A 57,671-nucleotide genomic window follows, 5' to 3' on the forward strand; every position below is an offset into this window, starting at 1 on the left:
TCCTCTTTTGTCAACTTACAGTTTCGTTAATTTCGTTAAGCATCAGTGAATCAATACCATTTTTTAGTTTATAATAACTTATCTTATTTCCTAAAATACTTTTTTATTGCCTCTTTAATCAATTAACCATTTGATTATATTTTTTCTTTTTTTATTTATTCCTTTATTTTATCTAAAAATATTCGAATATCGCTTTATCCAACAATTTAAAGTCTTTTTCCAAAATAAATTTTATAAATATCTTTTGATTATTTTCAGATATTTTATCTATATCTTTTTTATAAAACTCTATCAAAATGTTTTTCCCTTCAATTTGAACACCATAATTTACTATGTAATCTGTAAGTATTCCTTCATCTAATGAATTTCCCTGCGCAAAGACTTCCATTTTCCATGGTTTTGGTAAATAATATCCAAATCTTACTTCATATAACCATGTTTTTCCTATAGGATTATTAGTTGCTGCATCAACATCTAAATAATATTGATTATCACCATTTTCATCCATATTGTAATATACTATTCCCTTTAAATAATATGGATAATAATTTACCTTACCACCTACAACAACTTTTGGTATTGGTAAAATTTCAATTATTTTATCAAAGTTGCTTACAATTTCTGAAAATTTTTCAACACTTGAATTTACAGCATATCCAGCACTATAAAATAATTGTGTTATTAATTTTCTATTCCATCTAATTGAGTTGTATCCAGCTAATGATACTGAAAGTTTGTCGTGCTTATTATCCTGAGAAAGATAGAACATATATTTTTTATATCTTTCATCTAACCCCAAATATGCATAAATTGATTTATCTTCTAAACTATATGCTCCTCCAAATTTCAAATCGCCTATCGGTTTTATATATCCCCCAATTGCCATTTTCATAGGATCTAAATCATATTTACTATCTCCTAAATCGTCTCTAAACCCTCCAATTCTAAAAGAATAATATCTTCTCATATCGTAAGGATAATCTTTAAATTGAAATCTTCCAAATAGTAATGATATATTATTGCTATGATAATTTAAATAATAATGTTGTGGAACTTTAAAATTCACCACTTCATCATCTCTAAGTTTTATAAAAATAGCTGTAGAATCTATGGTTGGATAATCATTAAAATTTAAAGAAATATTATTTGTAATTCCTATATCTAAGTATGTTATTGGAAATATTGAAATAAAATTATCTGTGCTATTAAAATTTATTGTATATTTTGAAAAAACAGAAAATTTAGTACCATCAAACATTCCAAATATTGTTGTATACATAATAACAAACAAAATATATATCCATTTTTTTTGTTTCACATGAATCACCTCCAAATTTATTTTGACATTTAATTTTTTTAATATTGAGCTTTTTTACTTTTTATGGTACACTAAATATTACCACATATCTTTATAAAAAGGGAGTGATTTATCTTGAATTTTAAAAAAAGAATATTTATATTATTCTCATTACTGTTATTTATAGTTTCTTTCAGCAATTCTTCGAATTTAGTAAATATTTCTTTTGAAAAAAGTTATTACGTCTCAAGAATTATTGATGGAGATACTATAAGAGTATTTTATGAAGGTGATGAAGTATCTGTTAGATTCATAGGTATTGACACACCAGAAACACACAGTGGCGATAAACCGCTTGGCGAATTAGGTGAAAAGGCTTATTGGTTTACAAGAAATAAAATCAATACTGAAAACCTTAATAAATCACGTGTTTTTCTTGAATTTGATTCTGATAAATCTGGATATTATGGAAGATTATTAGCTTATGTGTATTATAAAGATAAAGAAGGGAATTTGCATTTTTTAAATAAGGAAATAATGGAAAATGGCTATGCAAGACCTCTTTTTTATGACGACACCTCAAAACATAAAGAAGATTTCATCGAAGCTTACAAAAGTGCATTCGAAAATAGAAAAGGTATTTTTTCTTTTTACGATTCAAAAGATAGAGAGGTTTTAGACACACAATTATCAAAAGAGGATATTGGAAAAATTAGATGGGTAATATTTAATGTAAAAAATGTAAGTAGTTCAGGAAGTTTCTTAAAAATAGAATCCCAGGATAGTAGTTTTTATGTAACTATAAGAAGAAATGAATACAATGCTTTTTTTGATAGTTTAAATATTTATGATTTAAAAGATAAAAAAATAAAGGTTTATGGAGAAGTCTGGAAAGATAAATATGGAAAATTTGAAATCCTTGCACGCGCCGAATTTGAATTTGTCGTAATAAAATAACCAGTGCAATTAAGCACTGGTTATTTTATTATTATATTATATTTCTCCTAAAAGTTTAGCTCGACTATAACAGGCTATAGTTTTTGCATCGGTAATTTTATTTTCAAGTATCATTTTTTCAAACTCTTTTATCTTTATCTTTTTTATTTCAAGGAATTCATCTTCATCAGGATTTGTTTGTGTCGTTTTTAAATCTTTTACAAGATATAAGTGTATCACTTCATTTGAAAAACCCGGAGTTGTATGAATATATCCAAGATATATCCATTTTTCTGCTGTTTTTCCTATTTCTTCTTCGAGTTCTCTTTTTCCGCATTCAAGAGGTTCTTCCCCAGGTTCATCAAACTTTCCAGCTGGCACTTCAAGCAATGTTTGGCTTATTGGAAATCTATATTGTTCCACAAGATATACATAATCATCTTCCACAGGAAGCATTGCCACTGCCCCTGGATGTACAACTATTTCTCTTGTTGATTCTTTACCGTTTGGAAGCTTTACTGTATATTTTCTAACATCGAGTAATCTTCCTGTAAATACTTTTTCTTCATTTATTGGTATTTCAGTTAAATCCATTTTATTGCCCTCCTATTTATTATAGCAAGATAAAATCATTATTGTTCTTCAATAAGTTTCAAAAGAGCCTTTGCTGCATATACTGGCCCATCATCCTCAAAACCTGAAACACCTAACTGTGTTTTTATTTCCCCAACCTTAACTCCTGTTTTTATCATTTGTTCTATGAATTTTTGGGCTATTTTTTCATGTACTTCTTTTCTTTGTATTGCTCCAAATGGATTGGCAAAATAACTATAGGTTAATCCTACTTCTGCTGTTGTTCCTTTTGCCATTCTTGCACCTTTTGAAAGTACCTCATACGCTGAATCGCAATCCTCAAAGAATGAAATGTATTCATCATTTTCAACTTTAGTATAATTATTTGCATATAAGAAATAGTCTATCTTTGTTGGCATAATAATTTCCTTATAATTTGAATATGGCACTATAACTCTTGCATTTGTTTCATTTGGATTCATAAATATACTTCTATCAATTGCAGAATATGCATATCCGGGCTGTAAATCATCCAATCTTACAAAAGCCCCTGTTTCAGTTCCATATGCGACCACATTTCCGTTATCATCTATTTCCAGTGATCCCATATCATCAATTAATATATTAACCTCTGAAACATATTTAGATAATCTATTTAACGCATCAAGCGTTTCAGATTTTCCAGCACCGCTATCTCCCATTAACATTACATTTGCTTTTTTACCGTTTCTCAATACAATTTCTGCAAGTGCTCCGTGAATAGGAAGATTTCCTGAATCTATTACTATTAAATTATGAATTGTAAGTATCATCTTTTTCATATATCCAAAATAATCTATATAATCATCTCGGCCAACCATTCCAACATATGTTCCATCTTCTTCTTTAAAAATAATGCCATTTCTATATTCATCTTTTTCAAAATATTTATCTTCAAGTCCATAAAAATAAATTCCATCGGGTTTTCTTCTTTGAACTATTCCATATCCAGCTAATTCAAAAAGATTTGTTAATCCTGCAGCCATAGCAAGAAATTCTTTATATACATATACAAGAATATATTTCTTACCCACATGAATTGGAAATGCAAACCAATCCTCAGGATTATCAAATTCTATATTTTTCAAAATTGGTTTATCAAAGACTTTAAATAATCCTTTACGCTTATTTGACTTAGTATAAAAAATCACAGGCGGTTCAAAGACAACTCCCCAGACAAATGGTGTTTTATATAATGATTTAGAACCGTTTAATACTTCAGATTTAAATTGCGGATAATCAACAGAAAAGGCTACCTGAGCACCACTTGGCAATTGTCTTAAAACTTTTAACCTTTCATCAGATACGTTTATCAAAATCTGTCTATAAAAGTTAGTAACAAGGCTTTTGAAATCTGTATTATTCTTCACAAGTATCATTTCTTTATATATTTTTTGAATTCCATTTGATACATAGGCAGTTTTTTGAATCATAAACCTGTGTTTATTTCTCCAGAGATTATAAATACTTTCTACAAATTTTATAATCTGATCCTTTTTATCGCTTAGTTTTGGGAAGCTATAAAATGGCGATGAATCAATTTCATCAATTTTTTCAGCGGAAAGAGCAAATAGCATTTTTATAATTTGGTCTAAATCATATCTTTCTTCAATATCTACAGCATCTTCATTTTTCAAAAAAGACATAAAAAAGGTCAATAAACTTTCGTTTCTTTCTTCAAGATCTTCGAGATATTCAATAAGCAGTTCTTTCAAAATTTTACTATGAACAATCTGAGCATTAGACGAATATGATACACTACCGTCAATTAAAACTGTTCTTGGCATAAAATCTCCCCCTTTTTCTGGATTATTATTTATATTATACCACAATTAATTATTCTGCAATAGTAATTTTAATTTTAAATACAAGAAATAGTGGTAGAATATATAATAGAAATTATTGATAGGAGGTCTTGTGAATGTTTAGAATTCTTTTAAAGGGTAAGATTCACAGAGCTACAGTTACAGAAAAAAATATTCATTACGAAGGCAGTGTAACAATCGATGAAGAATTAATGGAATTAGCAGATATTGAAGAAAACGAATTGGTTCAAATAGTTGATATAAACAACGGCGCTCGATTTGAAACATATGTTATTAAAGGAGAAAGAGGTTCAAGAATCATTGGTTTAAATGGGGCAGCTGCAAGAATGGTTGAGTTAGGGGATAAAGTAATTATAATGGCTTATGGTTTATATGAAAAAGGAGAGAATTCAAAACCAAAAATCGTTGTTGTTGATGATAATAATAATCCAAAAATTTTAAAGGATCACGAAGAACCAAAAACGGAGTGTTAATAAATAAATGAAAGTACTTGGCATAATTGTAGAATATAACCCATTCCATAATGGGCATTTTTATCATCTGGAACAGGCAAAAAAATTAATAAATCCCGATTTTACCGTTGCTGTAATGAGTGGAAATTTTGTGCAACGGGGGGAACCTGCTATTTTGAATAAATTTTCAAGAGCAGAAATAGCCTTAAAAATGGGAATAGATATTGTATTTGAACTTCCATTTTTATATTCAATTCAGGATGCTGGCGGATTTGCTCTTGGCTCCATTGGAACTCTTAATAGAACAGAGGTTGTAACAGATATTGTTTTTGGAAGTGAATCCTCTGATGTAGAAACTTTAAATGTTATAGCTGATATACTACATAATCAACCTGAAGAGTATCAAAAACTTTTAAAAATAAAATTAAAAGAAGGATATTCATTTCCAAATGCAAGAAAATACGCACTTATTGATTATTGTATAAAAAACAGTTTATTATCAGAAGAAAAAATACTTATAATAGAAAAATCCAATGATATTTTAGGTGTTGAATATTTAAGAGCTTTAAAAGAATATAATTCAAAAATCATTCCCCATACAATAAAAAGACAGGGTGCAGATTACAATGAAGATAAATTCAAAGGAAAGTTTTCAAGTGCTACAGCTATAAGAAAATTATGGAATGAAAAAAAATATGATCTTATAAAAGATGCAGTTCCAGATATTACTTTTCAAAAAATATTGGAAGAAGAGAAAAATGGAAGGGCACCTATTTTTCTTGAAGATATGGAAATCTCTTTTATTTCGCATCTTAGAACACTTGATAGGGACAAATTAAAAAAATACCATGGTATAAAAGAAGGGTTAGAGCAAAGAATCATCGAAGCAGCAAAACATAATTATACTATTAAAGGATTATTTGAAGATGTAAAAGCAAAAAGATTCACCTATACAAGAATCAAAAGAAGCATATTAAATATTTATTTTGGAATAGAAGAGAAATTAATTACAGAAGCAAATAAAAAAGGACCACAATATCTAAGAGTTCTTGGATTTACTGAAAAAGGAAGAAAATTACTTTCAATTATGAAAAAAAAGGTAAAATACCCTATTATTACAACACCTTCAAATTATATTTCTATAATAAAAAAAATCGAAAGAGATATATCAAATAATAAAAGAATGTGGAATATAGACAAAAAATTATATTTTGAGATGATAAAATACGATTTTAAGGCTACTAACGTTTATTCTTTATACTATAAAAATAAGGAATATTCTACTTTTGAAAATGATATGAAATTTGGAGCACTATATTTGAAAGGAGATAATACGTGAAAAAATATATTCTTATAATTTTAGTTTTATTACTTTCATTAATAGTCTTTCCTATAAAAATTTCTTTTTATTATACTCAAGATGCATCAAATGTGTATATAACAGGTGATTTTACGAATTTTTCACCTGTTCCTTTAAATAAAACCCAAACAGGCTTATGGAAAACTACATTTAATTTATCAGAAGGCATTTATAAATATCTTTATATAATAGATGGAAAAGAAACTCTGGATTATAAGAATATCAATACAAAATATTTTAATGGAAAAATTTATTCATTATTGATTATAAAAAGAGAGGGTGAAAAAATAGTGGCAGTTGGTGATGGAATAATAAATCTGGCAAAACATGAATTAAAAAGAAAATATATTAATCCTGTAAAAAAAGGCGAAATATATTTAGCTGTTGAAGTTAAAAAAAATGATGTTGAAGATGTAATATTCGTTGGCAACGGAGAGATTTTAAATAAAGAAATAATAGATTTTTCAGATACATTATTATATAGATTTCACATAAAAACCCCTTCAGATATATTAAAATACCATTTTCTCATAAAAGACGGAGAAACAACCATCCAAATTCCCGAAAATAATTTTTTCTTTGATTTTGAAAATCCTGCTATTAAATATTTTGACGTGCCAGAATGGGCAAAAGGAAGAATATTCTATCAAATATTTCCTGAAAGGTTTAGAAACGGCAATAAAGAAAACGACCCGGCATATACAAATAATTGGAATGGACCATATACTCAGGAATCACTTGGTTCACATGGTTTTTACGGCGGGGATTTACAGGGAGTTATAGATTCTATTGATTATCTTACAGAACTTGGTATCGAAGGAATATATTTCAATCCTATTTTTGAGTCAGTTTCAAGTCATAAATATGATACAAAAGATTATTTAAAAATTGATCCGCATTTTGGCGATGATAATTTATTTGCAAAACTTGTAAACAAACTTCACGAAAAAGATATTAAAATTATTCTTGACGGTGTTTTCAATCATTCGGGTGATGAATTCTTTGCCATGGAAGATATTTTCAAAAAACAGGATAATTCAAAATATCTCAATTGGTATTATATAAAGAAATTTCCTGTAATAAAATCACCTGAAAGTTATGAATGCTGGTGGGGATATCCAGATTTACCAAAATTAAACATAGACAATCCAGAAGTAAAAGCTTATTTTTCAAGAATAATTGGCAAATGGATGGAATTTGATATTGACGGTTGGAGACTTGATGCTGTAGAACAAATTAAAGACTCATTCTGGGAAGATTTTTTTAGGCCTTTAGTAAAAGGAATTAATGATAATGCACTTATAAGCGGTGAATACTGGAAAGATTCCACACATTATTTTGAAAAACCCGCATTTGATACAGTAATGAATTATCTGTTTAGAGATGCTGCTATATTATATGCAAAAGGTGGAAGCGCATCAAATTTTATAAAAAATACCAATGACTATTTAAAAAAATATCCACCTCAGGTATGGCATATATTATGGAATCTTCTTGATAGTCATGATACACCAAGAATTTTGCATGAATTAAACGGCGATGTGCAACGCTTTAAAATAGCTGTAGCCTTACAAATGACATTTATTGGAGCACCTTTAATATATTATGGAGATGAAATTGGACTTGATGGTGGTGGAGACCCCTGGTGTAGAAAGCCTTTCCCATGGGATAAAAGCAAATGGAACAAAGATATTTTAAACTACTATAAATCATTAATAAAATTAAGAAAAGAAAATCCTGCTTTGCGATACGGTGATTATATTATATTAAAGAAAAAATTAGGCACTTTAATTTATAAACGAGTTTATAATAATAACGAGGTAATCGTTATTACCAATTCGAGAAAAACACCTGCAAAAATAAATCTAGAACTTAATAATGAATATATAGATTACTTTACAAAAGAAAAAATTACCAAAATCAATAAAGTAAATGGATTGGAAATAAAAATCTTAATAAGGCAGTGAAAATATGTATCACTATTATGAAATAGCCGTATTTGGAACATATACATATAACACATATACATATAAATCAACAAATCAACTAACACCCGGCCAACGGGTGTTAGTTGATTTTAGAAATCAGCAAAAAATAGGCGTTATACTTTCAGAAACCTCTGAAAAACCTTATAATGTAAAAGAAATAGAATTATTACTCGATGAAAAACCTTTAATCTCGCAAAAACATATTGAATTAATAAAAGAAGCTTCTATAAAATTTTTAATGCCAATAAGCGAGATTGCAAAAATTGTTTTTCCGCCAATTTCTTCTGATAGAACTCGCATTAAAATAATACCAAAATCGCCTTTAGCTCCTATTGAAAAACCTATTTTTATAAACGAATTTTATAAAAAATTCAAAACAAAAAAGGAAGCAAACAAAAAATTAAAACAATTGCTTGAAAATCATATAGTTTCTCTTGAATTGTACTATAAAAGAAAAATCGAAAAAAAAGATAGGTATATATCCTTAAAATTAGACTTAAATCAATTACTTGAACAAAAAGTTTCTCAGGCTGGAATGAATATAATAAATTTTCTTCAGGAAAACAACGGTTGTGTAATAGAAAAAGAATTATATCAAAATAATATAATAAAACCTGGGTCTACCGCATTAAAAACATTAATAAAAAAAGGAATTATTTCTTATACAGATTATAAAAAGGAAACACCCTTTAAGGTTTCACTTACTGAAAAACAAAAGGAAATACTTGAAAAAATACTATATTCAAATAAAAATATAGAGTTATTATATGGAGTTACCGGAAGTGGTAAAACAGAAATATTCTTTGAAGCTATGGAATCATACTTTAAAAACGAAAAAAAAGTCATGATATTATTACCAGAAATTTCTTTAACCCCACAATTAATCTCAAGAATAAATAATAGATTCCCTGATAAAAAAATAGGAGTTTATCATTCTGGTATTTCTCCTGCAGAAAAAATCAAAACATGGTATGAAGCTGTAAATGGTGAAATTGATATACTTGTTGGAGCAAGAAGTGCTGTATGGATTCCCCTGAAAAATCTGGGACTTGTTATTGCCGATGAAGAACATGATCAATCATTTTATCAATTTGATCAATTATCCTATGACGCCATAGAAGTAATATATTTAAGATCAAAAATAGAAGATATAAAGGTTATATTATCTTCAGCAACTCCAACAATACGTGAAATGAAAAACGCTTTTGAAGGTAAGATAAATCTACACAAACTTCAAGAACGTGTATTTACGCAAATGCCGGACATAGAAATTATTGACATAAAAAAAGAAGAAAAGGTTAGCTGGATTTTTACAAAAAAGGTTATAAAAGAAATTAGTAAAACGCTAAGCAATAACAAAAAAGTGCTTATCTTTTCTCCCACCAAGGGATATGCAAACTATTTGATCTGCACAAATTGTGGTGAAATAATTAAATGTAAACATTGTGATATTTCACTAACCTATCATAAACATACCAAAAAGCTTAAATGTCATTATTGTGGATATGAAATAAATGTACCACCAGTATGTCCAAAATGTGGTTCTCCAACTCTTCAATCACGAGGATATGGAACAGAACGCGTGGTAAATGAAATATTGAGATTTTTCCCTTCAAGAAAAGTAGTTAGAATTGATAGAGAAATTATAAAAACTCACGAAGACTTAGAAAACGCTTTTAACGAAATAAAAAAAGAAGAACCTATGATTATAGTTGGAACAAAAATGATAACAAAAGGATTGGATATTAGTGACATAAAATTGGTAATAGTTTTAGACAGCGACAGATACTTGAGCTTTCCAGAATATACATCATTTGAACATACCGCATCATTATTAATTCAGGTTGCCGGTCGTTCTGGAAGAAGAGAAAAAGGAAAGGTTATAATTCAAACCTTTAAATCTGGAGAAGATTTTTTTGATGCTGTCAAAAATCATGATTATGATAAAATCATAGATTTAGAACTAAGCAATAGAAAAAAATTCAATTATCCACCTTTTTCTCAATTAATTATCTTTCTCTTTTCAAATGAAGATAAAAATAAAGCTTATAAAGAGGCCTTTGATTTTTATGAAGAAATAAATGACTTATTTGACAACTCAATTGAAATTCTTGAACCAACAGAACCGTTAATTCCTAAATTGAGAGGATTATATAGATATCAGGTTATTATTAAAGATAATATTAATGATCAAGAAAAATTAATGGAAATAATAAAAGAATATGGTAAGAAATGCTATATATACGTAAATCCTCCTACAACTTTATTATAAATAACAAAAAAGGGCAGAAAATCTGCCCTTTTTGCTTTACATTATATTTAAGGAGATTGCAATATGTTTAATACTGATGCTGCATTCATCTGACCTGTTTGACCTAACAACATTGTACTCATCTGTTGTAAATTTTGAGTTTTCATGTATTCTGCCATACTTCTTGCCATTTCCGTATCAGCTATTCTGCTATTAGCAGCTGTTGTATCTTCTACATTTCTTAAAACATTATTTGCAGCTGCTTCTAATCTTCTTGTATATGTTCCAACCTGAGTTCTGGTTCCATTCAACTGTTCCAGAGCCTGATCCAACGTTTTAATTGTAGTATTGATATCATCTGTTGTATCCAATTTCAAATCATTTAAATTAAGTGCTTCAGGCCTTAAATCTGCAATCTGTGCATTTAAATTATTACTTCCATTCTGATCAAGAGTAATATTAACATTAAACTCACCATTTAGCAGTTGTTTATTATTAAATTGTGTATTTCTTACGGTATCTCTAATTTGCATTTTTAACTGCTCAAATTCCTGCTGAATAGCATCCTTTTCTTCAGCAGTTAACGTCCCATTTCCTGCTCTCACAGCCAATTCTCTCATTCTTCCAACAGTTTCCTGAATCGAACCAATTCCCTGATCTGCAACATTCATTGCACCAATACCATCATAAATATTTCTTGCTGCTTGATAACCTGATCTAATCTGATTATCCATTTTCTGAGCAATAGCCATACCTGCTGGATCCACTCCAGCATTAATCAATCTATTACCACTTGCTAATTGTTGTGACTTTTTTAATAACAAATTAGATAGTGTCGATAATTGATTTGTTTGATTTAAATAATTATTACCAATTCTCATATGGGATCCCTCCCTTTAATTTCTTCCTATACCCTTAGACTAATTATACCAAAAAAAGTTCAATATTAACATAAATTTTACTTAAAACTTTATATATTATGTTAGGTATTATAAAAAAGTGCGCATAAATGCGCACTTTTTAGTATTTAAATCTTTGAACAAAAGAATTCATTTCATCTATCATATCTTCGAGATTATCAATTAAAGCATCAAAATCTTTTATTTTAACCTTCTGTTTTTCCATCATTCCAGAAACTTCTTCAACCTCTTCAGTTATATTCTGTATTGAAACTGAAATTGCCTCTATTGCTTTTGTTATTTCAGAAGTAGAAACTTTCTGTTGATTTGAAATATTTGCAGTGTGTTCAACCATTTCAGAAATAGAATTAATCTCTGTCAAAATATTTTCCATTTGCATACCTATATTCTTTACAGATTCAACTATGGTATTTACTGTTTTAGTTATATTTGAACTTTCTTCAAGTGCTTCACTTGCATCATCAACTAACTCTTTTAAATTTTCTGTTATACTATTTGCCGAAAGGTTTGATTCATCTGCCAATTTTCTTATTTCATCAGCAACAACAGCAAAACCTTTTCCGGCTTCTCCTGCTCTTGCAGCTTCTATTGCAGCATTTAATGCTAATAAATTAGTTTGCTTTGATATCTCTGTAATCTTACCAACAATATCTTCAATTTCTTTACTCTTGTCAAATAGCTTTATAATCATAGAATTACTTTTTTCAATTAATTTTTCAATACTTACAATATCATTTATCATAACCTGTATATCTTTTTTACTGTTTAACGCATTATTTGATATTTCAAGTGTTTTATTATTTAAATCCTGAGCAGCATTTGAAACCATATCTGCTCCAGATGTAATCTCTTCAATATTTGCAGTTGTTTCTTCTGCAGATGATGCAACAACTTCGAGATTTTCTTTAATTCTATTAAACGATGTAAATGTTTCTTCTGAAATCTTGCTTAACTCACCTGCTGAAGCATCAAGATTATCCTCTACGCCTCTTAATGTTTTTGCATATTTATTAAATGATTCAAGTATATTTTTTATTGTAGCTTTTAACTGATTAAATAAGTTAGCTATAAGACCTATTTCATCCTTACGCTTAATATGCAACTCATCTCTTAAATCGCCCGTAGTAACCTTTTTAACATTAGTTTCTATTTTCTTTATTGGTTTAGTCAATGAATTTGAAACAACAATTGAAATAATAACCGCAAATACTATAGTAACTAAAATAATTGAAATTAAGATACTCTTTAATTTATTTACAATATGAAATGCCTCAGATTCGCTTTCTTCAATAATTAAATACAATTTTTCATTTTTAAGTTTAATCTCACCTTTTACACCAACCACAGATTTATTCTCAAAATTCTTATATGTAACCAATTTCTTTTCCTGGCCTGGAAGCAATTTATTATCTATAATACTTCCTGTTTTCAATCCATCAATTGAAGTTATAAGCATATTGTTTGCATTTACAATATAGATATTTAAGTCCTGAGAATTATTTAATTGTGCAAAAATATCCTTTACAACTTTTTCAAAATTCACAGCTATAACAATATAACCATACCTTGCATATCTATAAATAAATGGCTTACCAATAAATAAAATAGGCTTATTTTGTTTATACTTATAAATTTCTATATTGGAAAAATCTATATAAGTCTTTTCATCATTTTGCTTTTTTAATTCTTTATATAACTTTCCAAGAGCAGTATTTGAAAGTTCGTTATTCTTTTCGAGATTCTCTGTAAATTCTTCACCTTTTTTTAAGGAATAAATTATATCTCCTTCTTTGTTTATTAAATAAATATCTGTGATATACTGTGAAAAAGCAAATTGAACTAAATTTGGATGATATTTTCTATGCAAAAGATTATAATCAGAAATTGAAAATTCATCATCGCCATATTTTTCAAGATTATCTTCATCAACAGAAGTCAATTTATATCTTTCTTCAATTTTATATGGATTGGATGTTGCATAAACATCTTTTAAATTTTTTATATCTTCAAACCCTTTAAAATATGAATTCATACTTTTAATCATAATTGGAAGATACTGGAAATTTTCGATGCTCTTAATTGCATTTTTATATTTATCAATAAGCATGGAAATTTCAAAATTTCTCGATTCCAAAATATTAACAAAATTTGTTTCTATCTGTTGTGTCATCATATCCTGAGAATTTTTTATGGAAAAGTATCCCAGAATAAATAAAGGAACCAATATTCCCAGAAGAAAAATCAAAAGTAATTTATACTTTAAATTCAATTACATCACACCCTTCCTGAATTTTTTATTCTACATTACGCATTATACAAAAAAAACCGCCTTTCTAAGTTAACCTAATGATAACTATTTTTTAAGAGAAAATATATTTTTTCAAACAATTCGATTACCGAACTAATTTATGAAAAAGTTATATAAATGCAACAAAAATAAAACGATATAAAAATTATATTGGTATATATGAAATACAGTAAAATTATGATATAATATGAATATAGAAACTAACATGGATATAAGGAGGGAGAATTATGTCTGTTGAATTAAAAGCTGTAAGTTTTAGTGTTGATGATGAAAAATTTGCTATTGATATTAATCACATCGACACAGTTATCGAATATCAAAAAACAACAAAAATTCCTGAATCCTCAGATTTTATTGAAGGAATTGTTAATTTCAGGGATGGAGTAATTCCTATAATTAACTTAAGGGTTAAATTTAATTATCCACAATTTGAAGATAAATTGAAAGCCAAAGTTCTGGTAGTTAAAATTGAAGATAAAAAATATGGTTTAATGGTCGATGAAGTAAAAGAAGTTATGACAATAACTCAGGAACAAATTGAAGAAGCACCAGAAGTTGGAGGAACAAAAGCAAATTATATAACAGGTATTATAAAAACAAAAGACAGTATGATTTTCTTAATCGATGTTGAAAAAATACTTACAGAAGAAGAAAAAATCGAAATAGAAAAAGCAATAAAATAATTATTTTATTCTAACTGCAAAGATATCCGGTTCTCCATTTTTATAATACAGAGAAAATAAAACTATATCATTATAAATTGACGGATAAAATGCGTCATCAGAGATTCCAAGAGTTATTGGAATCTCTTTTTTGGTTTTATTGTTATATAAAATTATAGTATAGTAACCTTTATACAATCTTGAAAAAACCAGATTATCTTTATTTCCAAAAGGGTCAACTTCATTTAAATCTGTATCAATTAATGGATAAATACCTTCTTTTCTCTTTTCATATATTCCAAATTGCCCGCTTTTTGGATCTTCCATTTGAAAAATAAGTTTATTATTCAATATTCCTGGAATATATTTTGTTGTACCTTCCAGGTTTGTAATTTTTTCTAACTCATTGCTTTTTATAGAATATTTATATATTTCCGTCCAGATTTTACCATTTAATTCTTCAATTGAAAAATACACATTTCCATTTTCGTAATATGGACTATATGCATTAAAAGATTCATTTGAAATTCTTTTAATTTCTTCTGTATCCGGATTATACATAACAACATCCCATTTTCCATAAAGAGAAGTTTGAAAAATAAAAGTTCCATCTTCAGTAATATTCGGAAAATACTCTGAAGAAAAATCAAGTGAAACATTAAAATATTTCTCTTTTTCAAAATCATATCCCCAGATATTTCTATTTCCAATATATCTATCTGAAATAAAAATCAGTTTATTTCCATCTTTTGACATCTTAGGATATTCGTCTATCCCGTCCCAATAAGTTAATTGTAAAATATGCCATCGTTTATCTTTCTTATAACGTGCAAATGAAATTTTCTCTAAAACCCTTACAACAAAATTATTCAACCATTTATCGTTATCCTTTATTCTTTCAGATAAATCAATTTCTTCATCTTCAAAATTCGCAACTATTCTTATAATATTTTGAGATGCATCATCTGAAATACCTATTTTTAATGCCACATTATCCAAAGTCATATTATTTGTATCTTTTTCAATAGACTTTGTATAAACCCTATATGTATACGATAACTTATCCTTCAACAAATCAAAAACACGAGAAGCAATCCAGGAATCTGAATTGCTCTCTAAAATTGCTATTTCTTTTTTAAATGAAATCTGTGAAAATCCTAAAACTACCAGACTAAAAAATACAATTAATAAAAATTTCTTCATATATTATCCCAATAATTTTTTAACAATTTGATTAACCTTTTTACCATCAGCTTTTCCTTTTAATTCTGCCATAGCCTTTCCCATTACCTGACCAAACTTTGCTCCTTCGCCAAGTTCTTCTATAACCTTTTTAACAACCTTTTCAATTTCTTCATCTGACATTTCTGGTGGTAAATATTTTTTCAGTATCTCTATTTCATATACTTCATCATCAACTAAATCTTCTCTACCAGCATTTTTATACTGTTCAATAGAATCCTGCCTCATTTTTATTTGTTTTCTGATTAATGCAAGAATTTCTTCATCTGTTAATTCTTCTCCTTTATCAACCTCTGCCTTTTTTATTTCTGTTTTTAAAATTTTTATAGCGTTTAATGCTTTTGTATTTTTCTCTTTCATATATTTTTTTAAATCTTCATTTAATAACTTTTTCAATTCCATCAATACCAACCTCCACAAATATTATTTATATAGTTATTATATCATATTTATTGAATTTATCAACCTCATCTCCATTAACTAAACTTGACACTTTTAAAAAAACATGATATAATTTTCGAGAAAAATGACTGATGGTCAGGTGAAAATATGCCAAGAAGAAATTTAAGCGAAGAAGAAATACAAAGAAAAAAAAGAATAATAATGCATGAAGCAAAGAAACTTTTCTTTGAAAAAGGTTTTGAAAATACATCGATGTCTGAAATTGCTAAAGCTTCCAAAATGGCAAAAGGTACTATTTATTTGTATTTTTCAAATAAAAAGGACTTATACTTTTCTCTTGTATATGAAGGCCTTGAAATACTTGAAAAATTAATAATTTCATATATTCAAAAAGAAAAAAATGCACTAAATAAAATTTTATCCATGGGTAGAGCATACATTCAATTTTATAGAGAATATCCAGACTATTATAGCTTTGTAATAAAATATGAATCTGAAAAAGCAGATCTCGACCCTGAAGAACCAAAAGTTGTATCTACTTATGAAAAAAGCGAAAAAATATATGACATATTAAAACTACTTATTTTAAAAGGCCTTGAAGATGGCTCTATTAGAAAAGATATAGATAAAGATAAATTAGCTGCATTACTATGGCTACAAACAATAGGTATAGTCCAACAATATGAATTAAGAAAAAAATTATATGAAAACTGGAATGAATTTGTAGCAGAATCAATACTGGATTTTTATATTGATTTTATGAAAAAAACATTAGAACCAAGGGATTAATCCCTTTTTTCTTTAAAAAATAAATGACCACCGGTCATCAAAAAGGGGTGAGAATATTTTCAAAGGTTTAAAAATAGGAGAATTAACAACAAAATATCCGCTTGTACAGGGAGGAATGGCTGTAGGAATTTCACTGGATAATCTTGCAGGAGCAGTAGCTAAAGCTGGAGGAATAGGTGTAATAGGTACAGCAGGAATAGGATTATTTGAAAATATGAAAAATTATAAAGAAGCAAGTAAAATTGCTTTAAAGAAATTTATTAGAAGTGCTAAAGAAAAAGCTAATGGTGGAGTAGTTGGGGTTAATATTATGGTGGCACTAACTAATTATTCTGACATGGTAAAAACAGCTATAGATGAAGGAATCGACATTATATTTTCTGGAGCAGGATTACCATTATCTTTACCTTCATATTTAACAGAAAAAACAAAAACAAAATTGGTTCCTATAGTATCTTCTGTAAAAGCTGCACAGGTAATTATAAAAAGATGGGTTTCAAAGTATAATTATATTCCCGATGCAATAGTTCTTGAAGGTCCAAAGGCAGGAGGACATCTCGGTTTTAAAAGCAAAGAGGAAATCTTTTCAGAAAAAAATTCGCTTGAAAATCTTGTTCCACAATTAAAAGAGTTTTTGATTTCTATTGAAAAGAAATACGGAAAAAAAATCCCATTAATTGCCGGTGGAGGTTTATTTTCAAAAGACGATGTAAAAAAAATTTTAGATCTTGGAGCAGATGGCGTTCAAATGGCTACAAGATTTATTGCAACAGAAGAATGCGATGCACATGAAAATTTCAAAAAGGCCATTATCAATGCAAAATCCGATGATATAACAATAATAAAAAGTCCTGTAGGAATGCCTGGAAGAGCTATTAAAAATAATTTTATTGTTGCTGTTGAAAATGGTGAAAAGAAACCCTTTGAATGCAGATATCATTGTATAAAAACCTGTGATTTCAAAACAACGCCTTATTGTATAGCAAAAGCTTTATATAATGCAGCAATTGGTGATCTTGAAAATGGTTTTGTATTCACAGGCGCATCGGTTGAAAAAATAACAAAAATAGAAAAAGTTGAAAATATTATTAAAGAATTATTTGAATAACTTCAAGGAGGTATAAAAAATGGACAGAAAAGAATTATTTGAAAAAGTAGCAGAAATTATATCAGAAAGTTTAAGTATTGACAGAGAAAAAATCACAGAAGATGCTGTATTAACAGATGATCTTGAACTTGATTCATTGGAATTGGTTGATTTAACAATGGACTTTGAATCAGAATTGGGGATATCAATTGATGATTCAGAATTAGAAAATATAAAAACAGTGGGAGATATTGTAGAAATATTATCAAAAAAAGCTGTTTAATAAATTAACCATTCTGGAATCCTCAAACAAAAAGCCCACTTTTTAAAAGTGGGCCTTATTTTTTTAAATATCCAAGAACGACTTCTCTAAAATCAGGAGTTCTTCCAATATCTTCATTGGTTTTTACCAGAATACCATCATCAAGTGGCATAATTATTTCCATTTCTTCTGTCATTTCGCTTTGCTTAACTATTTTATGCGCATTTAATGCCTCCTGTATATCACCCTCAAATGTAGTTTTTCCGGAGTTTATAATTGCAAATCTACTTGAAATAAGTTCCACTTCTTCTATATGATGGGTTGACATTATTACTATATTCTCGCCATTAGAAACAAATTCTTTCAGCAATTTAAGTATTTTGTCTTTTTTTACAGGGTCTATATTCTGTGTTGGCTCGTCCAATATCATTATTTTTGTATTTGATGCAAGCATGAGAATTATATAAAATAATGTTTTCATCCCAGAAGAATAGGCATTGAGCGGCTTTGTAATAGGCAAATTAAACTCCATCATCAATTCCTTATATCTTTTATCATTCCATTTAGGATAAAGGATTTTCCACAATTCTGCATAATCATAGGGGTATAACCCCTTAAACACCACTCTGTCTTCTAACAAAACAGAAATATTTCTTTTTCTAAATTTATTTAATGTCTTTCCATCAATTAAAACCTTTCCATTATCAGGTTTTAAATCACCATATATACATTTTAATGTTGTAGTTTTTCCAGCACCGTTTGGACCAACTAAAACATATATATCTCCTGAATTTACTGTTAAATTCACATCTATTAATGCCGGTTTTGGTCCATATGATTTCTCTAAATTTATAACCTCTATCATAATTTCACCTCTATTATTTTAAGGTATTAAATAAAAACCACGCTACAATTATTAATATTATCCCTATACCCAGCAGTGTAAAAATTTTATTCTTACTTCTTGTATAATTTGAAGAATCGGTAAAATGAAAAATAAACATAGACGCAAAAAACAAAAATACTGAAATTATATTTATAAAAATATTTTTTTGCATAACTACACTATAATCGCTTATAACACTATTTGATTTCAAGAAGAGATCTATAACCCATATTACAATTGGAACATATATTCCTCCCAGTCCTTTTATTGAAGATAAAACGCTTAAACCATAAAAAAAAGCAAAAAAAAGCAAAGAAAGCATCAGTGTTTTTAAATCGTTATTTTTGGTAATTCCAAAATATATTCCCTTAGATAATAAAAATATACTGGCTCCAAAAATATAATAAGAAAGGTATATCTCATACTTTGATACTGGCAAAGTTGAAATGAGAGCATAATTTTTTGTTTCTAATTCCCTGGTTAAAATTGTTGATGCGAAAATAACAGCAAACAAATTACCAAGATCTCCCGGTAGAAATAACAATGCAGAAATAATTATTATTATATATGGTTTTTGCCTTAATTCTTTTTCAAAAACAAAACGCAATGTTCTATACATTTAAATCACCTCATTTTTTTAATATTAGCATAAACTCAAATGGTGGCATAAAATTGGTAATTATTAGCAAAATCATAATAAAAAACAAAGCAAGATACAACCATTTACCTTTTTCAAAAACCATAGAAAAAGCAATAACAGCAAGAGCTTCTATGATTATTGGCAATATTGGAATTGTAGCGAAAAAAACACCTATTAACGATATTACCAAAGCAATTACAACCCATAATAACCTCATAAAATCTCCCCCTATTTTTGAATATTAAAAACTTCCTGAAGTTTTAATAACCCAAAAAGTTTTTGAATTTTATCATCCATATTTATCAATAGCAATTCCTTACCATGTTCTTCCAAACGTTTTTGATAGGAAATCAATTGTCCTATTCCAGTGCTATCAATAGTCATAAGATTTGAAAAATCTATTATAACCCTGTTTATATCTTTCTTATTCACAAATTCATTCATTTCATTATTAAAGTCATGAATATCATAAAGGGTAAATTCACCAATAAGCTTTGCTGTAACCAATTTATTCCTCTTAACTATAACTATTTGCATAATCTCCCTCCACAAATATTATTTTCTATACTTTTATTATATCACATAAACAACTTCATAACCTTTATATAAATTTAAAATCAGATAATATTAGTGGTAATAATAATAAGGTATTATTAATAGAAAATTCAAACGGAGGTGAAACAGTGAAATTCTATATTAAGACATTTGGATGCCAGATGAATGTAAATGAATCAGAAATCATGACTGGTATCCTGGAAAAAGAAGGCTTCGAATGGACAGAAAATCCACAAGAAGCCGATGTTATTATCTTAAACAGCTGTGCTGTACGTGAAAAAGCAGAAAATAAATTATATGGCGCCATTGGAAGTTACGGAAAGTTAAAAAAGAAAAAAGAAGACCTTATTATTGCTGTAGGTGGTTGTGTTGCCGAAAAGGAAAAAGAACATATTATTCAGAGATTCCATGAAGTAAATTTCGTTTTTGGAACAAGAAATTACATGAATATCAAAAAATTCATAGATAGAGCAAAACGTTCAAAAAAACGTTTTGTTGATTTAAGCGATGAAATTGATAAAATATCAGCTGATTTACCAAAACATCCATACAGCAAACATCATGGCTGGATTAATATAATATACGGTTGTAATAAATACTGTACATACTGTATTGTTCCATATACAAGACATCTTGAAAAAAGTAGACCCGTTGAAGATATTATAAAAGAAGTAAAATACTATAACGATAATGGATACAGAGAAATTACCTTTTTAGGTCAAAACGTTGATTCTTACGGAAAAGATTTTGGAGACGGAAAACCAAAATTAAATATATTAATAAAAGAAGCTGCAAAATACGATTCCATAGAAAGAATATGGTTTTTAACTTCATATCCATCAGACATTACAGACGATTTAATCGAAGAAGTTGCAAATAATCCAAAAGCTGCAAAAAATTTCCATTTACCTGTACAGGCTGGAAGCAACAATATCTTAAGAGCAATGAACAGAAAATACACAAGAGAATATTATCTTGAATTATTGGAAAAAATTAAAAAAACAGTTCCTAAGGTTACCATCTCAAGTGATATAATAGTTGGATTCCCTGGCGAAACAGATGAAGATTTCGAAGAAACTGTAGAACTTGTAAAAAAAGCACGTTATGAACGATTAAACCTTGCTGAATATTCACCACGCGAAGGTACAATTTCAGCAAAATACTATGAAGACAATATTCCAAAAAGGATTAAAAATAAAAGATTTCAATATCTTATGAATATTCAAAAACAAATTAACCACGAAGAAAATGAAAAATATCTCGATAAAGTTTTAACCGTTATACAGGAAAATAAAACAAAATCGGGAGCATACTTAGGAAGAACGATAAATAATAAAGTTGTAATATTCCAAAGCAATCCTGAGCTTTCCGGAAAGTTTGTAAAGGTTAAAATCAATAAAATTTCAGCTGGTCCATTATATGGAGAAGTTGTGGCTATCGAAGGAAGCTCCGAATTTAATAAAATAGAAAGTTATATATAACTTAAAGGTCCCGTTCGGGACCTTTTTCATAACTCGAATATATTGTTAAACAAAAGCGTTAGTAATAGTAACATTTATATTTTATCATTTATGTACATTATTTTTTGTGGGAGGGAAAATTATGGAAGTTAACGAATTGATAAGAGAGGCTGCTAAAAAACTTGAAACACCATTTTTGGTTCTTGATATTGAGCAGGTAAAAAAGAATTATATTAGATTAAAAAATTCCATGAAAAAGGTTGATATCTTTTACGCCGTTAAAGCAAACTCACACATTGAAATCTTAAAGGCATTAAGGGATCTTGGTTCATCATTTGATGTAGCTTCTGTGGGAGAGATAGATAAATTATTATCCATTGGAGTTAGTCCAAAAAGAATGAGTTTTGGTAATCCGATAAAAAAAGAAAAAGACATTGAATACGCCTGGAAATTAGGCATTGAATATTTCTCCGTTGATAGCGAAATGGAAGTTGAAAAGGTTGCACGTAGAGCTCCAGGAGCTAAAGTATATGCACGAATAGCAACAAGTTCAAACGACAGTGATTGGCCTTTATCTGGAAAATTTGGAACAGATATCGATCATGTAATATCAATATTAAAGTGGGCAAATAGAAATGGACTTGTTCCATATGGAATAAGCTTTCACGTTGGTTCTCAATCATATAACAAATATAAATGGCAGGAAGCTATTCTTGAAGCAAGTGTTGTATTTAATAAATTAATGAAAAATGGAATTGAATTAAAAATGCTTAATTTAGGTGGAGGCATTCCTGTAAAACATACAAAACCAATTCCAACAGTTGAGGAAATAGGAGAGGTTGTGGACGAATCAATACAGGAGTATCTATGGAAACATAAAGATTTGATGATTATTACAGAACCGGGACGTTCAATGGTTGGCGATGCAGGTATACTTGTCTCAAAAGTTATTTTAAAAAGCAGAAAAGGTGCAAAACAATGGGTATACCTTGATGTTGGCGTTTTCCACGGATTAATGGAAACAATAGAAAACTTTCAATACGAAATTCAAGTTGAAGGAAAAAGTTATGACAAAACTGGAGTATTCACTCTTGCAGGGCCAACCTGTGACAGTGTAGATACAATTTACGAAGATATTTTATTACCTGCTGATATAGATTATGAAGATATTGTTTATTTTATAAACGCTGGTGCATACACCGTTGAGTATGGTTCTTCATTCAACGGTATAGAACCACCAAAGGTTTATACAATTGATGAATTAAAAGAATTGATAAAATAATAAGACAAAATAATATGAATAGGTGAAATATATGGTTAGAAAAGACGCTTACATACTCTTGCGAGAATTTGAAAAAAAACATTATATTCCTCAAACATCATTTGAATACTTCAATAAAATATATTCAAATGAAGATATGGCATTATTAAAAAATCTCGTATGGGGAACCATTAGAAATTTAATAAAAATTGATTGGTATTTAAGCTTTTTAGTAAAAAATCTTAAAAAAACACCCCCAGCTTCAAAATGGATGTTAAGGTTGGGCGCATATCAGATTTTAAACGGTTTCAAGGAATATGTTGCTGTAAATGAAACGGTAAAAATTGCAAAAAATAAGAGAATAAGGGGATTTGTAAATGCCACTCTGAAAAATCTCATAAGAAAAAAAGCTGAATTAGCTCTTAAAGAACCAATATGGGTAAAATACTCTATTCCAGAATGGCTTTATAATTATCTAAAAAAATATTTCCCGGAAGATTATGTTATGGAATTTATGAAAAAAAGTTATTCTGTAAATCCTACTACATTAAGAACCAACACATTAAAAACTAACAGAGAAGAATTAATCTCATTATTAAAAGGGATTAATATAAACAGTACAGAATCAAAACATTCACCATACGGAATAACAATAGATAAAGCGGGAATGGCCATTGAAAAAACTGACTTATATAAAAATGGATATTTTTATATACAACATGAAAGTTCTCAAATAATACCCTTAATACTTAATCCAAAATCTAATGAAAGAATTTTAGATATGTGTTCCGCACCTGGCGGAAAAACCACAGAATTAGCTCAAATTATGAATAATTCAGGAATAATAGATGCATTGGATATAGATATTGACCGTCTTGAACTTGTCGAAAAAAACGCAGAAAGATTGGGAATTAAAATAATTAATACAAAACTTATCTCAGGTGATGAATATATTGCTGAAAAATATGATAAAATCCTTTTAGATGCGCCATGTTCATCGGCTGGCACTTCGTCAATACATCCTGAAGTTTTGCACAGGATAAATATTGATGATTTTGTTAATTATTCCAATATACAGAAAAAATTACTGGAAAATGCCATTGAAAATCTTTTAAAACCTGGAGGAACATTGGTATATTCAACATGTACAATTTCAAATGAAGAAAATACACAAAACATGAAATACTTATTTGAAAAATATAATAATATAACCTTTGAAAAAATAGATTTATCGTTGTATAATATAAAGGGCTATTATGATGGCTATGGATATTATTTTTATCCTGATGAAACATTAATTCCATTCTATGTGTGTAAAATTGTAAAAACTAATTAAAAATAACCAATTTCCATTTAACTTAATTATTAAACACGGGAGAGGACTTGATATTATAAAAGAAAGGGGAATTACTATGAGCAAAGTGGCAATTATTACAACTGGCGGTACTATAGCAATGGTTCACGATCCATTACTTGGCGTGATTCCTTCAGATGAAAGAAATAAACACCTAAATGAAATCCCACAACTTAAAGAAATTGCAGAAACAGAGCTAATTGAATTTACCAACATACCAAGTCCTCACATGACTCCAACAGTAATGTTTGAATTGTCAAAATTCATAAAAGAAATAATAAAACGTGATGATATTACAGGTGTTGTTATTACACATGGAACAGATACACTTGAAGAAACTGCATATTTCTTAGACCTTGTAATGAATGAAGAAAAACCTATAGTTCTAACAGCAGCTATGAGAAACTGGAATGAACCAAGTACAGACGGACCTGCAAATTTAATCTCTTCTGTAAGAGTTGCAAAATCAAAAAATGCAAGAAACAAAGGTGTTCTTGTATGTTTAAATGATGAAATACATTCTGCAAGAGAAGTAACAAAAACATATACAAGCAATGTTGCAACATTTGATTCACCTGGATATGGTCCTTTAGGAATTGTAGATGAAGATGCTGTAATTTTTTATAGGACATCTTTATTAAGAATGCATCTTGACACAGAAAGGGTTGAAGAAAAGGTTGCACTTATAAAAACATATACAGGTGATGACGGTTCAATATTAAGGGTATTACCTGAATTGGGATATAAAGGCGTGGTAATTGAAGGCTTTGGAAGAGGAAATGTCCCACCAAAGGTGGCTGATAATATAGAATGGATAATAAAGGAAAAGAACATCCCTGTTATTGTTGTATCAAGATGTTTTAAAGGAAGGGTTTTAGGAGTTTATGGCTATCACGGCGGTGGAGCAGATTTGAAAAACAAGGGTGCAATTTTTGGAAATGAAGTATCCGGTCAAAAAGCGCGAATAAAATTAACAGTTGCTCTTGGAATTACAGATAACATAGAGGAATTAAGAAAATACTTTGAATTCAATGGAGATGATTAACATGAAACTAAGTGCCAATTTAAAAGGGGCTTTATTTTCAGCATTTTACTTTTCTCTGTTTATAAGCATAGCCTTTATTTCAAAAGATGTCTTTACAATTATTATATTCACCATAGGATTTGTTCTTGCCATAAACCTTATGGCAAAAGCTTTGCACAGGATCAAAGTCCCCATGAAATTGGCAAATATAATTTCCTTAATCGCTTCATTATTCTTTTTATATTTATTGTTGGTATTATTAATACCAACGGTAACAAGAGAAATAAGCAATTTTATCGTATTTCTAAATGACTTTTTCCAGAATGCTCAATGGAAAATACTTTTACAAAATCAACCGGAATCCATTGTGAATAATGTAGAAGAATTTATGAATTCACTTCAACCCAAAGCTATAGAAATGCTATCGAGATTTATAGAAGTTATTCCAACATACGGTCAAAAAGCGTTTACATTCCTGTTCTTCTTAACCATTGGAACCATTTATTTCACTTTCTACTTTGAATCATTTAAAGCAAAATTGCAATATCTTTATCCAAAATCATTAAGAGACACAGCCAGTAAATTTTACAATGAAACCTTTAATCAAATTGAACACTACGTTGTTGCTACTTTATTAGCATCGGCTTTTGTTGGAATATCTGCATTTTTTGCAATGTCTATACTTGGAATAAAATATCAATTACTTTTAAGTTTCTGGGCAGCAGTAACAAATTTTATTCCTGTTATTGGGGTTATTCTTGAATTTATCCCTATGATTATTGTTGGGGTATCCAGCGGACTTACTACAATGCTAATATTTTTACTAACAATGTCCATAATACACGGAATTGCATTTATTATATTTATTAGCATAATGAAAGATTATGGGAGGGTTAATCCTGTTATTACAATATTTTCATTATTAATTTTAGGTTCTATAATCAGTTTAACTGGAGCTTTAATTGCAGTTCCAACTGCAATGATAATCCGTGTATTCTGGGATGTTTATATAAAACCTGAACTCGAAAGGAGCTAAAATGCGGGGGAAATTATTTATTATTATTTATTTATTATTATTTATTATCTTATCCTTTTCAACATCGATTGAGGATATAAAAAATCTATCAAAAATGCCATCTACTTTAGATGATGCATGGGCTGAATTTGTAAAATACCTGGCAGAAAATCCAGGTGATCCTTCTATTGGAATTATTGGAGAAGTAATATCTGCAAAACAGTATTTTTATAACAAATATAAAAATGCTCCTTTTATAGAACCTTTAATTGAAGAGAGGTTTAACAAATTTTGCAGTTCTCTTGGACTTTATAACTCAACATTCTCGGAAGATGAAACAAATTTGATACTAAAAATATTTCCACAAATTCCATTGGTTGTCAAAAGAACACTGGAAACAGGAATTATGGAATCAAACGCATATAAATACCTCTACAAATTAAATGGCCTTGAAAAATATGTAATGCCATTTTCTTATACTGGTTTTTTACAACTTTTTGTTGATAAATCCATTACATCACCGGTATTTTTGGATAAAGATATGGAAAAATTTGTATCAAAATTTGTACCTCATTCAAAATTACAGGATATAAACAGTATATTAAATAATTCCACTTATTTTCTCGATGAAAACAATTATCTTGGTGGTTTTAAACTTCTGGATTTCTTAAAAAGAGAAGGTATAATCGATTCAAAAGAATTAAAAACTTATTCTTTGCTAAAACAATATTTCGATTTAAAAAAAGAAATAGGGCAATTAGCTTCAAACATATATCTTGTAGATATCGATAAACTAAAAGATTTTACAATAAACGTACTTGATTTAACCAATAAAGTTATTAATCTCGATATAAAAAAAGAGTCTTTATACACCCTATTAAATGGTGTTATAAAGACTATTAGAATACGTATTGAAAGCTCAAATAAAATCATTTTCGATACTGTTCCAGAAAATCTCGATAAATTAATTGACAGTTCTTCTGATCCATTAAAAAGCGAATTATTAAAGTTAAAAGAAGTAATTGTTGCAGCATCAGCAAGTAGCAAGGCTAAAAGTCAAAATAATAACACAACAGAATCTACTACATCTCAAAAAGGAAATGAAAACAAATCAACCGTCGTATCCAAAAACGATAATAATACTAACTCAACAAAAAAGCATAGCTTAATAACTTATATTATTTTAATTGCAATTCTCGTTATAGTATCAATATTAACAATTCCATATTTCTTCGTATCTCATAAAAGTATAGAATTCTATATGAAATTAAAAATGTTTAAAACAGCTCTAAAACTTGCTGAAAAGCTCGTCATAAAAAATCCTGATGATTATAAAGCTTATATATTAATGGCACGCATATTGGAAGAATTAAATGAAGTTGATCAGGCAATGATGGCATATAAAATGGCTCATAAAAAAAGACAATCTCAAGATTCCTTAAAATGAGCATCTAAAAATAAATGAACAAAAAATCCAAATACTAAAGCTGTAGAAATATATACACTTTCAATATCTATGCTATAATAATTTTTGGTTATTAATGCATAAAGTATTATTCCCAAAAATATTCCGGTTATGGGGCTATGCCATTTCCCACGATGCTTTGTTATTTTATTAAACAAAATACCCATAATTCCGCCTGCTAAAATTCCCAGAATAATATATATTGTCTTCAGAACATATAATCTCATATGTAAAAAAGAGAGAAAATCATAATAATATGAGATCTTAAAAACAATTTGTATTCCTATGCCTACGAGTAAAATTCTAAAAAATTTATTTATCAAAGAAAAATTATGATCCACATCAGGAAGATCGCTCCCTAAAACAAAAATAAAAAATCCTGATAAAATAACCTTTAATGAAGAAATAAAATCAATACTAAAAAAATCAGCAATTAAAGAAAAAAGCAAGAAATATAGAGGATATAATATTATTCCTGTAATAACATGCGTTCTAAAATTTGGCAATATAAAAACTCCTTTCTATGGTGGTGATTAAAATGAATATTTTAGGAATAGATGCTTCAAACAAAGGAATAATTATAGCATTAAAAAAAGATAACAAAATTTTTGTGAAAGAATCATATGAAAAAAATTCCGGTACATATATTATAACCCTGATAAATGAAATTTTAAAAGAAAATAATTTGACAATAGATGATATAAATCTTTACGGATGCACAATAGGACCGGGTTCATTTACCGGAATACGAATCGCAATTGCCGCTATCCAGGGATTATTATTTAATAGAAACAAAAAAGTGGTGCCAATTATTTCAACTGAAATTTTATTCAAAAGCTCTTCTCATTTAACTCACCAAAAAATCGCCATATTAAAAAGAGCTCGTGTTGACGCTGCTTATATACATATTTTTAATAACGGTATCTCAGAATTTGGTCCTGAATTAGTTGAAATTTCAAAAATCCCTGAAATAACCGATGGTGCAATTCTTTTAGGTGAAGAAGCTGAATATTTCAAAGAAAAATTAAAATTGCCAAATATCTTAGAATATGCTAAATATAATCCTGAAAGCCTTATTGAGCAAATAATTGAAAACAATGAAAAATCTGTTTCCCCTTCAGAACTAAAGGTTTTATACTTACAAAAACCCTTAGCTGTTGAAAACTTTGAAAAGAAACATAATATTTCCATAGATAATGAAATATATAATTAGGTTGTTCATACGAACAACCTAATTTTTTTCAAGATCTACATCAATTGAAATTGTATTATAAAAATTACAGTAAAAAAATTCCACATCAAACTGAACTTTCTTCTTTAAATTATCCTTTAAAAAAACCCTAAATCTGTTATTTTTAATATAAACCTTTTTTCCATTATAAAAAACTGATACACTCTCAGGTTGAACACTTTCAGAATTCCAGAAATATATCCTTGGATTTTTCAATAAAAACTCTGCATAATCGTTATTATAACCAAGAAACTCTATTTCTACAGATGTATTTGATATATTTTTTGGATTATCAATTACTTTAATTTTTGAACTTCCGGCAATCTCTTTTCCTTCAATCTCAGCGCTATACACAATTGTATATTCACCGGAATTTTTAAATTCATTTAAAAATACTGTATTATCAAGATAAGAATATTTTATTTCCCTATAATCTCCCAGTACCTTAAAACTTAAAAAATCTAACTCTGGCATTTCAATTAAATTACCATATTTATCATACATTTTTAAAGACTTTATGTGCAAAATTTCAGGAATTTCTGTATATATTATATCCTTATCAAATTCTATTTTTAAACTATATACTCTATCTGGAAAAACTCTTAAAATTATTTCCTTCATTCTAACTTCTTTATCTTCAACAAATATATTAATAGTATATTCTCCTGATTTAAATACCGGAGGTATCCATATTTTTAACATTCCATTCTCATCTGTCTTACCTGAATACACCTTCTCATTATTATTAATACTATAAAATACATGAATCCCTTCAGCTGGAACCGTTTTATTATACGCTTTTACATAAAAAGATATCTTTCTTCCAGCAATTACACTTATATTATCCGGAGTATCAATATATGTGAAATTCTCATTTCCAAACTTTATCAAGGAAAATTTCAATCCAAAACCAAAGGAAACATTAATTTTATCTTCTTTATAAATATCCGAAAAAAACAATAAATTCTTATATCTTAAATTAATCCCTGTATATACCCCTTTATTAAAAATATATCTAAAATAAGGTTCAAGATATACGCTTTTTAATACCATCATACTCCCAACAGTAATTTGAGGATAAAAATTATTATCGTACAAAAATCCTCCTCCAATATTTAAAGGAATATTACCACCATCAAACCCAATATGCAATAAATGCATATTGGGATTAACAATATCTTTTGAATAAAAAGTATAATCATATTCTGTATAAATATTACTCAATCTTCCAAAAATTACTATTCCTAATATCAAAAATGCCGCAATTGCTATTCTTTTCATTTTATCCTCCTTATTTTAACTTTTTATTCGGGAGTGCTCCAACCTAACAAATTGGAATCTGTCTTTATAATATATGAATTTCCGTTAGTCTTATCATCAAAAGACTTCGTTTTTCCAAATATAATATATCCGCCATCAGAAGATTCTATAATTCCATTAGCCACATCTTCTCCTGTTCTTCCAAAAATAACCTGTTTTTCTATATTCATTGAATCGTCTGTTTTTAGTACTTCTATATCACCATCTGTTGTATTTAACAATATAACAAAACCATTATTACTCTTTAAAAGATTTCCATTCTCAGAACCATAACTATTTTCTATAATTGGACTGTACAACTCATTTCCCCTATAACTTATCTGTTTAAGAACAATATTCGTATCCTTATACCCAAAAATCCAGAAATCTGGATCTGTATCCACAATAGATACTATTTTATCCATATCATCAAATTCTTTTTCAAATATTATCTCACTAAACGCATTATCTAACTTTGCTATATATCCTTTGCTGCTTTTACTTCCAGCTACTATATATCTTTCATTACCATCTTCATCGGTAATTTTAATAACATCATATAATGTTGTATCGCTAATTGTTGTAGCAGCAATAGATATTGAATAATCTTCGTTGAATTCCACCAATATAGAGTCAGAATTATATGTTCCTACGATATCTATTTTATTATCAGAATTAATATAAATACTCTGAACTTCTGAAATATCCACAGTTGTGGAATATGGATTAGTTGCTGGCGGATTTGTAGTTCCTGAAAGATCTGATGCAACCTCTTCAAAACTTATTTTATCATTACTATCTTTACCAACAACAACTATATGATTTGAAGTATTTTCAAATAACTTACACGGCTCTGATAAATTCACATTATAAGTATCTATACTATTACCATTAGAATCTACTTTCTTTAATTCATACGAGGAATCTATTTTCTCTAAATAAACGAAATTTCCATCGCTTAATTCAATCATATCAAGTATTTCTTCTACTTTATCTGAATCACCAGATTCTTTTGTGTATATATTTGTATCAACAGTTGGTGTATTATACTCATATGTACTTTCACTTATATCTCCTTTATCATCTATAGCTCTAACTTTGAAACTATAAGTCTTAGCTGGAGTTAATCTTTCCATAAAATATTCAGTATCGCTAATATTATATGCAACTGTGCTATAATCACTTGCTCCCTCTTCCTTTTTCAATACATCATATGTGATACTTTGATTTTCAGGATCTCTTGAAGACCATTTTAAATTAAATTCCAGTAAATCTTCATCTATATTTTCGATTTCCGGTGTTACTGGAGGACGATTTACCGTAAATTTCAAAATTTCTGATGATGTTTCTCCACCATATTTATCCTTTGCAATTATCTTCCAGTAATATGTCTTTCCGTTTTCAAGATTAGAATGATTATAATATGCTAAACTTTGATCTGCTAACTTTAATAGAGAATCTATTGCATCACCAAACCATATTTCATATGTCAATTCTCCAGAAACAGCATCACTATCACTACATTTCCATTTTAATGTTACATTTTTATTAATTCCAACCTCATTATTCTGAGGACTAAATGCTGTTTTATCAAATTGAGGCAATGCATTAGTTTTAAATGAAACAACATTAGATTCAACCTCTGCTCCTTTTGAATCTATTGCCTTAACTTTCCAATAATATGTTTTATTGGAATCAAGATTATTAACAACTAACTCATTATTTTCCGTTTCGCCAAAATACTTTAAAGAATTTGAACTTTCGCCGAGATAAATTTTATATGTTAAATCATCATCATCTGGATCAAAAGCAGTCCATGTAAATTTGCTACCATTTGTAAAATGATTAACTGTGCTATCAGGATATAATGAATCATTATAAATAACAGGACTTCTTGTAGTTTTAAATGAAATCTCCTTAGTGGTTTTTGCTGATTTATTGTCCTCTGCTGTAATTACAAATTTATATTCGGTATTCACTTCAAAATCCAGTTTTATATAATTTAACGTTCCAAGATCTTTTGTATAATAAGGCGTTCCTTCGCCATTCTTATATACCTCAATTTGATATTCAAGCAAATCCCCGTCTGGATCCTCAAAATCCCAGCTTATTTCAACATCATTAACAGCCTCATTTGTTGAACCATCTGTAATTCCTGTTATACTCTTAAATACAGGAGCATGTGTGGTGGTAAAACTTCTAATATCAGTTTCTGTTACACCATACATTTCATCTTCAAGTTTTAATTTCCAGTAATATTTTTCACCTGGATCTAAATCTTCTGTTATTGTATATTCTCCATTCATTGATTGTCTCTCTATCTTCACAGAATTATTGAGATTATTTTCATCTTTTCCATAATAAATATAAACATCAACATACGAAGAATCATTATCTTCAGCTATCCACATTATTGTTGGATTCAACTTAACATTATTATCATCCGATCGCGGAGAATAATCCATAACTTTAGGATTAGCATTTATTTTTAAATTAATACTCTTACCTTTTAATACCATTCCTTTATCATTAATTGCTTCCACATAAACTGTATATGTTTTTCCATCTTTAAACTCAACAATTGCGCTATTTGATGTTAAATTATCTGCTAATATTTCTTTTTCATCTAAATATTCACCCACTATTCTGTATTTAATAGAACCATTATATGGATCGCTACTTGGATTCCATATCAACTTTAATTTTGATGGATATTTACTTTCATTAAATGTATATTTTTTATCTGGTTCATAATAATCATAAATATCTATAATATCAGGAGAGTTTTCTGGAGCCTGAGCTGTTATAAATGTTGCTACATCAGAAACTGCTGTAGCAAATTTACTATCCTCAGCCACAACATACCAGGAATATTCTGTATCTGGTTCAAGATCCTTAACCTCTTCAAGACTATACTCTTTTTCAGTTGTGGTACCTTCCAGAGTATCATTAAGATACACATAATATAACAAAGAATCACCATCAGGATCAGAAGCATTCCAGCTTAAATTTTCTGATGCGGCTACACCTTCAACTCCAGATGGATCAAGATTTGATACTGTTGGTTCTTGAGATGTGGTAAATGAAAACTCATCAGAAACATTTGTTGCAAATTTGCTATCCTCCACCTCAATATACCATTTATATTCACTATCAGGTTGCAATAACAAGTTTACAGATATATTTGTATCTGTAGTTTCTTCGGTTAATACAACATTTTCCTCTGAATCTTTTACAACAACCTTATAACTCATATCTTCATCATTATTATCAGGATCTTCTGCAGACCATGACAATATTGGTTTTAAAGAAATGTTATGAGCTCCATCGGCAGGAGACATTTGGGAAATATCAGGCTTTTTAGTTGTTTCAAAATACAATTCCCCTGAATCAGTAAAATCACCACATGTGTCATAGGCTATTACTTTCCATTTATATTTAGAATCAGAATCCAATAAATCTTCTATTTTATATTTTGTATCTGTAACAGTAGCTATTAATGTAAAATCTTCCGAACTTTTAGCCAGATATACCTGGTAATATGAAAGATTGGAATCTTCAAATTCCCATTCAAGCTCAGGTAATAAAGAAATATTATTTTCATTATTTACAGGAGTTGCATCTTTAAAAACAGGTTTTGCATTTGTCATAAATGTTGCTACAGAACTTATAGTAGATGCTCCTGTATTATCAACTGCTTCAACCCACCATGAATATTCCTTATTATATTCAAGATTATTCAAAACATAATAATACACACCTTTATTTTCATCATAATCCTTTGAAGATGCTGATTTCTCAAATGGATGAACAATAAAGGTTAAATTACCGTCTGGATCATATGTTTTCCAGGATAACGTTGCATTTTTAGTTGGATAATCTATTGTTCCAGATTCTGGTTTTAAATCATACGGTTCCTGCGGATCAACATTCATTCTAAATTTTATTCTCTCTTCAACCTCATTTCCTTTACCATCATTTGCTTTTAACAAAATACCATACCACATTCCTTTTTCCAGAGGAATGTTAGATGTATCCAATGATTTTTGATTTGTTGTTGTCTCATATATACATCCATTATCAAAATCAACATATTTTAAAATATCGCTTTCATTTATCTTCTTTATTTTTATATTAAACGAAAGAGAATCATTATCCACATCTGTAGCCTTCCAGGTTATTGAAAATCCTTCTGGAACACCTACTTCATTATTTTCTGGATATGTAATTTCTATTTCAGGTTTATACGATGTTGTAAATGTTGCTATTGGACTCTCAACATTTTTCACTGTATCAATAACATACCATGAAATTTCTAACCCCGGCGGAAGATTATCTATTATATAGTACGAATTTGATGTTGAAACTCTTACAACATCATTATTATCAATAGAATTATTTGGAGAATAAACAACTTCAAACTTTGAAGGCTTTGAATATTTCCACTGTAACTTTATATTGTTAATATTAACGCTTTTACTTCCTGGAGCTGGGGAAATAATTTGAAAAACATATGACTTTACAGAAAATTCATATGTTTTATATGACCAAATATCATTGGTATCATAGGCAACAAGCTTTAAATAATATGTTTTCCCATAATCGAGATTTTTTAATAAAAAACTATTAACAGATGCATTAAATTCATTAATCTGTGTTTTATCTTCTGGAAAATCTGGATCCTCTGAAAAATACAACATAATTTTTTTTATACCGTTATTATCACTAACCTTCCATTTCACTTCATACTCCGTTGTTTCAATAACATTATCTTCCATTAAAAATTCAATTTTTGGAATATCAGAAGTTTTAAGCTCATATATATCAGAATCTGTAAATTGACCTTTCTTTACCGTTCTAATCTTAAAATAATAGGTTGAATTATCCTCAAGACCTTCAATATTTATAGATGTATTCTGTGTTGAAATAGTCCCTGTAAAATTATCTTTTGATTTACCATAATAAACTTCAAATGTAAATTCATCTGATGACGCATTACCTTCAAGATGCCACGACAACAAAAAACTCGTCGGCAAATTATCCCGTTGTGAAGGATAATCCAGAATGGCTTTAGGCGGTTTAACAAAAAAACAGCCATTTAGCAAAAATAAAATTACTACTATTAAAAATATATAAAGAATTTTTTTCTTAAATATTTTACCCATATATAAATCACCCCTTATTATTATATTCGTCAATATATCATTCTACATTACATAACAAATTTCTTAAATTTCCAAAATAGTTTCTTCCTCAACAAATAATATTAAAATCAAATTACAACCAGCCGCATTTATATCCTTATCTATGTAACCGATTACATTTAATTATATTAATTTTTTCAAAATTTGTGAATGAAAAATTTTTCATTCATATTTAAATTTACAATTTATTAACTTGAAAAGAATTTAAAATTAGTATATAATTTATTTTTGGATATATCACAAAAAGGGGGTTAAAGGATGAAAAAGGGTAAAGTGGTGTATTTTATTATTTTAACGACGGTTATTCTCTTAACCTTTACATCATGTCTTAATGTTAAACCTATTTCAGTTTCAGTTAACACAAGCGCATTTAGTATCAACGGAATTGTTCCAGTAAAAACACCTGTTGATGTAAAATGGACTGTAAAAGGATTGGATGATTTCACATCAAAACTCGTTGTAACATTTAATGATTCTGTAGTTTTCGAAAAAAGCGGAGCTAACATGACAACTGCCACTATACCTGAGGACAAACTCATAAAAACGGGAACATACAAATATTACGTTGAAGTTACTTACGATAAAAAGTCCATAAAAACCGATGAAATGATTTTCAAGGTTGTCCCAAGTATTAAGGAAATTAGAGTAGTAGGCGGAGGACTTATTCCTGCAGGAAATTCAAAATTAATAAAATGGGATACATTTAGTTATGTTGAAGATAGAAATTATGAATATTCAGTTATGGTATTAGAACCAGGGAAAGAAGAATATACAGAAGTAGCCACTACAACAAACGATTATTATGAATTACCTACAATTTCTACAGCCGGTGAATATAAAGTAAAAGTTGTTGCTAAAGAATTAGATGATATTAAAGTTGAAAGTCCTGAAGTATCATTTTATGTTGTTAGCGATTCAGAAAGTTTTATCTCTACGAAGTTTGTTGAATATAGTTCAACAACACCATGGTATATAGAAAAAATCCCAGCAGAAATCTCCAAACAGGCAACAGATATCCTCTTAAAATTCTTTAAATACTCAGAAGAAGATATTGATAATACAACAGAAACAATCAGTGAAAGGAGCAAATTAAACCTTATAGATATCGATAAAGATGGAATCTATGATCAATGGAAAGAAGTTTCAACATATACAGAACACGACTGGATTCAAATACCTTATAAACTATTTGAATATGAAACATTATGGATTGTTGATAAAATTGTTTATAAAGAAGATGCTATTTTTATAAAATACGCTGGTGCTGCAGGTAAATATGCAGGATATGGAATAGATATACCTTTAGCAACTGTTGGATTTGATTTAAATACATATTATAGCGTTTATATGCTTACAGTAAATTATAAAGCAAAAGACTATAGACAATTTATTTTAGAAGAAAGATATGATTCTGATACCAAACCTGTATTTAAACTAAAATCAGATGCGAGCAAAGTTGCTACTGGTTCAGAATTCAAGGTGACAATAAATGCTACAAATGTTGCCGAATTCGCAAAATCAAATGATGTAAGATATATGCAATTAGCTGTAAAATACAGCAAATACTTAACCTTAGAAAATGTTGAATTCCCTGATTTCATAGACAGTGATAATGGCTATGCAGATTTTTCTGCTTATAAAGTTTCAGATAGTGCAACATCTGTAATCCTTTATAAAGGCTTCACACTTGATACAGATGAAACAGAACCAGCAAGCGAAAACTTCGCTGTATTAACCTTTAAAGTAAGCAATGACGCAACTGGAACGCTGAAAATTAATCTTGCTTATGAAGGCTATCTTGATGATTATGATACATATATTGATGTTCCAAATCCTATATTCAAAGACAAGGATAATGTAAATGTGGATGGATTTATTGTAGATCATACAGATCTTTCCGTTACTGTAAGCGGAGGTGATGAAGAATGAAAAAATTAATTATTCTTACAATCTCATTATTAATGATAATAAATATTTTTGCACGAAATATTGTAGATGAAATGAAAAGCAAAGTTCCGGAAATAAAAAGCAATGTAGAAAATTTAAATTTAAAATGGATTCCAGGAACAAATGAAGGCTTTTATTCATTCTTTGAAAGATTTGATGGAGTTACATTAGAAGATGTAAATAAAAGATTAGCCGCTTATAAGGAATTACCAGACGCCATTAAAGAAAAACTTTTAAACCATTTTAAAACTTTAAACAGTTTCCCTGGCGGAAAAATATTACCAGATGAGTTAGTTACAACAGACGATAGAATAATGTCCTCTCTTATAATGATTAAACCAGAAAATATTTCTGATAAAACTTTCTATAGATTAGAACCTATAAGAGATCAATATCTCCATGGTAGTTGCTGGGCATTTTCTACAGCAGGTATGATGGAAAGTGATTATGCAGTTCAGGTTTTGGGAGAAACAACAGATGGAAATAAGAATAATTTGGTAGATTTTTCAGAAAGATGGGCAGCATATCATAATATAGACTGGGATGTATATTTCTACTCAAATTATGAAATTGTCCAGGATAGAAATTCATTGGAAGGTGGACTTGTTTATTTTTCATCATATAATATGATCAGATATGGTATGATAGAAGAAAAATATGCTCCATATTCAGATGTATTCTTAACCGATGAAGAACAAATCCCACTTCCACCACAGGCATATGGTGCTCCAAGATATAAGGCAAATAAAACCATAATGATTCCTGACGCAATTTCTTCAAAAGAATTAGGTTATACTTATGATGATTATATTAATATGATAAAAACAGCATTAAAAAATTATGGTTCTTTAGCAGTTTCATACTTTGTTCCTGATGATTTTTATTCTTACACAAAAGGAATTTATACACCAACAGTTTCACCTTCTGGAGGTCATGCTGTAACTTTAGTTGGTTGGGTTGCTGCTGAAGATCTTGACGATGTAGTTCTTGCTGAAAAGATTAATCCAGAGGCAACACCAATTCTTGGGACAGAAGTTTCAAGCTATACTTATTATGACCCAACAGTTGAGGCAACATATACAGCAGATTTATTCTGGATTGTAAAGAATTCTTGGGGATATAACTGGGGTGATGGAGGATACTTTGTAATTCCAGCTATAACAAAAGAAGCATATGATAATCCTAAAAAAGATGAAGACGGAAATTATATAATACAATGGTGGAATATCAATTCAAGACCAATGTATGCTTTAGTATTTGATTCAGAAGCAAAGCATAATACCGTAGATCTTGATATTAATGGCGACGGTACAGTTAATCTTGACGACTTTAAGGCTTTAGTTAACAAAGTCGGCTCAACAGATGCTGATGATATTTCAAAATGTGATATTGGATATCCAAAAGATGGTAAAATAACAGGCGACGATGTTTCAACATGGATTTATCTTTACAATAAATCTAAAGAATAATAATACTTAATTCCGGGGCCTTTCGCCCCGGAATATTCTATTGGAGGGATTTAAATGAAAAAAATTATTATTGGATTATTATTTACTCTTTTAAGTATTAATTTATTTGCCAATATACTCATTCATGAAAGCTCTTTCTTTCCAGAGAATGGTTTTAATGTTATAAATAATGACAATTTTCATATTGAAATAATTAAATTATACGAAGATAATAATTCCAAAGCTTTTTTAATAAGAGCTGATAAAATCTATTTTGATCCAGATTATAAATTTGTATTTAAATTGAAGATAATAACAGAGAATGAAACTTATGAAAAAAACTTATATCCTGACAGAACAGATAAAAAATCATTAAAATTGTCTCCACAATTGATTATAATGCCATCAAAAGCTAAAATCTATTTAAATGATATTCCTTTAGAAAAATATTATGCATTTCCAGATGCAAAAAGCTTATCAGAGATATTAAAAGATATAAAAATCCACACTTTTTATTTTTATAAAAAGGTTTCCGAAGATAAATACATACCTGTTAAAAACTTTGAAAAAAATGAGGAAGTATATTTACTTTTTGCCGGTAATCCACAATTCACAAATAAGGCTATTATTAATATAAACAATGGAAAAATGAATATATTGACATATCCAGAATTTAAGATTTTAAGTGGAAAAAGCTATGTTTTTCAAAAAATTGGAAAATTAACAGAATCAAAGTATATAATTACTCTCAAATACGACAAAAGATCATATAGCTATGAAATAACAATAAAATAACGGACCAGCAACGGTCCGTTTTTATTGTGATTCAACTTTACTTATATTCTCCACCACGTGGTGCAATATCAACAACCAGTATAATCAATTCATCGTTATGCATACTAAAAATCACACGATAATCTCCAACTCTTAATCTCAATAATCCTTCAAATTTTCCACGGAGAGTTTTCACATCGGGCATAGCTACATTTCTTTTTCCATCATAATAATCTATCATATCTCCTATGGCATCAAATATACGATTTTTCATTCTGGTATCAAGTTTTTTGAATACTTTTTGAGCTCGTTTTGTTAATTTAACGGTGTATTTCATAACTTTCAACAACCTTTAGATCATCTTCGGTCAATGTTTCTAACATTTCAGTTAGCTCTTTATTTTCTTGATCATCACATGCTGGCACATTAGCCATCATTTTAAAATATACTTTATTGTACTTATTAGTTTCGAGAAAACTGTTAACAGCTTCACGTAAAATAGCACTTATACTTTTGTTTTGTATACGTTTCAATTCTTGAAGAATCTTCCATGTTTCCGGATCGATCATTATATTGTGACGTTCTAAACTCATATAAATCACCTCTATTGTGTATGATGTGTAATTACACATAAAGTATATCACATACAAATAAAAAAGTCAAGATAAATATAGATTCTGAAATTGTAATAAAAACGGACCGTTGCTGGTCCGTTTTTATTGTTATTCAACAAGATATATTTTAGCTTCTCCTGGATTTAATGTTATATTCAACCATGCCCCTTCATCCCATTTGAATTCACAGCGCCTATAATTTTCCAGTAAAAGGCTTATTTTATGATGTCCTCGCCATGTATGATACCCTAAATCATATGCAAAATTTACAGACTTATCAAAATTAAGGTTTACAGGTATTAATAATCCTTTATTTCCATCCCAATAGAATATTGAAAATACTTTATCCATATGATCGGTATATCTGAAGTTGGATATATTTGCAATTAAATCTGCATGTTCTTTCTTTATTTTTCCCAATGCCACAAGCAATCTTACCATATGCCTGTCTGTATCCCAGTGAAGTGCATAATAATCAAAGAACGCAAGTTTTCCATAGAATTGATCTGTAGGTTCTAAGTATTTAAATCTTTCTTCTTCTGGTTTCTCAAAGTCAAGCCCTAAATTCATTGGCTGTTTTTCAAAAATTTCGCTTCCTGAGTTTATAAATGTTATTCCATTTGGCATAAATGTATTAACAACTGCAGAAAGTTTTGAGAATAATTCTCCGCCATCTCTTGTTACTGCCCTTGGAGAATCAGGTGTTTCCGCTGTTGCAAATGATGGAACAGATAATGCTGGCATTATATCTCTTGTTGTTTTTATAAACCAGCTTTCTTTATGTCTTGGCTCTGCCCACCATGTATTCCCAAGAATCGCATCATATCCGCTATTTTTTGCCTTTATATGATTATCCATTGATAATTCTTCTGCTATTATTGCAAATGAAGGATCATAATTTTTCGCATTTGATATAATCTGATGTTCTAATTCTTTTGGAAGTGCATGTCCCATATCAAGTCTTGCGCCATCTATACCAAAATTTTTCTGGAAATATGGCATTATATTGGAAATCATTTCCCATAATCCCGAATTTATTTCTTTTCCAGGAAATTTGCTGGATTTCACAACGTCATATAACACATATGGTGGTTGTTCCTGCGGATTTTCAAGATATTTTTCTGATTCTTCTGGATGACTCATAAATAATCTTAAGAATGTAACGTCATCCCATGTTGGTTGTGGATCATTTATCCAGTCAGAAAAACCTGGAACTGTAATAACCTTAAATTCTCTTACTATTTCTTCAAGAAAATCTGGATTATTTTTGTTTTTCTTTACAAAATTTTCCCATTTTTGCGGGTCTGTAATATTCGGTGCCCATCTAAATTTCTTTAAATGCCTTTTTACTTCTTCATTTGAATATAATACAGGCAAATTTTCAGCTGACGGTTGTTCAAAATCCAATCCTTCGATTTTTGGTGGTCCGTATGAGGATAATTCCTTTATATCAATCCAATAGAACCAATCTGGATGTTCAAGTATTAAATCATTATCCCTCGCAGCTGTTCTTGGAATAAAGTCAAGTATAACTCTCATGCCATACATATGCGCTGCTTCAACAAAGGCTGCAAATTCCTCATCTGCATTGAATTTTTCAAGAATAGGATCATGATAATCCTTTTCAACGTGATGAAAACTCTTTACTGCATATGGAGAACCTACTTCACCTTTTTTAAATTTATTGCTTGATTGTGTAATTGGCAATAAATATATGGCATCTACATTGTATTGTTTTAAATATGGCAGCAGCGCTATCATCTTTAAAAATGTTCCACTTTCTTTAAATCCTAAATCATCAACAGGCATAAAAAATGGGGCATCTGCATCATGTTGATATGCTGTTGTCATTCTTACATGAGCACTATATACTATGGCTTTTTTTATCCATTCGCTGGATTTTTCTCCTGTTACTAAAGATAATGGTTTTGAATAATCAATATTCTCATCTGCATTTTTCATAATTTTTTCAATTACTCTTGAAAAATATTCATAAGGATTTACTACAAACTTTCTCCCCCTGATTTTCACAATTCCTTCATAATCATCAGGCATCCATCTTTTTGGTATGGCATAATTTGTCTTTCCCGAATCTATTTTTTCCTTTAAAAAAAGATAAAGATTCTTTAAATTTTTCATCATAAACCCTCCCAATAAAAATTTGAATATATAAAAAAATGGCGGAGGCGGTGGGACTCGAACCCACACGAGGATATTATCCTCACCGGTTTTCGAGACCGGCTCCTTAGCCAATTCGGAACACGCCTCCGTTACATTTATATTATATCAGAAATAAGTTATTTATATTTGAAGGTATAATTAAATTTAAAATGTTAATTGCCTTATATCATAAATAATTAGCATCGAAAACTTAAAATTGCCTTTTTTAATGTTTGAAAAAAACTTCATATTTATTATAATATAATTTGTTTAATAATTCAATAGATATGGAGGAATAAAATGGAAGAAAAAGAAATTGTTCAAAAAACCAATCTTTTAGAACCCATACTTTTTGTTATTATTTCCCTTATCATTTTTATTCCTGTAATGAATATTATGGGGGTTAGCAACTTTTTTAAAACTCTAATGTCTACAGCACATGATCTATTGTTGAATACTGTTTTCTTTATTATGGCAGTTGCTGTTTTAACAAGCGCTTTTGGTAACATCCTTTCAGAATTTGGCGTTGTATATCTATTGAATAAATTATTATCAAAATTAATGCGCCCTCTTTACAACCTTCCAGGTGCAGCTTCACTTGGAATTTTAACAACATATCTATCTGACAATCCAGCTATTTTATCCCTTGCCCAGGATAAGCAATTTGTAAAGTATTTTGAAAAATGGCAGATTCCCTTATTATGTAATTTAGGGACTTCTTTTGGAATGGGTTTAATAGTTACTACATTTATGATTGCTCAATCTTCTAATATGGGAACAAATCTTGTAGGTCCTGTATTATTAGGGAATTTGGGCGCTGTAATTGGAAGTATTATAAGTGTAAGAATTTTTTCAATTTATACTAAAAAATATTATAAAAATAGTGAAAGTTTTAGCGGAACGGAAAATGTAAATTACTGGAATGCAACAAAAGGTGGTTATGTTTCACGTTTAATAGATGCTTTGCTTGAAGGTGGAAAAGTTGGGGTTGATCTTGGACTTTCTATAATACCTGGCGTTTTAATTATAAGTACAATGGTTATGATGTTCACAAACGGTCCAAAAGATCCTTCAATTGGATATCAAGGTTTGCCTTATGAAGGTGTTCCTGTTTTACAGTGGATTGGCGAAAGATTGGAATTTATACTAAATTTCCTTTTTGGATTTAAATCACCAAAGTTAATCGCATTTCCTTTGACATCTCTTGGTTCAACAGGTGCCGCATTGGCTTTAGTGCCAAGATTTATTGAATCAAACTCCATAACCGCAAATGATATTGCGGTTTTAACCTCAATAGGAATGACATGGAGCGGCTATCTTTCAACACATATTGCAATGATGGATTCTTTAAAAGCAAGAAAACTTGCAAGTAAAGCTATTCTTTCTCATACAATTGCCGGTATCCTTGCCGGGTTTATTACTCATCTTTTATATATGCTAATTTTCTGATTTTTTATTTTCAAAAGCTTTCGTAATTACAAAAGCTATTAAAGCAAAAATAAAAAATATCAATAATGTTATGGAAATTCCTTGCAATGAATCAATAATAGTTCGTAAAATTTCAAGTATCCATCTCTCAGAGGTTAGGGAGATGGATTTTTTTAATTATACCTCTTTTAAATGTAAATACTTCATTGAGAATGAATTAAATTTTTCTTTCTATTATAGAAATCAAATTGTAACATTAAATTTTCCAGGTTCTCACATTTTGTTCAATAGAATTCATGAAAAAAAAGAATTTTTATAGTATACTAGACATGTATTTTTTATGTTAATTCATTAAATAAGGATTATATCTAAACTAATAAAAGATTATAGCAAAAAGGGGATGGAGCTATAATCTACGATATTTTTTTATTTTTTATAGATTTATAAGTAATCCGCCGGAGGTGTCTGTTTTGTTTGATAGCATACAAAAAAAATTATCAAAAGCTTTTAAAAACTTAAAAGGACAGGGAAAATTATCAGAAAAAAATATAAAAGATGCTGTTAGAGAAGTAAAAATGTCTCTTCTTGAGGCGGATGTTAATTATAAGGTTGTAAAGGACTTTGTTGAAAGAGTAAAAGAAAAAGCTCTTGGTAAAGAAGTTCTTGAAAGTTTAACCCCTGACCAGGAATTTATAAGAATTGTTAGAGATGAATTGATCGAATTAATGGGTGGAAATGAAAAACCAAAGTTAAATATTTCAAAAAGACCTGGTTATATAATGCTTGTAGGGCTTCAGGGAAGCGGTAAAACTACACATGCAGCAAAACTTGCTAAATATTTTAAAAAACAGGGAAAGTCCCCTTTACTTGTTGCTGCTGATACTTACAGACCCGCAGCTATTGATCAATTAGTACAGTTAGGCGAAAGCATTGGTGTTCCTGTATTTACCGGCGATAGAAAGAATGCTGTAAATATAGTTAAAGAAGCTATGGACTATGCAGAAAAATTGTTGCATGATATTGTAATACTCGATACTGCCGGTCGATTACATATAGACGAGGAAATGATGAATGAATTAGTTGAAATAAAAAAACTCATTGAACCCGATGAAATCTTAATGGTTGTAGATGCAATGATTGGTCAGGATGCTGTTAATTCCGCAAAAGAATTCAATGATAGGCTTGAATTAGATGGATTTATTGTCACTAAACTTGACGGTGACGCAAGAGGCGGGGTTATCATTTCCATTAGACAGATAACTAACAAACCTATTAAATTTGTTGGTGTTGGTGAAAAGGTTGATGACCTTGAACTCTTCTATCCAGATAGATATGCAAGTAGAATTCTTGGAATGGGTGATGTTCTTTCATTAATTGAAAAGGTTGAAACTGAAATTGATAAAGAAAAGGCTGAAGAGGCTGCTAATAAGTTTCTTGAAGGAAAATTTGATTTAAATGATTTTCTTGAACAGATTCAACAAATAAGAAAATTAGGTCCTCTTTCAAAAATTCTTGAAATGATACCAGGAATTCCAAAAGAAGGTATAGATTTTAACAAAGGTGAAGAAGAATTGAAAAAGATTGAAGCTATAATAAATTCTATGACAAAAGAGGAAAGAAGAAAGCCAAGAATTATAAATTATTCAAGAAAACAGAGAATTGCAAAAGGTAGCGGAACTACTTTACAGGATATAAATAAGCTTCTTAAATCTTATGAACAGATGAAAAAGATGATGAAGCAGGTAAAAAAGATGAAAAATAAAAAGTCTTTATTTGGAAAAATGCCATTTGGATTTTAATTAGAAAATTAAAATAAAAAACTAAAAAACTCAGGAGGTGTATTTTTAGCATGGTAAAGATAAGATTGAACAGGATGGGAAGAAGACATAGACCTTTTTACAGAATTGTAGTAGTTGATTCAAGGGAAAAAAGAAGTGGAAAGTATATTGAATCATTAGGATTTTATGATCCACTAAGAGAAAACGACACTTTCAAAGTTGATGTTGATAAAGCTGTAGAATGGATTTTAAAAGGTGCACAACCAACAGAAACAGCAAGATCAATATTATCAAAAGCTGGAGTAATGAAAAAGGTACACGAAATAAAATTTGAAAAGAAAGCTTAATGCCACAGGAGGCATATAAATGAAAGAATTATTAGAAACCATAATTAAAGGAATAGTAAAAAATCCTGACGCTGTTAAGATTACTGAATCAAAAAACGGTGATGAAATAATATTTGAAATACATACAGATCCAGCAGATGTTGGACAAATTATAGGTAAAGACGGAAGAACTATTAAATCAATAAATACATTATTAACAGCTGCTAAAAAGGACGAAAACACTAAATTCCTTTTAAAGGTAATCAGGTGATAAGATGAAGAGGTTAGAAGACCTCTTGAAGGATAGAATAGCTATTGGTGAAATATCCAATACTCATGGATTAGATGGAAGAATGAAATTATTTCCTCTATCAAATGAGGAAAGTTTGTTTGAAAATTTAACAGATGTATTATTATACAATCCTAAAACAAGAAAATTTCTGTATGCAAAGATAACCGAAATAAAAAAAGCAAATAAACTGTATATTATCAGGATTGCTGGTGTGGAAAATATAGCCAGCGCACAAAGATATAAGGATTTTGTAATATATATAAATAAAAACGAATTACCGGAATTAAATGATGATGAATTCTATTATTTTGAACTTCTTGGCAAGAATGTTTATTATGAAGATGGAGAATATATTGGAAAAATAAAGGATATTCTCGAAACAGGTGCCAATGAGGTTTTGATCATTGAAAATCAAATAAACAAATATGAAAAAGACGAAACCTTATATCCTTTATTAAAAGAAAATCTCATTTCTTTTAATAAAGAAAAAGATGATATTACAGTAAAGAGATTGGAATGGTATGAAGATGATACCGAAGATAGAGATTGATGTTGTTACTATCTTCCCTGATATGTTTAAAGCACTAACTGACTTTGGAGTTATTTCAAGGGCTATAAGGGATGAGATAGTACATTTCAAGGCACATAATTTAAGGGACTATACAAAAGATAAACATAAAGTAACTGATTTATATGCATATGGTGGCGGTCCTGGAATGGTAATGAAACCAGAACCATTCTTTGAATTTTACGATAAATACATCGAAGAAAAAGGAACAAAACCATATATCATTTTAACTTCACCGCAAGGAAAACATTTTGATACTGGTGATGCAGAAAGATTAGCACAAAAAAAGAATTTAGTGTTTTTTTGTGGAAGATATGAAGGTATTGATGAAAGAGTTATGAATATAGTTGATGAAGAACTTTCAATAGGCGATTTCGTCGTAACTGGTGGAGAGCTTCCAGCAATGTTGATGATTGATGCATTATTGCGTTTTGTACCGGGTGTTGTTGGGGATATAGAAAGCGTTAAGAATGATTCTTTCTACAATACTTTGCTCGATCATCCCCATTATACAAAACCCCGTAATTATAGAGGCATGGAAGTTCCCGAAGTTTTATTAAGCGGAAATCACAAAAAGATTGACGAATATAGAAAAAAGGAAAGTCTATTAAGAACAATTTTAAAAAGACCGGATTTATTTATAAAACATGACCTTGATGAATTTGAAAAAAGGGTTCTTGTTAATATAATCAGGGAGCTGATTTCTAATGAGAAATAATGTTTATGTAGCTTTAATTCATTATCCTATATTAGGACGTGAAGGCCAGATCATCTCAACAGCTATTACAAACCTTGATATCCACGATATAGCAAGGTCTTCAAGAACATATAATATTAAAAATTATTATGTAGTTTCAAACCTACCAGCTCAACAACAAATAGTAAAAAATGTTCTAAAATATTGGACAGAGGGTTTCGGAAAACAATATAATCCTAACAGACATGACGCTTTATCTATTGTAAAGCTAAAAGGATATCTCGAAGATGTAATAGAAGATATAGAAAAAATAGAAGGTAAAAAGCCAAAGCTTATATTTACTTCAGCAAAGATCAGAGAAAGAACAAAGAGTTTTAAAGAAATTAGTGAGATAATATTTAATAATGATGAACCGCATTTAATACTATTTGGAACTGGTTGGGGCATGCCAGAGGAAATCAGGTTAATTTGTGACTACGAACTTGAACCTATCAGGGGAAATGCAGAATTTAATCATTTATCTGTTAGAGCAGCTGTAGCTATAACCCTTGATAGATTATTTGGTGAAAAATAAGAATAAAAATATACTCAAGGAGGGTTTAACATGGATCAGTATATCAGAGCCATTGAAAAAGAATATATAAGAGAAGACATTCCAGAATTCAGACCAGGAGATACAGTAAGAGTTTATGTTAAAGTTGTTGAAGGCGGAAGAGAAAGAGTACAGGCTTATGAAGGCATTGTTATAAAAATCAAAGGTGGCGGAATGGGAAAAACATTCACTGTTAGAAGAATTGGAGCTAACGGTATAGGTGTTGAAAGAATATTCCCAATGCACTCACCAGCAATTGAAAAGATTCAGGTTGTAAGAAAAGGTAAAGTAAGAAGAGCAAAACTTTACTACTTAAGAAATATCAGAGGTAAGATTAAGATCAAGGAGAGAAGGGACTGATCTTGCCTAACGACGATTTAAAGAAAAAAATAAAAAAGGAAACCTATGAGTGGATTAATGCACTCATATATGCGGTAATATTCGGAACAATTATACGTTTATTTGTATTTGAAACAATGATGGTTCCAACTCCTTCTATGGTGCCTACCATAAAGGAGTTGGACCGTTTATTCATTGAAAAAATTACATATGATTATAAAGAACCTCAAAAAGGAGATATAATAGTTTTCTGGACACCTTTTGTTGATAAAAGTGCAGAAAAAAAACTTGGTCCATTTGATAAATTTATGGATTCATTTGCTCCAAAGGAATTTAATGGTCATGTAAAATATGTAAAAAGGCTTGTAGGTACTCCAGGAGATACATTAGAATTAATTCCTGATACTGAAATATGGGAAAAAATAAAAAATGATAAAGATTTTCAACTCCCATATTGGCTGGAAAAGATTATAAATTATTATGGCGGTGCCGACAAAGTTCCAAAAAGTGTAAAAGATTCAGTGGCAAGATTATATGTTAATGGAAAGATTCCAGAAGGATTTGAAAACAGATATTATTATATAGACGGTATTTTTGCTTCAAAGAATTATTATAAATATATGGCATATCCTGAAAGATATAGCAGCGATATATATCGTGAGTTCACTGAATTAAGAAAGCCTATGTTTGATCTTGGTGCTTTTAGATATTACAATAAAACGTTAGATTACACTGCATATTATGAAAAATATCTTGCAAAAATAGACTATAATAAATATTTCATTGAAGAAAACGGCCATGTTAAGATTATACTTCCAGAAGGATTCTATTTCTTTATGGGAGATAATACAACAGAAAGTTTTGATAGCAGATATTTTGGGATAGTACCAGGAAAAAATATCATTGGAAGACCTTTTTTAAGAATATGGCCATTAAGCAGATTTGGCTCCGTAAAATAAACCAAAAACCGCCCATTAAGGGCGGTTTATTATTGGCGGAGACGGTGGGACTCGAACCCACACGGGGCGTCAACCCCATCGGTTTTCAAGACCGACGCCTTAGCCAATTAGGCTACGTCTCCGAGAATTATTATACCACATCAGGAGGTATTAGTCAATGAATTTTATGTTGAGAGTTCTTGAAAAATATGAAATTTTCTTGAATGAAAATTCATATAAAAAGCTGGAATCCTTTATTGAGTTAATAATAAATTACCCCGTTAATCTTACAGCAATAAAAGATAAAGAAGAGGCTTCAAAACATTTGATAATTGATAGTATTTTTCCTTTTGAAAAATATTATCAATTAAAAGATAATATGAAAATGATTGATATTGGCACAGGTGGTGGCATCCCTGGAATTCCTTTAAGCATTATATATAACAATGTTGATTTTACTTTGCTCGATAGCATTGAAAAGAAAATAAATGCCGTGAAATATTTTATAAAAACTCTCAATATCAATAATGCAAATTCTGTTAATTCTCGTGTAGAGTTATTTTCCAAAGAACATAGAGAAGAATATGATTATGCAACTGCCAAGGCTGTTTCAAGAAGCGATATACTTCTTGAGTATGCAGCGCCTCTTTTAAAGATAGGTGGAATGTTATTCCTATATAAAGGTCCAACATATATTACTGAAGAAAAAAAATATCTTGAAATTGCAGCAGAAAAAATAGGATTTAAAATAGAAAAAGAAATTAATTATCAATTGTTTGATAAGGAAAGATACTTTATCATATTGAAAAAAGAAATAGAGACGCCTAAAAAATATCCACGAAAAGTTGGTATGGCTGTAAGAAAACCTTTGGGAGGTATTTTATGATCAGGCTTATTATTGATACTTATCATATGGGTTCCTGGAATATGGCTTGTGATTTAGCTATTGCAAAACACGTTGGCAAAAAAGTACAGCCAACAACTATTAGACTATACAGCTGGAATTTAGCAACGCTTTCAATTGGAAGGTTTCAAAAAATAGAAGATATTGACATTGACTATTTAAAGAAAAAATATATCGATCTTGTTAGAAGACCCACCGGAGGACGTGCTGTTTTGCATCACAAAGAAATAACCTATCTCTTTGCGGCAAATATAGATCATCCCAAATTGCCAAAAAGCGTTGTGGGTAGTTATAAAGTAATAGCCGAGGCATTAATTAAAAGTATGGAAGAATTAGGAATAAAATGCGATATGGAAAAGAATAAGAATAATCATAACAACACTCCTGCATGTTATGATGCACCATCTATTTATGAAATTACCGTAGATAAAAAGAAATTCATTGGAAGTGCTCAATATAGAAATGAAAGTTATGTATTGCAACATGGTTCAATTCCACAAATCTTTCCTTTAAGGGATTATGTTAATCTATTTAAAATGCCTGAAGATAAAAAGGAAAAACTTTATAAACATCTTGAAAAAAGGGTTATTGATATTAATACGCTTATTGGAAGAACTGTAGATTGCGAAGAAATGGCAAATGCATTCAAAAAAGGGTTTGAAGACGTTTTTGAAGAAGAAGTTGTACTTGGAGAGTTATCTCCTTCTGAGATTGAATTAACCAAAAAACTCGTTGATAAGTTCGAAATTAATTTAGATGATTAAAGGCGCGGTGAAATTCACCGCGCCTTTAATTTTTATATTTTAAATTTCTTTATGTTTTCTTTTAATGCTTCTGAATGCTGTTTTAATTCCTGAGAGACTGAATTTAATACCTTTGCATCATCTTTTTGTTCAAGTGAGAATCTTGTTATTTCACTTATTTTATTGGATATTTCAAGTATTGTTTTCATACTTTTATCCATTGCTGCAGCCATTTCTTCTGTTGATGCACTTTGCTCTTCAGAACTTGCTGTTAAGCTTTCAACTCTTTGATTAATTATTTCGATTTTTTCAAGTATTACATCAAAGTTTTCATTAACTTTTTGAGTTCCAGATTCTATTTGATTTATTATATCTACTGTTTTTAATGTGGCTCCATTAACATCCTTTACCCCATTTTGTACATGAGATAATATCTGGGCTATCTCTTCAGTTGCTTTTTTACTTTCTTCAGCTAATTTTCTAATTTCATCAGCAACAACAGCAAAACCTTTTCCTGCTTCTCCTGCCCTTGCAGCTTCAATTGCTGCATTTAATGCCAACAGGTTTGTTTGCTCTGTTATTGTATTAATTGTTTCTACAATTTCACCTATATTCTCCGCTAATTTCAACAGTTCTTCAACCTTATTTTCTGTAACTTTTGACTGATTTACAGCTTCTTCTATAATTTCTGCTATTTCTTTTAAGCTCTTTGTGCCTTCTTCTGCATTTTGTATTGTCTCACTGGCAATTGCTGATAACTCCTGAGCATTTTCTGATACCATTTGTGCAGAAGATGCTATCTCTTCAACACCAGAGGTTATTTCTTCCATTGCTGAAGCTACATCATTTGTATTTTTTTCTATTTCTGCTGATTCATCATGGAAAAATACAGCATTTTTCTCTGTTTTTTGTGCAACTTCTATTAATTTCCCTGAAGAGCTATCAAGCTCATATCCTGTTTCAATTACTGTTTTTAGCATACTTTTAAAGTTATCCATCATCTGTTCCAATCTTTTAAATACATGGCTCATTTCATCTTTACCATGATCAATTAATTCTACTGTTAAATCGCCTTCAGACATTCTTTCAAGGCCTTCAATGAGATGATTTATTCTCTTAAGAAGTGCTTTTGTAATTATATATGCAAATATAATTACAAGAATGAAAGTAATAAAAATAGTTAATATTATAGTTCCTCTTATTTTAGAATTTAATGTATCTATTTTTCTTGTATCTACTAATACACTTAAAACACCTATTAAATTACCATTTGGTTCCCTTAAAGGTAATACTAAATATGAAATTCCTTTTTTATCGCTATGTATTAATTCATATTTTTTATCACCAATTTCATTGAATATCGGTAGAATTTTATCCTTATTAAGCGTAAATTCATCACTTGTTGTTGCATATAACCCATCTTTTGTATAAACTGCCATATCTGTTGTTAGCATCTTTTTAAATAAATCCAATGATTCTTTTGAAAATGGAATTCCAGTTTGAACAACACCTATAACATTTCCATTATCCATTATTGGTACAAAAGTTCTTAATCCAAATCCACTTTTTCCAAAATCAAATCCATAGTTTGCTTTTCCCTGTAATGCCAGTTTTACACCTACAACTTCACTTTTGTTATCTCCAAATTTTCCAGGATGATGTCCTCTATAAAATACCACTCCATTTTTATCCTCAACTTCAAGAACCTTTATTCCAATAGGTTTCAGAGTTTCAAATGCTGTTACTAGAATTTCTTTTGCCTTTTCTCTATCTTCGTTTTTTAGTGCTTCTTTTAATTCAATATCCAGTGCATATTTCTTTGCAATATCCGATAATTGTTCAAATTCATTTTGAAAAAACCTTGAAACTGAACTTTCAATGAGTTCATAACGTGATTGGGAATTAAAATGCATTACTTTCTTATTTCCATTTAATACAACAAGAAAAAGCGCAAGAATAGGTAAAAGACCAATAATCAAAAAATAAAGTAGATATCTATGAAACATCTTCATGGCAACATCCTCCTTTTATTTATATAGAATATAAATATGAAATACATATAAATTATACTATTTTTTTCTCTATTTTACAAATATTCGTATATCTAACTATTTTAATTTTTAAATTCACCTCCCCTTGACTTAGTGTTAATATTTTCCTATAATTTAATTATGGAAAAATTAATCCAACTCACAAAATTAGGGGGAATTTTATGCTACCAAAAGTTATTGCTTTGATTATTTTCTTTTTTACTTACTATCTAATTATCTTTGGAAAGGGAAATAAAGCTGTTGTTGCATTTAGTATGGGATTATTAATTTCACTTGTAAAGGTTTCTGATACTCTCAGGGTTTCAAATGCCGGTGATTTTATCGATTTTAACACTCTGGGAATTTTGCTTGGAATGATGATTATTGTGGGAATTTTAAAAACAACAGGTTTGTTTCAGGCTATCGCTATATACATCGTCAAAAAATCCAACGGAAATGTTATTTCTATCTTTATTTTTACAATGCTTGCAGTTGCTATACTTTCAAGTTTTCTTGATAACGTAACGACTTTAATTCTTTTTTCTCCTGTAATTATTTATATCTGTCAGGAAATTGAAGTTAAACCAGAAACCTTTCTCTTTCCTATGATATTTTCTGCAAATATTGGCGGTACAGCCACAATGATAGGTGACCCACCAAATATCCTCGTAGGAAGCGCTTCAGGAAAAAGCTTTCTGGAATTTTTAATTGTAATGTCCATTCCTTCTTTTATTGTTCTCTTTTTATCTATAATATACTTTTTGAATATTCATAAAGAACTTAAAGATGTTGAAAAAAGCAAACTGGATAATCTTATGAAAGCAGATCCTAATAAGGCTATTGTAAATTATCCTCTTTTAAAGAAAGGTTTAATCGTTTTTGCTCTGGTAATTGTTGGATTCTTTATACATGAATATCTCGATTACGAAGCAGCCTTAATTGCTTTAACCGGCGGTGCAATTATGTTATTAATATCAAAAATGGACTTTGACGAAATATCGCATGAAATAGAATGGGATACGTTGTTTTTCTTTGTTGGATTATTTGCCATTGTAAAGGCCTTAGAAGATGTTCATGTTATAGAGGATATAACGAATCTAATATATAACTTTATTTCACATCCATATTTATTGCTCTTAATAGTATTATGGAGTTCCGGATTTTTGGCAGCATTTATGGGGGCAGTTCCTATTGTGACAATATTTATTCCTATAATCCGTTCTTTAATTGGTACATTTCCACATAGTGAATTGTTATGGTGGGCATTGGCATTAGGAGCAAGTTTTGGAGGGAATGGAACTATTAGTGGTGCAGCTTCAAATATGGTTATTGTTGGAATGATTGAAAGTAACTTTGATAGAAAGATTAAGTTTTTCGATTTTATGAAAATTGGAATGAAGATTGCTGTCTTTGGACTTTTAATTTCCTCATTATATCTATACATTTTAATGAATTTATAGTTTTTAGATTTTGTTATAATTTTTGTAAAGTTATGGTATAATATTAGTGAAACTAATTTTACATAAAGGGGGAGTTTTGATGAAAAAGTTGTTTTTGGTATTGGTATTATTAATTACTTCCGTTTTTTTAATTGCTGAAGATACCGTTGTTTTAAATTTAATCGAAGCATTTTCAAGTCCTTGGAGAACACCCACTCTAAATAAAATTATAGAAATGTTTGAAACATTAAATCCTGGTGTAAAAATTAACGTAATATCCCCACCATATGAAACTGCTTATCAGAAAATTAATTTAATGGTAAGTACAGAACAGCCACTTGATATTGTTGAAATAGGCGACTGGAATTTAAGTACTCTTGCTGCAATGGGCAAATTGGAAGATTTAACTCCATATATCAATGAATGGCCTGAGAAAGGTGATTTAATAGATGGTGTTTTAAAAGCAGCAAGCATATATAAAAATACCCCTTATCTATTACCTCATGGTATTTATGTAAAAACTTTATTCTATAGACCAGATATACTTAAAAAATACGGTTTTAACACTTATCCAAAAACTATGCAAGAAATGTATGATATGGCAAAAAAATTGACAGAAGCTTCAAAGAATCAATATGGTTTTGATTTTAGGGGTAAAGGATACCCAACATCATTTATAGATCTTGTGGTTACATCATTCTTTGATGATATTGATCCAGATAATATGTATCTGACAAAAAGTGGAAAAATTATTTTTGAAGATCCAAGAGCTATTGAAGGTTTGAATTTCTATGTAAGTTTATATAAGGATACAGCTCCTAAAGATGCTATTAACTGGGGTTGGGATGAACAAGTTAATTCATTTGTTTCAGGTATCACTCCATTATTGTTCCAGGATCCAGATACAACAGGTATGCTCAACGAAATGTTAAAACCTGGACAATATAAAACAGCTCCACTACCTGTTGGAAAATATGGAAAAGCTTATCCTACATTTGGTTTTGTTGGTTGGGGAATTCCAACATATTCCAAACATAAGGATTTAGCTTGGAAATTTATAAAATTTGTAAGTTCCGCAGAGATGAACGGATACTGGAGCAAGAGTTATGGTGCATTACCAATATTAAAATCAGTATATAAATATGATTCTTACTTCAGTTCAGATGTATTTGAAGGCTGGACAGAAATGTTTAAAGATTCTGAACATTATCAATTTACACAATACCCACTTGATAACGAAAGCTGGGGAAAATGGAATGAATATCAGGAAAAAACTATGCAACAGGTATTGCTTGGAAAATTATCAGTTGTTAGATGTTTAAAAATGTGGACAGATTTCTGGAAAAAGGCTGGTTTAAAATAATTTAAATATGACGGTGATTATATGAAAAGACATAGTAAAAGATTTATTATTCTTATGTTGTTGCCAACAATTACTTTAATTTCATTTATAATTCTTTACCCCACTATAAGTGGGGTTTTGCTTTCTTTTAAAAATTATTCTCTTTTTAATTTTGGAAATATTCAATGGGTTGGTTTTGAAAATTATCGGGAAATATTTTCCGATTTCTTTTATATGGACATAGTGATAAATACCATAAAATGGATTTTCTTTTCTGTATTCTTTCAATTGATCTTTGGCTTTATACTGGCACTTTTAATGAAAGAACCATTTAAAGGTAGAGGAATATACGCCGGACTTGTATTTTACCCATGGGCTATCTCTGGATTTGCAATAGGTTTAATATGGTCATGGCTTCTTAATGGACAGTTTGGTGTAATAAACGATATTTTAATTAGAACCGGCATTCTTGAAGAAGGGCTTAATTTTCTTTCTGATCCGTCACTTGCAATGTTTTCTGTTATATTAGTAAATGTATGGTATGGAATACCCTTTTTTGCAATTATGCTACTTGCAGCTTTACAATCAATCCCACAATCTTTATATGAAGCTGCTGAAATTGATGGAGCTGGTTATTTTTCAAAACTTTTTCATATTACAATTCCATATATAAAACCAACTATTGTAAATACCGTGTTATTGAGAATAATATGGGTTATGAATTTTCCGGATGTTATTTACGGTATGACAAGAGGAGGACCTGCTGGAAGTACGGAAATCCTTTCTGTAAAAATGATTAATGTAGTATTTTATGAATCAAATTACAGCAAAGCTGCTGCACATGGAGTAATTATCGTTCTCGTATTATTCATATATACAATGATGTACCTAAAATTAACCTCTAAAAAGGAGTTTAGCCTATGAAAAAGAAAAAGCAGGTTAAGATTTTACGATTTATATTGTTATTACTGTTTGCTATTTTTGCATTATTTCCACTATACTGGATTATTTTAACCTCTTTTAAACCTGTTAGTGAATTATATACATTTCCAATAAAATACTGGACAAATAATCCATCATTGTATGGATATAAAAAGTTATTTCAATTTGTTAATTTCAAACAGTATTTTTCAAATAGCATTATTGTTGCATTGGCTGCATCTTCCATTTCAACTGTTTTTGCCATGCTGAGCGGATATATACTTTCAAGAAAGGAATTTAAATTTAGAAATGCAATAACCTTATTTTTATTCTTTTCGCAAATGATACCAACATATCTGATTATGGTTCCTCAATATGTTATGTTTTCCAATCTTCATTTGATTAATAAATTAATTAGTATAACAATTGTATATAGTGGTTTTGGTGCAGCATTTAGTACAATTATGGCAAAAGGTTTTTTTGACAGAATTCCAAAAAGCCTCGAAGAAGCTGCTTTAATTGATGGATGCAATGAAATAGAAGCTTTATTTAAAATAACAATTCCTTTAATGTTGCCAGGATTATCTGCTATTTTAAGCTTTT

Annotated in this window: 52 protein-coding genes and 2 tRNA genes (1 of these 54 running past the window's edge); 34 read left to right on the plus strand and 20 right to left on the minus strand. The window is 29.3% G+C overall.

The genetic code is table 11. The features are described from left to right. Nucleotides 1–172: 172 nt before the first annotated feature. Entirely contained in the window at nt 173–1,318 is a 1,146-nt protein-coding gene (locus XO11_RS03700; RefSeq protein WP_075780397.1) for a hypothetical protein, read from the minus strand. Nucleotides 1,319–1,432: 114 nt separating this feature from the next. On the opposite strand from XO11_RS03700, the gene XO11_RS03705 reads away from it, so the two are divergent. Further along, on the plus strand, nt 1,433–2,254 hold the full coding sequence (locus tag XO11_RS03705; protein WP_175418176.1) for a thermonuclease family protein: 822 nt from the start codon (nt 1,433–1,435) through the stop codon (nt 2,252–2,254). 36 nt (nt 2,255–2,290) lie between these two features. Here XO11_RS03705 and XO11_RS03710 read toward each other — a convergent pair whose 3' ends face one another. Both XO11_RS03710 and XO11_RS03715 read right to left on the minus strand, forming a co-directional pair. Next, entirely contained in the window at nt 2,291–2,827 is a 537-nt protein-coding gene (locus XO11_RS03710) for an NUDIX domain-containing protein (protein WP_014296242.1), read from the minus strand. A 38-nt stretch (nt 2,828–2,865) separates the two neighbouring features. Further along, nucleotides 2,866–4,632 carry an ATPase gene (locus XO11_RS03715; RefSeq protein ID WP_014296243.1) on the minus strand — a complete coding sequence of 589 codons (1,767 nt, stop codon included), beginning with the start codon at nt 4,630–4,632 and terminating at the stop codon, nt 2,866–2,868. Between the two features lie 134 nt (nt 4,633–4,766). Between XO11_RS03715 and panD the strand changes: the two genes are divergently transcribed. Genes panD through priA form a run of 4 tightly spaced genes read left to right on the plus strand, consistent with a single transcriptional unit; the run spans nt 4,767 to nt 10,743 of the window. Then, nucleotides 4,767–5,144 (plus strand): aspartate 1-decarboxylase, encoded by a 378-nt coding sequence (panD, locus tag XO11_RS03720; RefSeq protein WP_014296244.1) that lies wholly within the window; start codon nt 4,767–4,769, stop codon nt 5,142–5,144. A 7-nt stretch (nt 5,145–5,151) separates the two neighbouring features. Continuing rightward, nucleotides 5,152–6,462, plus strand: a complete 1,311-nt coding sequence (locus XO11_RS03725) for a nucleotidyltransferase (protein WP_175418177.1) — start codon at nt 5,152–5,154, stop codon at nt 6,460–6,462. Beyond that, complete coding sequence (locus XO11_RS03730; protein WP_175418178.1) at nt 6,459–8,450, plus strand: alpha-amylase family glycosyl hydrolase; 1,992 nt, start codon at nt 6,459–6,461, stop codon at nt 8,448–8,450. Before XO11_RS03725 ends, XO11_RS03730 begins: the two co-directional genes overlap by 4 nt. Before the next feature lie 4 nt (nt 8,451–8,454). After that, nucleotides 8,455–10,743 carry a primosomal protein N' gene (priA, locus tag XO11_RS03735; RefSeq protein ID WP_175418179.1) on the plus strand — a complete coding sequence of 763 codons (2,289 nt, stop codon included), beginning with the start codon at nt 8,455–8,457 and terminating at the stop codon, nt 10,741–10,743. Nucleotides 10,744–10,790: 47 nt separating this feature from the next. Here the strand turns inward: priA and XO11_RS03740 are convergent, their stop codons facing one another. Together XO11_RS03740 and XO11_RS03745 are read right to left on the minus strand one after the other, a co-directional pair. Continuing rightward, nucleotides 10,791–11,603, minus strand: a complete 813-nt coding sequence (locus XO11_RS03740; protein WP_014296248.1) for a flagellin — start codon at nt 11,601–11,603, stop codon at nt 10,791–10,793. 139 nt (nt 11,604–11,742) lie between these two features. Further along, entirely contained in the window at nt 11,743–13,911 is a 2,169-nt protein-coding gene (locus XO11_RS03745; protein ID WP_041638481.1) for a methyl-accepting chemotaxis protein, read from the minus strand. 266 nt (nt 13,912–14,177) lie between these two features. On the opposite strand from XO11_RS03745, the gene XO11_RS03750 reads away from it, so the two are divergent. After that, nucleotides 14,178–14,633 (plus strand): chemotaxis protein CheW, encoded by a 456-nt coding sequence (locus XO11_RS03750; RefSeq protein WP_014296250.1) that lies wholly within the window; start codon nt 14,178–14,180, stop codon nt 14,631–14,633. Here the strand turns inward: XO11_RS03750 and XO11_RS03755 are convergent, their stop codons facing one another. Both XO11_RS03755 and XO11_RS03760 read right to left on the minus strand, forming a co-directional pair. Then, nucleotides 14,634–15,815, minus strand: coding sequence for a PD40 domain-containing protein (locus XO11_RS03755; protein ID WP_014296251.1), 1,182 nt, complete (start codon nt 15,813–15,815; stop codon nt 14,634–14,636). Nucleotides 15,816–15,818: 3 nt separating this feature from the next. Beyond that, on the minus strand, nt 15,819–16,256 hold the full coding sequence (locus XO11_RS03760) for a GatB/YqeY domain-containing protein (RefSeq protein WP_014296252.1): 438 nt from the start codon (nt 16,254–16,256) through the stop codon (nt 15,819–15,821). Between the two features lie 147 nt (nt 16,257–16,403). On the opposite strand from XO11_RS03760, the gene XO11_RS03765 reads away from it, so the two are divergent. Genes XO11_RS03765 through XO11_RS03775 form a run of 3 tightly spaced genes read left to right on the plus strand, consistent with a single transcriptional unit; the run spans nt 16,404 to nt 18,415 of the window. After that, nucleotides 16,404–17,045, plus strand: a complete 642-nt coding sequence (locus XO11_RS03765; RefSeq protein WP_014296253.1) for a TetR/AcrR family transcriptional regulator — start codon at nt 16,404–16,406, stop codon at nt 17,043–17,045. A gap of 19 nt (nt 17,046–17,064) precedes the next feature. After that, complete coding sequence (locus tag XO11_RS03770; RefSeq protein WP_175418201.1) at nt 17,065–18,153, plus strand: nitronate monooxygenase family protein; 1,089 nt, start codon at nt 17,065–17,067, stop codon at nt 18,151–18,153. Nucleotides 18,154–18,172: 19 nt separating this feature from the next. Beyond that, entirely contained in the window at nt 18,173–18,415 is a 243-nt protein-coding gene (locus tag XO11_RS03775; protein WP_014296255.1) for an acyl carrier protein, read from the plus strand. Nucleotides 18,416–18,470: 55 nt separating this feature from the next. On the opposite strand, the gene XO11_RS03780 is transcribed toward XO11_RS03775, so the two are convergent. From XO11_RS03780 to XO11_RS03795, 4 genes are read right to left on the minus strand one after another with little or no spacing between them, the layout of a single operon-like run. Further along, entirely contained in the window at nt 18,471–19,259 is a 789-nt protein-coding gene (locus tag XO11_RS03780) for an ATP-binding cassette domain-containing protein (RefSeq protein WP_014296256.1), read from the minus strand. A 13-nt stretch (nt 19,260–19,272) separates the two neighbouring features. Next, entirely contained in the window at nt 19,273–19,899 is a 627-nt protein-coding gene (locus XO11_RS03785; RefSeq protein ID WP_014296257.1) for a hypothetical protein, read from the minus strand. 10 nt (nt 19,900–19,909) lie between these two features. Beyond that, nucleotides 19,910–20,137 carry a hypothetical protein gene (locus XO11_RS03790; RefSeq protein ID WP_014296258.1) on the minus strand — a complete coding sequence of 76 codons (228 nt, stop codon included), beginning with the start codon at nt 20,135–20,137 and terminating at the stop codon, nt 19,910–19,912. An 11-nt stretch (nt 20,138–20,148) separates the two neighbouring features. After that, a complete protein-coding gene (locus tag XO11_RS03795) occupies nt 20,149–20,457 on the minus strand; it encodes an STAS domain-containing protein (protein ID WP_014296259.1) in 309 nt (102 codons plus the stop codon). A 146-nt stretch (nt 20,458–20,603) separates the two neighbouring features. Here XO11_RS03795 and miaB point away from each other — a divergent pair, with 146 nt between their 5' ends. The 6 genes from miaB (at nt 20,604) to XO11_RS03825 (ending at nt 28,036) form a co-directional block, all read left to right on the plus strand. Continuing rightward, nucleotides 20,604–21,956: a tRNA (N6-isopentenyl adenosine(37)-C2)-methylthiotransferase MiaB gene (gene miaB, locus XO11_RS03800; protein WP_175418180.1), complete on the plus strand. Its 1,353-nt coding sequence runs from the start codon at nt 20,604–20,606 to the stop codon at nt 21,954–21,956. A gap of 121 nt (nt 21,957–22,077) precedes the next feature. Next, a complete protein-coding gene (locus XO11_RS03805; protein ID WP_014296261.1) occupies nt 22,078–23,217 on the plus strand; it encodes a type III PLP-dependent enzyme in 1,140 nt (379 codons plus the stop codon). Between the two features lie 31 nt (nt 23,218–23,248). Continuing rightward, nucleotides 23,249–24,532, plus strand: a complete 1,284-nt coding sequence (gene rsmB, locus XO11_RS03810) for a 16S rRNA (cytosine(967)-C(5))-methyltransferase RsmB (protein ID WP_014296262.1) — start codon at nt 23,249–23,251, stop codon at nt 24,530–24,532. A gap of 76 nt (nt 24,533–24,608) precedes the next feature. Then, nucleotides 24,609–25,595 carry an asparaginase gene (locus XO11_RS03815; RefSeq protein ID WP_014296263.1) on the plus strand — a complete coding sequence of 329 codons (987 nt, stop codon included), beginning with the start codon at nt 24,609–24,611 and terminating at the stop codon, nt 25,593–25,595. A 1-nt stretch (nt 25,596) separates the two neighbouring features. After that, complete coding sequence (locus XO11_RS03820; RefSeq protein ID WP_014296264.1) at nt 25,597–26,610, plus strand: AI-2E family transporter; 1,014 nt, start codon at nt 25,597–25,599, stop codon at nt 26,608–26,610. A gap of 94 nt (nt 26,611–26,704) precedes the next feature. Beyond that, the gene (locus XO11_RS03825) at nt 26,705–28,036 is read left to right on the plus strand and encodes a lipopolysaccharide assembly protein LapB (RefSeq protein ID WP_156865393.1); all 1,332 of its coding nucleotides are present in this window, start codon (nt 26,705–26,707) and stop codon (nt 28,034–28,036) included. On the opposite strand, the gene XO11_RS03830 is transcribed toward XO11_RS03825, so the two are convergent. Further along, nucleotides 28,018–28,560 carry a metal-dependent hydrolase gene (locus tag XO11_RS03830; RefSeq protein ID WP_014296266.1) on the minus strand — a complete coding sequence of 181 codons (543 nt, stop codon included), beginning with the start codon at nt 28,558–28,560 and terminating at the stop codon, nt 28,018–28,020. The genes XO11_RS03825 and XO11_RS03830 overlap by 19 nt on opposite strands. Nucleotides 28,561–28,592: 32 nt before the next feature. On the opposite strand from XO11_RS03830, the gene tsaB reads away from it, so the two are divergent. Next, on the plus strand, nt 28,593–29,267 hold the full coding sequence (gene tsaB / locus XO11_RS03835) for a tRNA (adenosine(37)-N6)-threonylcarbamoyltransferase complex dimerization subunit type 1 TsaB (protein ID WP_014296267.1): 675 nt from the start codon (nt 28,593–28,595) through the stop codon (nt 29,265–29,267). Nucleotides 29,268–29,285: 18 nt separating this feature from the next. On the opposite strand, the gene XO11_RS03840 is transcribed toward tsaB, so the two are convergent. Then, the gene (locus XO11_RS03840; protein WP_175418181.1) at nt 29,286–30,566 is read right to left on the minus strand and encodes a hypothetical protein; all 1,281 of its coding nucleotides are present in this window, start codon (nt 30,564–30,566) and stop codon (nt 29,286–29,288) included. A gap of 23 nt (nt 30,567–30,589) precedes the next feature. Then, nucleotides 30,590–35,749 (minus strand): fibronectin type III domain-containing protein, encoded by a 5,160-nt coding sequence (locus XO11_RS03845; protein WP_175418182.1) that lies wholly within the window; start codon nt 35,747–35,749, stop codon nt 30,590–30,592. A gap of 297 nt (nt 35,750–36,046) precedes the next feature. Here XO11_RS03845 and XO11_RS03850 point away from each other — a divergent pair, with 297 nt between their 5' ends. Genes XO11_RS03850 through XO11_RS03860 form a run of 3 tightly spaced genes read left to right on the plus strand, consistent with a single transcriptional unit; the run spans nt 36,047 to nt 39,978 of the window. Beyond that, the gene (locus XO11_RS03850) at nt 36,047–37,717 is read left to right on the plus strand and encodes a cohesin domain-containing protein (protein WP_175418183.1); all 1,671 of its coding nucleotides are present in this window, start codon (nt 36,047–36,049) and stop codon (nt 37,715–37,717) included. Next, nucleotides 37,714–39,204: a C1 family peptidase gene (locus XO11_RS03855; protein ID WP_175418184.1), complete on the plus strand. Its 1,491-nt coding sequence runs from the start codon at nt 37,714–37,716 to the stop codon at nt 39,202–39,204. The genes XO11_RS03850 and XO11_RS03855 overlap by 4 nt, the downstream gene beginning before the upstream one ends. A 54-nt stretch (nt 39,205–39,258) precedes the next feature. Further along, the gene (locus XO11_RS03860; protein WP_175418185.1) at nt 39,259–39,978 is read left to right on the plus strand and encodes a hypothetical protein; all 720 of its coding nucleotides are present in this window, start codon (nt 39,259–39,261) and stop codon (nt 39,976–39,978) included. A 37-nt stretch (nt 39,979–40,015) separates the two neighbouring features. On the opposite strand, the gene XO11_RS03865 is transcribed toward XO11_RS03860, so the two are convergent. The 4 genes from XO11_RS03865 to XO11_RS03880 form a co-directional block, all read right to left on the minus strand. Beyond that, nucleotides 40,016–40,294: a type II toxin-antitoxin system RelE/ParE family toxin gene (locus tag XO11_RS03865; protein WP_014296273.1), complete on the minus strand. Its 279-nt coding sequence runs from the start codon at nt 40,292–40,294 to the stop codon at nt 40,016–40,018. Beyond that, nucleotides 40,278–40,601, minus strand: a complete 324-nt coding sequence (locus XO11_RS03870; RefSeq protein ID WP_368494356.1) for a ribbon-helix-helix protein, CopG family — start codon at nt 40,599–40,601, stop codon at nt 40,278–40,280. Before XO11_RS03870 ends, XO11_RS03865 begins: the two co-directional genes overlap by 17 nt. A gap of 78 nt (nt 40,602–40,679) precedes the next feature. After that, entirely contained in the window at nt 40,680–42,710 is a 2,031-nt protein-coding gene (locus tag XO11_RS03875) for an alpha-amylase family glycosyl hydrolase (protein ID WP_175418186.1), read from the minus strand. 39 nt (nt 42,711–42,749) lie between these two features. Next, a tRNA-Ser gene (locus XO11_RS03880) sits at nt 42,750–42,840 on the minus strand. Nucleotides 42,841–43,031: 191 nt separating this feature from the next. Here XO11_RS03880 and XO11_RS03885 point away from each other — a divergent pair. The 9 genes from XO11_RS03885 (at nt 43,032) to lepB (ending at nt 49,710) form a co-directional block, all read left to right on the plus strand. After that, nucleotides 43,032–44,180: a hypothetical protein gene (locus XO11_RS03885; protein WP_175418187.1), complete on the plus strand. Its 1,149-nt coding sequence runs from the start codon at nt 43,032–43,034 to the stop codon at nt 44,178–44,180. A gap of 449 nt (nt 44,181–44,629) precedes the next feature. Beyond that, nucleotides 44,630–45,958: a signal recognition particle protein gene (ffh, locus tag XO11_RS03890; RefSeq protein WP_175418188.1), complete on the plus strand. Its 1,329-nt coding sequence runs from the start codon at nt 44,630–44,632 to the stop codon at nt 45,956–45,958. 50 nt (nt 45,959–46,008) lie between these two features. Further along, nucleotides 46,009–46,284 carry a 30S ribosomal protein S16 gene (gene rpsP, locus XO11_RS03895; RefSeq protein WP_014296278.1) on the plus strand — a complete coding sequence of 92 codons (276 nt, stop codon included), beginning with the start codon at nt 46,009–46,011 and terminating at the stop codon, nt 46,282–46,284. A 19-nt stretch (nt 46,285–46,303) separates the two neighbouring features. Next, nucleotides 46,304–46,534: a KH domain-containing protein gene (locus XO11_RS03900; RefSeq protein ID WP_014296279.1), complete on the plus strand. Its 231-nt coding sequence runs from the start codon at nt 46,304–46,306 to the stop codon at nt 46,532–46,534. Between the two features lie 4 nt (nt 46,535–46,538). Then, on the plus strand, nt 46,539–47,105 hold the full coding sequence (gene rimM / locus XO11_RS03905; RefSeq protein WP_014296280.1) for a ribosome maturation factor RimM: 567 nt from the start codon (nt 46,539–46,541) through the stop codon (nt 47,103–47,105). Beyond that, complete coding sequence (gene trmD / locus XO11_RS03910; protein WP_041638826.1) at nt 47,095–47,841, plus strand: tRNA (guanosine(37)-N1)-methyltransferase TrmD; 747 nt, start codon at nt 47,095–47,097, stop codon at nt 47,839–47,841. The genes rimM and trmD overlap by 11 nt, the downstream gene beginning before the upstream one ends. After that, nucleotides 47,831–48,394 (plus strand): RNA methyltransferase, encoded by a 564-nt coding sequence (locus XO11_RS03915; protein ID WP_014296282.1) that lies wholly within the window; start codon nt 47,831–47,833, stop codon nt 48,392–48,394. Before trmD ends, XO11_RS03915 begins: the two co-directional genes overlap by 11 nt. Nucleotides 48,395–48,424: 30 nt before the next feature. Continuing rightward, nucleotides 48,425–48,772, plus strand: a complete 348-nt coding sequence (gene rplS / locus XO11_RS03920) for a 50S ribosomal protein L19 (RefSeq protein WP_014296283.1) — start codon at nt 48,425–48,427, stop codon at nt 48,770–48,772. A gap of 2 nt (nt 48,773–48,774) precedes the next feature. Then, nucleotides 48,775–49,710, plus strand: coding sequence for a signal peptidase I (gene lepB / locus XO11_RS03925; protein ID WP_014296284.1), 936 nt, complete (start codon nt 48,775–48,777; stop codon nt 49,708–49,710). A 33-nt stretch (nt 49,711–49,743) separates the two neighbouring features. On the opposite strand, the gene XO11_RS03930 is transcribed toward lepB, so the two are convergent. Continuing rightward, a tRNA-Ser gene (locus tag XO11_RS03930) sits at nt 49,744–49,832 on the minus strand. Between the two features lie 35 nt (nt 49,833–49,867). Here XO11_RS03930 and rsmG point away from each other — a divergent pair. Continuing rightward, nucleotides 49,868–50,575, plus strand: coding sequence for a 16S rRNA (guanine(527)-N(7))-methyltransferase RsmG (gene rsmG, locus XO11_RS03935; RefSeq protein WP_014296285.1), 708 nt, complete (start codon nt 49,868–49,870; stop codon nt 50,573–50,575). Beyond that, a complete protein-coding gene (locus XO11_RS03940; RefSeq protein WP_014296286.1) occupies nt 50,572–51,357 on the plus strand; it encodes a biotin/lipoate A/B protein ligase family protein in 786 nt (261 codons plus the stop codon). Before rsmG ends, XO11_RS03940 begins: the two co-directional genes overlap by 4 nt. A 32-nt stretch (nt 51,358–51,389) precedes the next feature. Here XO11_RS03940 and XO11_RS03945 read toward each other — a convergent pair whose 3' ends face one another. Beyond that, nucleotides 51,390–53,348, minus strand: coding sequence for a methyl-accepting chemotaxis protein (locus XO11_RS03945; RefSeq protein WP_175418189.1), 1,959 nt, complete (start codon nt 53,346–53,348; stop codon nt 51,390–51,392). Between the two features lie 200 nt (nt 53,349–53,548). On the opposite strand from XO11_RS03945, the gene XO11_RS03950 reads away from it, so the two are divergent. From XO11_RS03950 to XO11_RS03965, 4 genes are all read left to right on the plus strand, one after another. Then, the gene (locus tag XO11_RS03950; RefSeq protein WP_175418190.1) at nt 53,549–54,826 is read left to right on the plus strand and encodes an SLC13 family permease; all 1,278 of its coding nucleotides are present in this window, start codon (nt 53,549–53,551) and stop codon (nt 54,824–54,826) included. A gap of 79 nt (nt 54,827–54,905) precedes the next feature. Beyond that, nucleotides 54,906–56,168, plus strand: a complete 1,263-nt coding sequence (locus tag XO11_RS03955; RefSeq protein ID WP_175418191.1) for a sugar ABC transporter substrate-binding protein — start codon at nt 54,906–54,908, stop codon at nt 56,166–56,168. A gap of 213 nt (nt 56,169–56,381) precedes the next feature. Next, complete coding sequence (locus XO11_RS03960) at nt 56,382–57,071, plus strand: carbohydrate ABC transporter permease (RefSeq protein ID WP_254873296.1); 690 nt, start codon at nt 56,382–56,384, stop codon at nt 57,069–57,071. Then, nucleotides 57,068–57,671: the 5' portion of a carbohydrate ABC transporter permease gene (locus XO11_RS03965; protein WP_014296291.1), read on the plus strand. 227 nt of this gene lie beyond the right edge of the window; only the first 604 of its 831 coding nucleotides appear in the window; it begins with the start codon at nt 57,068–57,070; its stop codon lies off the right edge, out of view. Before XO11_RS03960 ends, XO11_RS03965 begins: the two co-directional genes overlap by 4 nt.

Origin of the sequence: Marinitoga sp. 1138 (assembly GCF_013363265.1) — a bacterium.
In the GTDB taxonomy this organism is placed as follows: Bacteria; Thermotogota; Thermotogae; order Petrotogales; family Petrotogaceae; genus Marinitoga; species Marinitoga piezophila.

Bases quoted from the DNA above. Each gene is read 5' to 3' on its own strand.
- XO11_RS03955 (WP_175418191.1), top strand. From the start codon at position 54,906: ATGAAAAAGTTGTTTTTGGTATTGGTATTATTAATTACTTCCGTTTTT.
- XO11_RS03795 (WP_014296259.1), bottom strand. From the start codon at position 20,457: ATGCAAATAGTTATAGTTAAGAGGAATAAATTGGTTACAGCAAAGCTT.
- XO11_RS03790 (WP_014296258.1), bottom strand. From the start codon at position 20,137: ATGAGGTTATTATGGGTTGTAATTGCTTTGGTAATATCGTTAATAGGT.
- XO11_RS03760 (WP_014296252.1), bottom strand. From the start codon at position 16,256: ATGGAATTGAAAAAGTTATTAAATGAAGATTTAAAAAAATATATGAAA.
- XO11_RS03750 (WP_014296250.1), top strand. From the start codon at position 14,178: ATGTCTGTTGAATTAAAAGCTGTAAGTTTTAGTGTTGATGATGAAAAA.
- rsmB (WP_014296262.1), top strand. From the start codon at position 23,249: ATGGTTAGAAAAGACGCTTACATACTCTTGCGAGAATTTGAAAAAAAA.
- XO11_RS03875 (WP_175418186.1), bottom strand. From the start codon at position 42,710: ATGAAAAATTTAAAGAATCTTTATCTTTTTTTAAAGGAAAAAATAGAT.
- XO11_RS03865 (WP_014296273.1), bottom strand. From the start codon at position 40,294: ATGAAATACACCGTTAAATTAACAAAACGAGCTCAAAAAGTATTCAAA.
- XO11_RS03755 (WP_014296251.1), bottom strand. From the start codon at position 15,815: ATGAAGAAATTTTTATTAATTGTATTTTTTAGTCTGGTAGTTTTAGGA.
- XO11_RS03825 (WP_156865393.1), top strand. From the start codon at position 26,705: ATGCCATCTACTTTAGATGATGCATGGGCTGAATTTGTAAAATACCTG.
- XO11_RS03785 (WP_014296257.1), bottom strand. From the start codon at position 19,899: ATGTATAGAACATTGCGTTTTGTTTTTGAAAAAGAATTAAGGCAAAAA.
- XO11_RS03815 (WP_014296263.1), top strand. From the start codon at position 24,609: ATGAGCAAAGTGGCAATTATTACAACTGGCGGTACTATAGCAATGGTT.
- tsaB (WP_014296267.1), top strand. From the start codon at position 28,593: ATGAATATTTTAGGAATAGATGCTTCAAACAAAGGAATAATTATAGCA.
- XO11_RS03915 (WP_014296282.1), top strand. From the start codon at position 47,831: ATGAGAAATAATGTTTATGTAGCTTTAATTCATTATCCTATATTAGGA.
- XO11_RS03950 (WP_175418190.1), top strand. From the start codon at position 53,549: ATGCTACCAAAAGTTATTGCTTTGATTATTTTCTTTTTTACTTACTAT.
- rpsP (WP_014296278.1), top strand. From the start codon at position 46,009: ATGGTAAAGATAAGATTGAACAGGATGGGAAGAAGACATAGACCTTTT.
- XO11_RS03765 (WP_014296253.1), top strand. From the start codon at position 16,404: ATGCCAAGAAGAAATTTAAGCGAAGAAGAAATACAAAGAAAAAAAAGA.
- panD (WP_014296244.1), top strand. From the start codon at position 4,767: ATGTTTAGAATTCTTTTAAAGGGTAAGATTCACAGAGCTACAGTTACA.
- XO11_RS03850 (WP_175418183.1), top strand. From the start codon at position 36,047: ATGAAAAAGGGTAAAGTGGTGTATTTTATTATTTTAACGACGGTTATT.
- XO11_RS03860 (WP_175418185.1), top strand. From the start codon at position 39,259: ATGAAAAAAATTATTATTGGATTATTATTTACTCTTTTAAGTATTAAT.
- XO11_RS03715 (WP_014296243.1), bottom strand. From the start codon at position 4,632: ATGCCAAGAACAGTTTTAATTGACGGTAGTGTATCATATTCGTCTAAT.
- XO11_RS03805 (WP_014296261.1), top strand. From the start codon at position 22,078: ATGGAAGTTAACGAATTGATAAGAGAGGCTGCTAAAAAACTTGAAACA.
- XO11_RS03885 (WP_175418187.1), top strand. From the start codon at position 43,032: ATGGAAGAAAAAGAAATTGTTCAAAAAACCAATCTTTTAGAACCCATA.
- XO11_RS03725 (WP_175418177.1), top strand. From the start codon at position 5,152: ATGAAAGTACTTGGCATAATTGTAGAATATAACCCATTCCATAATGGG.
- XO11_RS03780 (WP_014296256.1), bottom strand. From the start codon at position 19,259: ATGATAGAGGTTATAAATTTAGAGAAATCATATGGACCAAAACCGGCA.
- XO11_RS03845 (WP_175418182.1), bottom strand. From the start codon at position 35,749: ATGGGTAAAATATTTAAGAAAAAAATTCTTTATATATTTTTAATAGTA.
- XO11_RS03740 (WP_014296248.1), bottom strand. From the start codon at position 11,603: ATGAGAATTGGTAATAATTATTTAAATCAAACAAATCAATTATCGACA.
- XO11_RS03900 (WP_014296279.1), top strand. From the start codon at position 46,304: ATGAAAGAATTATTAGAAACCATAATTAAAGGAATAGTAAAAAATCCT.
- rsmG (WP_014296285.1), top strand. From the start codon at position 49,868: ATGAATTTTATGTTGAGAGTTCTTGAAAAATATGAAATTTTCTTGAAT.
- XO11_RS03840 (WP_175418181.1), bottom strand. From the start codon at position 30,566: ATGAAAAGAATAGCAATTGCGGCATTTTTGATATTAGGAATAGTAATT.
- XO11_RS03960 (WP_254873296.1), top strand. From the start codon at position 56,382: ATGGACATAGTGATAAATACCATAAAATGGATTTTCTTTTCTGTATTC.
- priA (WP_175418179.1), top strand. From the start codon at position 8,455: ATGTATCACTATTATGAAATAGCCGTATTTGGAACATATACATATAAC.
- XO11_RS03820 (WP_014296264.1), top strand. From the start codon at position 25,597: ATGAAACTAAGTGCCAATTTAAAAGGGGCTTTATTTTCAGCATTTTAC.
- rimM (WP_014296280.1), top strand. From the start codon at position 46,539: ATGAAGAGGTTAGAAGACCTCTTGAAGGATAGAATAGCTATTGGTGAA.
- rplS (WP_014296283.1), top strand. From the start codon at position 48,425: ATGGATCAGTATATCAGAGCCATTGAAAAAGAATATATAAGAGAAGAC.
- XO11_RS03775 (WP_014296255.1), top strand. From the start codon at position 18,173: ATGGACAGAAAAGAATTATTTGAAAAAGTAGCAGAAATTATATCAGAA.
- XO11_RS03855 (WP_175418184.1), top strand. From the start codon at position 37,714: ATGAAAAAATTAATTATTCTTACAATCTCATTATTAATGATAATAAAT.
- XO11_RS03940 (WP_014296286.1), top strand. From the start codon at position 50,572: ATGATCAGGCTTATTATTGATACTTATCATATGGGTTCCTGGAATATG.
- XO11_RS03945 (WP_175418189.1), bottom strand. From the start codon at position 53,348: ATGAAGATGTTTCATAGATATCTACTTTATTTTTTGATTATTGGTCTT.
- XO11_RS03710 (WP_014296242.1), bottom strand. From the start codon at position 2,827: ATGGATTTAACTGAAATACCAATAAATGAAGAAAAAGTATTTACAGGA.